The 57,671-nt window shown below is 56.4% G+C and carries 46 protein-coding genes, 1 other RNA gene, 1 pseudogene and 1 other annotated feature (2 of these 49 running past the window's edge); of the genes and pseudogenes, 15 read left to right on the top strand and 33 right to left on the bottom strand.

Going from position 1 to position 57,671, the window contains the following annotated elements:
• Both CCALI_RS09805 and CCALI_RS15270 read left to right on the top strand, forming a co-directional pair.
• A protein-coding gene (locus CCALI_RS09805) for a cryptochrome/photolyase family protein (RefSeq protein WP_016483327.1) crosses the window boundary here: on the top strand, positions 1-786 show its 3' portion. The gene continues 609 nt to the left of window position 1, outside the view; only the last 786 of its 1,395 coding nucleotides appear in the window; its start codon lies beyond the left edge, outside the window; the stop codon is at positions 784-786.
• 221 nt (positions 787-1,007) lie between these two features.
• Positions 1,008-1,916: a prepilin-type N-terminal cleavage/methylation domain-containing protein gene (locus tag CCALI_RS15270; protein ID WP_016483326.1), complete on the top strand. Its 909-nt coding sequence runs from the start codon at positions 1,008-1,010 to the stop codon at positions 1,914-1,916.
• A 263-nt stretch (positions 1,917-2,179) separates the two neighbouring features.
• On the opposite strand, the gene CCALI_RS09795 is transcribed toward CCALI_RS15270, so the two are convergent.
• From CCALI_RS09795 to CCALI_RS09755, 9 genes are all read right to left on the bottom strand, one after another.
• Complete coding sequence (locus CCALI_RS09795) at positions 2,180-5,497, bottom strand: efflux RND transporter permease subunit (protein WP_016483324.1); 3,318 nt, start codon at positions 5,495-5,497, stop codon at positions 2,180-2,182.
• Positions 5,494-5,742: a hypothetical protein gene (locus CCALI_RS16385; RefSeq protein ID WP_044949096.1), complete on the bottom strand. Its 249-nt coding sequence runs from the start codon at positions 5,740-5,742 to the stop codon at positions 5,494-5,496. The genes CCALI_RS09795 and CCALI_RS16385 overlap by 4 nt, the downstream gene beginning before the upstream one ends.
• A 63-nt stretch (positions 5,743-5,805) precedes the next feature.
• Positions 5,806-7,461 (bottom strand): efflux RND transporter periplasmic adaptor subunit, encoded by a 1,656-nt coding sequence (locus CCALI_RS09785; RefSeq protein ID WP_016483323.1) that lies wholly within the window; start codon positions 7,459-7,461, stop codon positions 5,806-5,808.
• Positions 7,462-7,570: 109 nt separating this feature from the next.
• Complete coding sequence (locus CCALI_RS09780; protein WP_016483322.1) at positions 7,571-8,035, bottom strand: hypothetical protein; 465 nt, start codon at positions 8,033-8,035, stop codon at positions 7,571-7,573.
• 196 nt (positions 8,036-8,231) lie between these two features.
• Positions 8,232-8,711, bottom strand: coding sequence for a YkgJ family cysteine cluster protein (locus CCALI_RS09775; RefSeq protein WP_016483321.1), 480 nt, complete (start codon positions 8,709-8,711; stop codon positions 8,232-8,234).
• Positions 8,702-11,407 carry a tetratricopeptide repeat protein gene (locus CCALI_RS09770; RefSeq protein ID WP_016483320.1) on the bottom strand — a complete coding sequence of 902 codons (2,706 nt, stop codon included), beginning with the start codon at positions 11,405-11,407 and terminating at the stop codon, positions 8,702-8,704. Before CCALI_RS09770 ends, CCALI_RS09775 begins: the two co-directional genes overlap by 10 nt.
• Positions 11,408-11,410: 3 nt before the next feature.
• Positions 11,411-12,862, bottom strand: coding sequence for a SpoVR family protein (locus tag CCALI_RS09765; RefSeq protein ID WP_016483319.1), 1,452 nt, complete (start codon positions 12,860-12,862; stop codon positions 11,411-11,413).
• Positions 12,863-12,999: 137 nt separating this feature from the next.
• Positions 13,000-14,775 carry a GAF domain-containing protein gene (locus tag CCALI_RS15265; protein WP_016483318.1) on the bottom strand — a complete coding sequence of 592 codons (1,776 nt, stop codon included), beginning with the start codon at positions 14,773-14,775 and terminating at the stop codon, positions 13,000-13,002.
• 57 nt (positions 14,776-14,832) lie between these two features.
• The gene (locus CCALI_RS09755) at positions 14,833-15,414 is read right to left on the bottom strand and encodes an ANTAR domain-containing response regulator (RefSeq protein WP_016483317.1); all 582 of its coding nucleotides are present in this window, start codon (positions 15,412-15,414) and stop codon (positions 14,833-14,835) included.
• 521 nt (positions 15,415-15,935) lie between these two features.
• On the opposite strand from CCALI_RS09755, the gene CCALI_RS09750 reads away from it, so the two are divergent.
• The 5 genes from CCALI_RS09750 (at position 15,936) to CCALI_RS09730 (ending at position 25,254) form a co-directional block, all read left to right on the top strand.
• On the top strand, positions 15,936-16,889 hold the full coding sequence (locus tag CCALI_RS09750) for a hypothetical protein (RefSeq protein WP_016483316.1): 954 nt from the start codon (positions 15,936-15,938) through the stop codon (positions 16,887-16,889).
• A gap of 206 nt (positions 16,890-17,095) precedes the next feature.
• Complete coding sequence (locus tag CCALI_RS09745) at positions 17,096-17,884, top strand: sugar phosphate isomerase/epimerase family protein (protein ID WP_016483315.1); 789 nt, start codon at positions 17,096-17,098, stop codon at positions 17,882-17,884.
• A gap of 484 nt (positions 17,885-18,368) precedes the next feature.
• Positions 18,369-19,532, top strand: coding sequence for a glycosyltransferase family 4 protein (locus tag CCALI_RS09740; protein WP_155850533.1), 1,164 nt, complete (start codon positions 18,369-18,371; stop codon positions 19,530-19,532).
• A 5-nt stretch (positions 19,533-19,537) separates the two neighbouring features.
• Positions 19,538-21,763, top strand: coding sequence for a glycosyltransferase family protein (locus tag CCALI_RS09735; protein WP_016483313.1), 2,226 nt, complete (start codon positions 19,538-19,540; stop codon positions 21,761-21,763).
• Positions 21,754-25,254 (top strand): tetratricopeptide repeat protein, encoded by a 3,501-nt coding sequence (locus tag CCALI_RS09730; protein WP_016483312.1) that lies wholly within the window; start codon positions 21,754-21,756, stop codon positions 25,252-25,254. The genes CCALI_RS09735 and CCALI_RS09730 overlap by 10 nt, the downstream gene beginning before the upstream one ends.
• Here the strand turns inward: CCALI_RS09730 and CCALI_RS09725 are convergent.
• From CCALI_RS09725 to CCALI_RS15260, 6 genes are all read right to left on the bottom strand, one after another.
• Complete coding sequence (locus CCALI_RS09725; RefSeq protein WP_016483311.1) at positions 25,251-26,099, bottom strand: metallophosphoesterase; 849 nt, start codon at positions 26,097-26,099, stop codon at positions 25,251-25,253. The genes CCALI_RS09730 and CCALI_RS09725 overlap by 4 nt on opposite strands.
• Before the next feature lie 95 nt (positions 26,100-26,194).
• On the bottom strand, positions 26,195-26,458 hold the full coding sequence (locus tag CCALI_RS09720; protein ID WP_016483310.1) for a hypothetical protein: 264 nt from the start codon (positions 26,456-26,458) through the stop codon (positions 26,195-26,197).
• Between the two features lie 214 nt (positions 26,459-26,672).
• The gene (locus CCALI_RS09715; protein WP_016483309.1) at positions 26,673-28,586 is read right to left on the bottom strand and encodes an S-layer homology domain-containing protein; all 1,914 of its coding nucleotides are present in this window, start codon (positions 28,584-28,586) and stop codon (positions 26,673-26,675) included.
• Positions 28,587-29,351: 765 nt separating this feature from the next.
• Positions 29,352-29,597 carry a hypothetical protein gene (locus CCALI_RS09710; RefSeq protein WP_155850532.1) on the bottom strand — a complete coding sequence of 82 codons (246 nt, stop codon included), beginning with the start codon at positions 29,595-29,597 and terminating at the stop codon, positions 29,352-29,354.
• Positions 29,598-29,661: 64 nt separating this feature from the next.
• Positions 29,662-29,931, bottom strand: a complete 270-nt coding sequence (locus CCALI_RS09705) for a hypothetical protein (protein ID WP_016483308.1) — start codon at positions 29,929-29,931, stop codon at positions 29,662-29,664.
• An 18-nt stretch (positions 29,932-29,949) separates the two neighbouring features.
• Positions 29,950-30,696, bottom strand: a complete 747-nt coding sequence (locus CCALI_RS15260) for a prepilin-type N-terminal cleavage/methylation domain-containing protein (RefSeq protein ID WP_016483307.1) — start codon at positions 30,694-30,696, stop codon at positions 29,950-29,952.
• 285 nt (positions 30,697-30,981) lie between these two features.
• On the opposite strand from CCALI_RS15260, the gene CCALI_RS09695 reads away from it, so the two are divergent.
• The 5 genes from CCALI_RS09695 (at position 30,982) to CCALI_RS09675 (ending at position 35,963) form a co-directional block, all read left to right on the top strand.
• Positions 30,982-32,358, top strand: a complete 1,377-nt coding sequence (locus tag CCALI_RS09695; protein ID WP_016483306.1) for a D-alanyl-D-alanine carboxypeptidase family protein — start codon at positions 30,982-30,984, stop codon at positions 32,356-32,358.
• Positions 32,312-33,079 carry a pseudouridine synthase gene (locus CCALI_RS09690; protein WP_231730020.1) on the top strand — a complete coding sequence of 256 codons (768 nt, stop codon included), beginning with the start codon at positions 32,312-32,314 and terminating at the stop codon, positions 33,077-33,079. The genes CCALI_RS09695 and CCALI_RS09690 overlap by 47 nt, the downstream gene beginning before the upstream one ends.
• A 187-nt stretch (positions 33,080-33,266) precedes the next feature.
• A complete protein-coding gene (locus CCALI_RS09685; RefSeq protein WP_016483304.1) occupies positions 33,267-34,259 on the top strand; it encodes an ABC transporter substrate-binding protein in 993 nt (330 codons plus the stop codon).
• Complete coding sequence (locus CCALI_RS09680; protein ID WP_016483303.1) at positions 34,260-35,375, top strand: FecCD family ABC transporter permease; 1,116 nt, start codon at positions 34,260-34,262, stop codon at positions 35,373-35,375.
• 9 nt (positions 35,376-35,384) lie between these two features.
• Entirely contained in the window at positions 35,385-35,963 is a 579-nt protein-coding gene (locus CCALI_RS09675; RefSeq protein WP_016483302.1) for a hypothetical protein, read from the top strand.
• On the opposite strand, the gene CCALI_RS09670 is transcribed toward CCALI_RS09675, so the two are convergent.
• Positions 35,943-36,158, bottom strand: a complete 216-nt coding sequence (locus tag CCALI_RS09670) for a hypothetical protein (RefSeq protein ID WP_016483301.1) — start codon at positions 36,156-36,158, stop codon at positions 35,943-35,945. The genes CCALI_RS09675 and CCALI_RS09670 overlap by 21 nt on opposite strands.
• Before the next feature lie 126 nt (positions 36,159-36,284).
• Positions 36,285-37,151 carry a sugar phosphate isomerase/epimerase family protein gene (locus tag CCALI_RS09665; RefSeq protein WP_016483300.1) on the bottom strand — a complete coding sequence of 289 codons (867 nt, stop codon included), beginning with the start codon at positions 37,149-37,151 and terminating at the stop codon, positions 36,285-36,287.
• A 279-nt stretch (positions 37,152-37,430) separates the two neighbouring features.
• Here CCALI_RS09665 and CCALI_RS09660 point away from each other — a divergent pair, with 279 nt between their 5' ends.
• Positions 37,431-38,714 carry a mandelate racemase/muconate lactonizing enzyme family protein gene (locus CCALI_RS09660; RefSeq protein ID WP_016483299.1) on the top strand — a complete coding sequence of 428 codons (1,284 nt, stop codon included), beginning with the start codon at positions 37,431-37,433 and terminating at the stop codon, positions 38,712-38,714.
• 90 nt (positions 38,715-38,804) lie between these two features.
• Here CCALI_RS09660 and CCALI_RS09655 read toward each other — a convergent pair whose 3' ends face one another.
• The 3 genes from CCALI_RS09655 to CCALI_RS09645 all read right to left on the bottom strand — a co-directional run bounded on the left by CCALI_RS09655 (position 38,805) and on the right by CCALI_RS09645 (position 42,422).
• Positions 38,805-41,570, bottom strand: coding sequence for a valine--tRNA ligase (locus CCALI_RS09655; protein WP_016483298.1), 2,766 nt, complete (start codon positions 41,568-41,570; stop codon positions 38,805-38,807).
• 63 nt (positions 41,571-41,633) lie between these two features.
• Positions 41,634-41,878, bottom strand: a binding site (T-box leader).
• Between the two features lie 104 nt (positions 41,879-41,982).
• Positions 41,983-42,228, bottom strand: a complete 246-nt coding sequence (locus CCALI_RS09650) for a DUF5679 domain-containing protein (RefSeq protein WP_016483297.1) — start codon at positions 42,226-42,228, stop codon at positions 41,983-41,985.
• On the bottom strand, positions 42,225-42,422 hold the full coding sequence (locus tag CCALI_RS09645; RefSeq protein WP_016483296.1) for a hypothetical protein: 198 nt from the start codon (positions 42,420-42,422) through the stop codon (positions 42,225-42,227). The genes CCALI_RS09650 and CCALI_RS09645 overlap by 4 nt, the downstream gene beginning before the upstream one ends.
• 468 nt (positions 42,423-42,890) lie before the next feature.
• On the opposite strand from CCALI_RS09645, the gene CCALI_RS09640 reads away from it, so the two are divergent.
• Positions 42,891-45,434 carry a mannose-1-phosphate guanyltransferase gene (locus CCALI_RS09640; protein WP_016483295.1) on the top strand — a complete coding sequence of 848 codons (2,544 nt, stop codon included), beginning with the start codon at positions 42,891-42,893 and terminating at the stop codon, positions 45,432-45,434.
• Here CCALI_RS09640 and CCALI_RS09635 read toward each other — a convergent pair.
• The 9 genes and pseudogenes from CCALI_RS09635 to CCALI_RS16155 form a co-directional block, all read right to left on the bottom strand.
• Complete coding sequence (locus tag CCALI_RS09635) at positions 45,431-45,829, bottom strand: RuvC family protein (protein WP_016483294.1); 399 nt, start codon at positions 45,827-45,829, stop codon at positions 45,431-45,433. The genes CCALI_RS09640 and CCALI_RS09635 overlap by 4 nt on opposite strands.
• A 74-nt stretch (positions 45,830-45,903) precedes the next feature.
• Positions 45,904-47,466: a DUF3084 domain-containing protein gene (locus tag CCALI_RS09630; RefSeq protein ID WP_016483293.1), complete on the bottom strand. Its 1,563-nt coding sequence runs from the start codon at positions 47,464-47,466 to the stop codon at positions 45,904-45,906.
• 32 nt (positions 47,467-47,498) lie between these two features.
• A complete protein-coding gene (locus CCALI_RS16960) occupies positions 47,499-47,654 on the bottom strand; it encodes a hypothetical protein (protein WP_425481264.1) in 156 nt (51 codons plus the stop codon).
• A gap of 44 nt (positions 47,655-47,698) precedes the next feature.
• A pseudogene (locus tag CCALI_RS09625) lies at positions 47,699-48,667 on the bottom strand (LptF/LptG family permease); the annotation flags it as partial.
• Entirely contained in the window at positions 48,654-49,514 is an 861-nt protein-coding gene (gene lptB / locus CCALI_RS09620) for an LPS export ABC transporter ATP-binding protein (RefSeq protein ID WP_016483291.1), read from the bottom strand. The gene lptB and the pseudogene CCALI_RS09625, both read right to left, overlap by 14 nt.
• Positions 49,511-51,139 (bottom strand): hypothetical protein, encoded by a 1,629-nt coding sequence (locus tag CCALI_RS09615; protein WP_155850530.1) that lies wholly within the window; start codon positions 51,137-51,139, stop codon positions 49,511-49,513. Before CCALI_RS09615 ends, lptB begins: the two co-directional genes overlap by 4 nt.
• Positions 51,140-51,168: 29 nt before the next feature.
• Complete coding sequence (locus CCALI_RS09610) at positions 51,169-51,822, bottom strand: hypothetical protein (RefSeq protein ID WP_016483289.1); 654 nt, start codon at positions 51,820-51,822, stop codon at positions 51,169-51,171.
• On the bottom strand, positions 51,819-52,928 hold the full coding sequence (rlmN, locus tag CCALI_RS09605) for a dual-specificity RNA methyltransferase RlmN (protein WP_016483288.1): 1,110 nt from the start codon (positions 52,926-52,928) through the stop codon (positions 51,819-51,821). The genes CCALI_RS09610 and rlmN overlap by 4 nt, the downstream gene beginning before the upstream one ends.
• A 329-nt stretch (positions 52,929-53,257) precedes the next feature.
• Positions 53,258-53,533 carry a hypothetical protein gene (locus CCALI_RS16155; protein ID WP_155850529.1) on the bottom strand — a complete coding sequence of 92 codons (276 nt, stop codon included), beginning with the start codon at positions 53,531-53,533 and terminating at the stop codon, positions 53,258-53,260.
• Between the two features lie 306 nt (positions 53,534-53,839).
• On the opposite strand from CCALI_RS16155, the gene CCALI_RS09600 reads away from it, so the two are divergent.
• Complete coding sequence (locus tag CCALI_RS09600; RefSeq protein WP_016483287.1) at positions 53,840-55,012, top strand: hypothetical protein; 1,173 nt, start codon at positions 53,840-53,842, stop codon at positions 55,010-55,012.
• A gap of 3 nt (positions 55,013-55,015) precedes the next feature.
• Here CCALI_RS09600 and obgE read toward each other — a convergent pair whose 3' ends face one another.
• From obgE to CCALI_RS09585, 4 genes are all read right to left on the bottom strand, one after another.
• A complete protein-coding gene (gene obgE / locus CCALI_RS09595) occupies positions 55,016-56,368 on the bottom strand; it encodes a GTPase ObgE (RefSeq protein WP_016483286.1) in 1,353 nt (450 codons plus the stop codon).
• Positions 56,369-56,442: 74 nt separating this feature from the next.
• Positions 56,443-56,794, bottom strand: a transfer-messenger RNA (tmRNA) gene (ssrA, locus tag CCALI_RS15785).
• A 270-nt stretch (positions 56,795-57,064) separates the two neighbouring features.
• Entirely contained in the window at positions 57,065-57,583 is a 519-nt protein-coding gene (locus CCALI_RS09590; RefSeq protein WP_016483285.1) for a phosphate-starvation-inducible PsiE family protein, read from the bottom strand.
• On the bottom strand, positions 57,580-57,671 hold the end of the coding sequence (locus CCALI_RS09585; RefSeq protein ID WP_016483284.1) for a long-chain-fatty-acid--CoA ligase. The gene runs 1,492 nt beyond the window's last position; 92 of the gene's 1,584 nt are visible here — the last part of the coding sequence; its start codon lies beyond the right edge, outside the window; it ends in the stop codon at positions 57,580-57,582. Before CCALI_RS09585 ends, CCALI_RS09590 begins: the two co-directional genes overlap by 4 nt.

Raw genomic sequence — 57,671 nt, 5'->3', positions numbered from 1 at the left:
CAACAGATCGAACCCGCGGGAGAGCGACGTGCCCTGCAGCGTCTTGAAGCGTTTGCTCGCAACGGACTTCCCGTCTATCATCAAAGACGCGATTTTGCCGCCGACCCCGATTCCACCTCCCGCCTCTCCATGCACATCAAATGGGGAACCATCTCCATTCGCGAATGCTACCGAACGGCTCGAAAAGTGGGCGGACCAGGGGCACAGAAATGGATAGATGAACTGGCCTGGCGCGAGTTTTATCATGCGGTGCTCTACTACTTCCCCCACGCTCTAACAGGGCCGATGCACCCCGAATACGATCGTCTGCCCTGGAGCGAGAACGAAGAGCACTTTCAAGCATGGAAAGCCGGCATGACCGGATATCCTTTTGTAGATGCCGGCATGCGCCAACTGAACCAAACCGGCTGGATGCACAATCGGTTACGGCAGGTGGTGGCCTCCTACCTCTGCAAAGATCTTCTGATTCACTGGCAAAAAGGCGAACGTTATTTCATGCAGATGCTCGTGGATGGCGATTGGCCTGCCAATAATGGGGGATGGCAGTGGGTTGCTGGCACGGGCACCGATCCGCGACGCGCCACGCGTATCTTCAATCCCGTCCTTCAGCAAGAGCGTTATGACTCACAAATGGAGTACATACGGCAGTGGGTTCCAGAGTTTGGCAGCGCTCAATATCCCCAAAAACCTATTGTCCCTCACGAAGAGGGCCGACAAAGATTTCTCAACGCTTTTAAAGCGATGATCGGACCAACACAATCCTCCACGATAGGTGAGCTTTTCTAAAAAAGAATCACTTTCAGTATGGTGGTACTGAATGGAACACAAAAAGGTAGATTCTATGTTATAATACAAATAGGATACGGTTAACTCACGTCTTCCTAAGACGCCGGTTTTTTTACCGAAGTGCGTTCGGAACGAACGATGCTGAGGTTACCGCGCTACGCCGCCAGCTCCCCAAAAGGAGCCATGTATATCCATCTCAAACAGGAGGCTAAGAGCCTAAAATGCAACAAACACAAAAAACTCATCGCCGAGCGTTTACGCTCATTGAACTTCTTGTAGTCATCGCAATAATTGCGATTTTAGCTGCAATTCTCTTTCCTGTCTTCGCACAGGCGCGAGCGCAGGCCAGGAAGGTTACGTGCCTGTCCAACGCCAAAGAGCTTGGCCTTGCGCTATCTATGTATGTGCAAGACTACGATGAGACGTTTCCACTCATCTTCACGCCGGTTTATACCTCCGACCCTTCTACCTTCGCCTGGAGTGGATCGGCAACTACGGTTAGCACAGCGGCATGGCAAAATCTGGTTCAGCCTTATATCAAAAACTGGGGGATTTTTATATGTCCCGAAGACTTTCTAAATCATGCCGACCCAGTGAATTACGTTGACCCCTTCCTGAACTACGGTATTCCACCTCTCTCCCAAATAGATGGCAATCCCAATTGGGGCGATACGTATTATGGTAACACAACTGATTTCAGTGTCCACGTAGCTTGGCAAGGTCTAGCAGGGGCTTTTCCAGACAATGGATGGTCGCCTTCAAGTATTACCCCCACACCTAGCTCAAAACTCGCCGCCATCTCTTCCGCAGCGGATATGACCCTCGTTAGTGACGCCTCAGCAGCGGATTGGTGGGGAGCAACTTTCGGTCCCGGCCCGTGGGATTCGGACTTCTTCCATTACTGTGTTACTTGGTTTCCCGCCTACCAAACTCAACGTTTCGGCCCGATAGGGCGACACCTCCAGCAGAACAAAACCTCCTGCAGCTATTTGCGGTTGAGCGGAGGGCAAATTGTCGTCACTTTTGTGGATGGACATTCGAAGAGCATGCCCATTATGAACTATTTCACGAAAGTGAAAACGAGTTCAGGTCAGCTTGTGTACAAATACCTTTGGCCAACGGGAATGTAATCTATGTTTTTCATGAACAACAAACGAAAAGGCGTAGTCGCAGTTAGCCTACTGCTTGTTATCCTAACGGGATGCAGTGGGCAGTCTAAGCCCTCGGCAGACAACCCAAACGCCAAGATGAACGCACTGCGGACACGTCCAAGCTTGACCGGAGGGGCTTCAACCACCTCTTCATCGAGCTCTCCCATTAAGCCCTCTAAGTAGCGTAAAAGCGGTGTCCTATCGAGAATCGGAGACCTACTTGAAGGTCTCCGATTCTCTTTTCATCTCTTTTCTACCCCTGTAGACCATGTCCAATCCCGCCCAAAATAGATGCGATAGCCCCATCGCATCAGATCGTCCACGAAGGTGTGCATCAGGGGAATGACAAACAGGCTTAGGAGCGTTCCTGCAAGCAGGCCGCCAACAATGGTGGTTCCCAAGGGCTGATAGGCATCCAAACCGGTTTTGGGGGCTAGCGCCACCGGCAACATCACTGCCAGCTCAATGAGCGCTGTCATGAGGATAGGCCGAAGACGTTCCATCCCGCCTTCAACAACAGCTTGCTCGCGTGGAACCTTCCGATCTCGGTAACGCATAATGCTGTCTATCATCAAAACAGCCGTGGTAATGTCCATTCCACTCAGCACAATAATTCCCAAAATGGAAACCGTGGAGAACGCCTGATGCGCCAGCCATAGCGCCGTAAACACCCCGCTAAGCTCCAGCGGTATTGAGGCGATCATCTGCAAGGGCTGTAGAAAGCCACGGAACTGCGCCACCAGCACGAAATACATGAGGACAAGCGCGACAACCAATCCGTACAGGAGGCGACGAAAGCTGTCCATCATCTGGGTCATATCGCCTCTCACCTCGATGCCGTAACCGGGTGGAAAGTTCAACTGCTCCATTGCGCGCATCATCACTTGCATGGTGAGGTCCATGGAGGGCGGCCCGTCTTTACGATAGAAACCTGTAATGCCGATGACCCTTCGCAAATTGTCGTGCTCTATGGCGGTAGGAGCCGCGCGATAGAGAATCTGGGCGACGCTTTCGAGGGGCACCTGCTTTCCATCGGGTGTTGAGAGGTAGAGTTCGGCGAGATCGCGCGGTGTCGCTCGATCCTGCGAATCGTAACGCACCAAAATGGTGTCTTGACGTAGGTTGTCGGGTAGGTAGTAGAAACTGTTGGTAAGCCCACCGTGGAGCGCATAGTAGGCCTGTTCGGCCACATTCAGGGGGGAGAGACCTAGCGCTGCCGCTTTGGCAGGGTCCACCTTTACCTCGTAGTCGGGCACCCCCATCGTCCAGGTGAGAGCGGGCTGTGCAAGCCCGGGTGTTTTTTGGGCGATGGCGAGGGCCTGCTTCCCAAGTTGATATAGCACCTGCAGGTTCGGACCGTAGAGATTGATATGAATGGGGGCGTCTGCCGTGGCCATAACGTCCGATCCCATCTCCTTTATTTGGAGCCGTCGAATGCCAGGGATCGTGCTCATTGCCTCCTTCTGAACGGCATCCATGATCTGCCAAATAGTGCGCTTCCGCATATCCTTATCGCTAAAGGTGAGCATCATCGAAGCTCCATTGGCCTGCGGCATCTGATAACCGGTGAAATAGGGGTTCCAGCTCTCAAACATACTTTCGGTTCCGATCTCTATAGAGGCCTTCTGCAGCTCTGGATACTTCAACAGTATCTGCTCCAAGCGGTGAACCGCCTGTTCTGTCGCTTGAAAGGAGGTTCCGGGCTGCATCTCTAAAAAACCTACAGCCTGACCCGTATCGGCTAAAGGCATCATCTCTGAACCGATGAAGTTGTAGAAGGTAAACCCAACAATGACCACAAGCCCGATTCGTACAAACGCCCAAAACCGATTCGTAAGTTGACGTCTCAAAGCTCGCCTATAGGCCCCTTCCAGGCGTTCGAGACCTCCTTGAAAAGAGGTAATGAGAAACGAAAGGGGACGCAGAAGCGGTGGGGTTCCATCGGTTGTCTGCCCAACAGGCGAACGAAGCCATTTTGCACAAAGCACGGCGGTAAGTGTGAAAGAGACCATCATGGAGGCAAGCAGGGCAAAGATAAGCGGCCACACCAGCTCTACAAACATCAGTTGGGTAATGCCTCCACAAAACAGCAGGGGCAGCAACGCGATGAGGATCATCAGGGTAGAGGCTAAAACAGCCAGCCGAACCTCCGCAATGCCCTCGATGGTGGCCTCACGTGGCGAAAGCCCCCTTCGTAGATAGCGCTCCACCGAGTGGATGTCAATAATGGTGTCATCTACAAGGCGACCGATGGCGATAAGCAGCCCAATGAGCGTACCGCTATTGAAGGTCATATGCATGGGAATGAGCATCAGCACCGCAATGGCTAAAGAGGTAGGAATGGTGATGAGAGCAATGAGGGTGCCACGCCATTCACCCAAAAAGAACACGATAACGATCGCCGTCAGCACCACAGCTACGGCCAACTCCTCCCAAACGTTATGGAACAGAACACCAACAAAATGAGCGTTATCGTAGGCCGTATGAAAGTGAACTCCAGGGTATTCCTGTTCTAGCTGCGCGAGCACTTTCCGCACCTGCGGCACAACGGTGTAGGAACTGGCTGCTGGGTTCTGGATAACCGAAACCTCGATAGCAGGTATCACTCGCCCTGAATTTCCCGGTGGGTGGTCGAGATACTCGTAGGCCGACCGTCGCTCCCAGTAAGTGTCTACAACATGGGCCACATCGCGAATGAAGATGGTGCGTGGTGGGCCCTGGCTATTCGATTTATCGGTAGCCATGCCTGTAATTGGGTAGTTTAATACGTCTTGTGCGCTGCGAGCCAACGAATTGACCCGAACAATGCTCTCTTGATCCCCCTGCGTAAGCACACCACCGGGCTGGCTCTGGTTATAGCGGTCAATCGCATCGCGTACGTCCAGGATGGAGAGGCCATGCGCGGCAAGCTTGTTGCGGTCTACGATGACCTGCAGCTGGCGCCGATAGCCGCCAAAGACCACCACGGAGTCGACGTCGGGCACCTGTTTTATCCGCGCGATCACCACGTTGTCGGCAAACTGGCGCAGCTTTTGTGGTGTCCAGCCCCTATTTGGATCGCCCGTTAGAGCCAGAGAGAGGATAGGCAGGTTCAAGGGGTCTACAGGTATCACGAAGGAGGGTTTAAGATTAGCGGTAGTAGGCGGTAAAAAGGCGTTGGTCACATTTAGTAGCTCCTGCACTTTTGTGCGCGCCTTTTGGATGTCCACCCCATAGTTGAACTCCAAAATAACGATGGAGAAGCCCTCTTGAGAGATACTTCGGATGTAGTGCAGATCGCCTATCTGCACCATCTGTTCTTCGATAGGCTTGCTAACGTAGGTCTCCATCTCTTGGGCAGAAAGCCCCGGCATCATGGTGACGATGCCGAGCATAGGGCTGGGCACATAGGGTGCAAAACGCCGTGGGATAACGAAGGCTATGGCGAAAACAGCACATAACACCACCGCCGTATAGAAGGCGAACACAACCGCAGCATGGTCTATCGCCCAAGCGTGGATAAGATGCAACGGGTTACGCCGTGGTATGTGCGGCGCGTTTACAGATGGATCGGTGCTCAAGGCCGCCCCCCTCCCTGCGATGGCATAGACATCCCCGGCATCGTACGAGCAGATGTCCCCATTGGTGTATTTAGCGCGCGATTCACTTGAGCTGCCGTTGGCAAAGCAACTGGGCCTGCAGGTCCCCACGGCACCGGCACCACCGGATCGCCCTCATGAAGCGACCGATATCCCTCGTAGATAACCTGCTCGCCGCTCTGAATTCCGCTAAGGATCTGGGTGTAGCGCTCGTTGGCATCGCCCAACGTTACTGAAACGAGGTGTGCTCTCCATTGTCCTCCTATGGCCTCACGGACCAGTGGCCAGCCTCATATGGGGCATTTTCCTGGATGATCCAGCTGTACTTGCGGATGCATGGTGCAGGTGTAGACGATGCGCTGAGGACGTCCACGCCGCATAACCCATACAGCTGGCGTAGCCTTCGTCGCAAGAATGGGACTGGTAGGTTGCGGCTGATAGACAATGGCCGAAGAGGGCACAATAAGCGCACGAGCGCTTTTGGCATAGATCACCTGAAGTGTAAGGTAGTCGCCAGGGTGTAGGAGGCCATTCGGATTGGCAACAAGGGCTTCCACGATAGTGGTATGGGCGGTCGGATCGGCGCTTGGAAAGATGGCCGATAGGTGGGACCGGTAGACAAGCGGATGTGGTCCGCTAGTACGAATGAGCACAGGATCGCCCACATGCAGCCGCTCGGCATCCTCTTGAGCCACTTGGGCCTGCACGCGAATAGGGTCTATCTGATCTACCATCAGGATGGTCTGCCCAGGCTGCACAAGCGTGCCAGGGCTAATAAGGCGTTGCGTAACTACGCCATCGCAATCTGCCCGCAGGGTGGTGTAGCCCAAGATCACCTGCGCTGTTCGAAGTTGCGCTTTTGCCTGGGCTACAGCAGCCTCTTGGCGAACAACCGCCTGTTGGGCGGCATCACGCGCCGATTTCGCAGCGGATACGCCCTGTTGTGCCTGCTGCACTTGTACCTGAGCGGCCTGCAATGCCGCCTGTTTTTGGGCGATCATCGCTTCGTCCTGCTGCAGCCCGATCTGCACCTGAGCCTGCTGCGCCTTGGCCGAGCGAATGGCAGCTTCGGCGCTTTGTAAGCGGCTTGTGGCGGCGGCGACCTCCGAAGTCGCGTTCTGAAACTGCACCTCATCCTGCTGCGCCTGCTGTTGAGAGAGAAATCCCTTCGCAAGTAGGTCGTTATCGCGTTGCTTTTGTCGAGCCCAGTAAGCTAGGTTCGCCTTGGCGGCCGCAAGGCGTCCTTGGGCTTCATCGCGCTGGGCCAGAGCGCTATCGAGGTTGGCCTCTGCGATCTTGGCCTCTTCGTGATGCGCCATCAGGTCTTGTTGAGCTATCGTCAGGTCGGCCTGAGCCTCTCTTTCTTGTGCTTGAGCTTGTTTCACCTGAGCTTGTGCCTGTTGGTAAGCCGACTCGGCCTGACGATACTGCGCTTGGGCCTCCAACACAGCATGCTCAGCCTCTGCCAAAGCGGCCTCCTCGGCGGCCAGCTTGGTGCGTAACTCGGCTGTATCGAGTCGCGCTAACACCTGTCCTTTATGAACCGGCATATTGGGGTAGAAGGGCATCCATTCCAATAGGCCAGTTACACGCGGGTTGATCGCATCTTCTTGATAGGCGACAGCGTTGGCCGCATAGCGCACAGAGGCGTCAAAGGGTGCATAGCGCGCAGTGAAGACAGCCACCGGCACCGCGCCTTCTGGGGCATGCATGGCCGACATATCCATGGCTTGTGCCTCGATAACGCTCATATGTCCTGGCACAGTATGCTTTGCAACGACCCAATGGGCGAGAAAGAGCGCACCGAGTAGCAAAAGTGTGCCCAGCAATCCCGTAACAAGCTGGCGCAGCGTTAGGTGCAGGCGTAAACCAGCCTGGCGCATTCGGTAGGCCGTGTAGGCCACAAAGAGGCTAGCCCCGATAAGCAGCCACCAAAACAGCTTCATTTTCCCTTCCTCTTTCTAGCATCAAGATAGTGTTTACTGTCCTTTCAACCCTCTTGAGCAACGAGAAGACACTCAGCGGGTTGTCCTAGGCAGAAACTTCAGCGATAGGCTAGAGAGAGGAGGGAGGAGCACGATTAGGAGGGGGACGCAGAAAACGCCATAGGGAGAAAACGGAGGTTGAAGGAAACGCGAGGTAGCGAATAGTCGCAGGCGCATGTGGGATACGATAGGAAGGAACGTAGTTTGCCACCTGTAGCGGCACAGTGCGAAGGAGGATTACCGCCAACGAACGCTTTTGCACAACCTGCACACAGCGCTGCGCGCCTAAAGCCGGCGCCGGCTTTGCGGAAGCAGCCGGCTCGATCAGACGGCGGCTACAATGCGGACAACGTGCTATGATGTGCCCACAACAGCATGGTGCTCCTAATGAGGACGAGGTCTTCGCAAAGCAGTGGGGAGCGCAAGGGGTTCCATCGGTACATTGCCAGGAGGCGAGCGCTGGTAAACCTGGTGTTAAAGCGAACACCAAGCTGAAAAACAGGCACAGTTTGTTGAAAAAGGCGTTGGCCCGCATGGGGTTCCTCTCAACGCGAAAGCCGCTTACCCAACTCAGTATTATACACTTGAACCTGTAAAAAACGTTTCTCCTCCATGTTGGAGACGCCTGTCGAGGAGGAGAGCGTTGGCCTCAGTCAACTCTCTTGGCACTATGTGTTCTCTCAACGATATCTCGTTGAAGGATGGGTAAGATACTTTGAGGCAACCGCCGCCTAGGTTCTACTGTCTGCCACGCCATCCAACAACGGCGCGATCTGCTCCCACTCCTCAAAAGAATGGCGCTCGGTCTGGGCGTAGACCTCCAAAATCTCAAGAGCGGCTGCACGTGGCATCGGGTGCTCTATCTTGTGGATAGGACACGGCAGCCACTCTACATGCCCCATAAGCCGACATACCAGTGGACGCACCGGATAAATGGTACAGAGGTTGGTCTTCCTATCCAAAAAACGACACAGGGTTACCTCTATGCCATCGCCGAGTGACTGTTGTTTTGACTGCTTGAGCGTCTGTTCAAACGCTTCGCGTTCTGAAGCACTCAGTTGCGCCACATAGCGACGTATAGCCTCCCACTCCGCGCGTGAAGCCTGCGTGCCTGCAGCACAGCGGAGGCTACACTGGGTACAGCCGTTGCACACCTCGAGCCAAATAAGGCCATTCAAACGTGTGGCTAACGAGCGGTGGTCTAGGGACATGGAGTCTCATTCTCCTCCAGGGCATAGGCAATGGCCTCCCCAAGCGGCATCGCCTCTCCCTCTCGATAATAGCGAGCAAAGAGATCGGCTCCTAAAGCCTCCTTGGTCTGCTTAAGGTGCGCCTCATAATCACGCTTTTCGGAGGGGGTTAGAGGCGAGCCATGCACCAATGCCCTTTCAGCCGCAGCAAAAAGACGCGCCGCCCTGTCGTAGCGGCAGCAGGCTGCCTCTAATTCAGCAAAAGCAAGTAGAGACCATCCAAATCCGTGTTTATCTCCTATCTGCCGACGCAGCGAAAGACCCTCCTGAGCAAAGGCGCGCGCCCTGGCTAAGTCGCCCTGTGCCCGGGCACAGATTCCTAAATTGTTGATAGTCGAGGCAAGCGCAAGCGGATTTGCCAAACGCTCCCATTCCTTCCTTACTTCCAAAGAGAGCAACTCGGCCTTCGCGTAGTTGCCTTCCTCTTTGGCTACGACGGCTAGATAGCCTAAGTATGCCGCCTTTAGCTCCTGATCGTCCCCCTGGGAACTTATTTCATAGGCCTCTTCGAGGAGCGCTCGCGCCTTTTCCATCTGATCGCAATAGATCAGTGCGGCGGCATAGTTGGCCAGAGCGGTCGCTGTATAGGTGGCATGTTGAAGCACACGCGCTTCCGCGATAGCGTGCTCAAAGTAGAACGACATCTCTGAAAAGTTGCCAGAAGCCCAGCACTGTATTCCGGCATTTACATAGGCTTTATAGCGTCTTTCGGAAGGTTGCGTATCCTTCGCACGATCTAGGGCCTCCCTAAGGCGCATGAAACCCTCACTGAGGTGCCCACGCACGAGCCAGAACCGTTGCAACGCGTTAACCAAGCGCAGTTCATCTATAACATTCTTCTGATGAACGCACCACGCAAGCGCAGCGCGAAAGTTGGCATGTTCGGCATCAAACAGCAACAGAGTTTCCGCCGTGCGCTCATCGTAAAGCCCATCTAATTTTGACTGTGCAAAATTTAGATACCACTCCTTATGTCGCTCGCGCACACGTTCCATTTCGGGCAAGGCGATAAACTTCTCCCAAGCGTATTCGCGGATGATCTCCAGCATATGGAAGCGCGTGGCATGTTCTGAGACGCTGCATATCAGTAACGATTTGGCTACCAAAGCACTCAAAAGCTCGGTAATTTGAGGCTCATCGTCCAAGATTTGTGTGATGGCCTCAAACGTCGCCCCTCCCTCAAAAACGGCTAACCGACAAAAAAGCAACTTCTCTCGTTCGTCGAGAAGTTCGTAGCTCCAATCAATGAGGGCACGAAGCGTCTGTTGCCGTGGTAAAGCTACACGGTTGCCATGCCTGAGGAGATGCAAACGCTGCTGAAGACGTTCGGCGAGGTGCACCACAGAGAGGATATTGAGGCGTGCCGCGGCCAGCTCAAGCGCAAGAGGAATGCCATCCACCTGTTGACAAATAGAGACGACATGAGGAGCGTTTGAGCGCTGAAGCCGAAAACTGGGCTGAACATGGGCGGCCAGCTCCACAAAGAGACGTACCGCATCGTACTGCAGAAGCTGCTCTAACGACACTTCCGCGTCCTCCGGAAAAGAGAGCGGAGAGAGAGGATAAATATGCTCTTCAGCAAGCCCAAGAGGCTGACGGCTGGTGGCTAAAAAAACGACTTGAGGACAACGAGCGAGAATCCACTCGACCCATTCAAGCCCCATAGTGCTCCGCGCGGCACCTTCTCCATCAGCTCCAGGGACGAGAAGATGCTCGCAGTTATCTAAAATAACAAGCAAGCGTAAGGGGCGGAGGTAGTCGCACAACGCATCCTGGAGTCGCTGGCCTGCCTCTTCCCGAATGCCGAATACGCTTGCAATGGTATTGAGCACAAGTTGTGGCGTTTTAAGCGTTGCCAGCTCCACAACCCACACACCATCCGAAAAATCGTCGAGCAAATCTGCCCCAACCTGTAGGGAGAGGCGCGTTTTGCCCACACCGCCCGGCCCTGTCAACGTAAGCAAGCGATGTGAGGGCTGAGGAAGGGGCCGCAGCTGTTGTTTAAGCTCCTCTAATTCGCGCTCACGTCCTACGAAGTGGGTGATTTGGGCGGGTAGATTCGTCTTCTGCGCCTCCAATGAGACAAGAGGGGGAAACTTCACGGGCAAACTCGGATGGCAGAGTTGAAAGAGCGGCTCCGGCTGGCTTAGGTCTTTCAGACGATGCAGCCCTAAATCCAGCAAGCTTACTTCGTCTGGCAGGAGAGCCCCTTGCAAATGCTCTTGTATCGCGCGCGTAAGGAGAATCTGCTCGCCGAAAGCCAGCGACACAAGCAGCGCTCCCCGCTGAAGGCATGCGCCAATAAATAGCTCATCTTGACAATACACCTCGCCGCAATGCAAAGCCATGCGCACGCGCAGCGGTAAAAATGGGGATGTACTATTCGATTCGGTAGAGCGCTTCGCATTTTCTACAAAGGCGATCTGGGCTTCTAACGCGGCGCTTATGGCCTGAAGTGGATGTTCAAAGGCAGCCCGAAAGGAATCACCCTCACGAGACAACACGCAGCCTTGGTGTCGCTCGATGATCTCACTTAAAAGAGCATCGTGCCAGGCAAGGCTACGCTCCATCGCATCGGGATGCTGCTCCCACAGTGCACTGCTTTTCTCAATATCGGTAAAGAGGAAAGCCAAATAGCGGTAACCGTCGTTCTCCATGCCCTAAGCTGGCTCTTCGATAAGCTCCTTCCCATCCCAACTGATCATCTCCTCGCCCCCCGGTCCGGTCTGAATATGCACGGGACGCTTCCAAATCTGGTAGATGTAGCGGAGCGTTCGGCGGGCATAGTCTTTATCTAGGGGTTTGCCATCGTAGTGGTGTCTGAGAAGGAGTTCACCACGTCGCTGATAGTCCCCATCCTCCACGGTGATAACAGGGATACCAAAATTGGTCATACTGTCCAGAAGAGTATCACGCACTTTGCGCCAATCCGTCTCCTGAACAACCCACACAAGTTCGCCGTTGACTTCCTCTTGTTTATAGGTATACAGGTCTAGACGCTTGACCAACCCCTCGGTGAGGTATTTCCGAAGGAACGAGGTATCGCACTCAAGTTGTCGCACCTCGAATATCTTCTGAAGCCCTTCGCCTTGAGGACGTGTTAGGGGAGCCTCTCTCCAATCCGTTTCCGGATAGTCGGGGTCTGGTTCACCGTTCCAACGGCGCTCGATATCTTTAAAAATAGTATAGCCTACATAGTATGGATTCAGCGACATGCGGGAACTTGGTGATAGCACCGCCGAGTGCATTCGACGGAACTCAAAATGCTCCTCTGGGGTAAGGTCAATCTCGGAAAGGATGCGCTCATGCCAATAGGAAGCCCATCCCTCGTTCATGATCTTGGTGCGCATTTGGGGAACAAAGTAGAGCATCTCCTCACGGATCATGCTTAAAATGTCGCGCTGCCATCGTTCGAGTTCTGGCGCATAGTCGCGCAGGAAGCCAAGCAGATCGTAATCGGGTTCGGGGGGAATACGTCGGGTAGGGGCGGGCTCGGGCTGAAGTGCTCGCTCCTCACTAATATTCCAGAGATCGTCGAACTCGGTAGCATGCCGCGTAGGGTGCCGTCGCTCCTGCTCGTACTCTTCTGGGGTCTTTCGGTGGAAAGGCGCCGTTGCATGGATGTCGAAGTGATACTCAATGGAGAGCACCGCATCGAGAAACTCCTCTACCACCAACGGGCCGTACTCCTCTTCATAGCGACGAATACGGTTGGAGTGCAAGCGCACCTTCTCGATCATCTTCCGATCGGTCTGTTCAAAATAGACGTTGTTCTTAAAAAAGTCGTTATGGCCTAGTACATGAGCCACAACAAACTTGTGTGCGAGCATGGAGTTGCTCTCTAATAAAAAGGCCTGGCAGGGATCGGTATTGAAGACGATCTCGTAGATTTTGGCCATGCCGTACTCATACATGGTTTTTTGAATATGGTAGTCGCGGCCAAATGTCCAGTGCGAGAAACGAGCAGGAAGTCCATAGCTTCCTAACTCATAGATAACATGGTCGGGCACTACCTCAAAGTGCACCGGATAGAAATCTAGTCCAAGCTCCGCAGCTTTCTGAGTAATGATATCTATCCATCTTTCCAGTTCGGCACGCTCTGCACGATCCATAGACGTCTCCCTCTCTCCTCAAAAGAGCAAAGCCAATAAGCGGCGTATATCTTTACGTATCATACGTAAACACGACTCATGTTATTCATTGTCGGAAACTTGGCTGCCTCCCTTGTATCTTTTCTCGTCAAACCCAACTAGCGGGGCACACGTACGGTAGCAACAATTCCCTGACCATCAGGAGCGTTCTCAAGACTAAAGGTGCCGTTGAGGTCACCTCGCACCAATGTCTCCACAATAGAGAGCCCAAGGCTGTCTTCCGCTCGAATACTGAACCCCGGTGGAAGCGGCTCGCCGTCGTTCGTGACACGTAGCCACAGACAGTCGGGCTGCTCCTGCAGCAAAATCTCGATGCGCCCCTCATGAATGTTTTTAAAGCCGTGCTCCACCGCATTTTGAACCAGCTCATTGAGCACGAGCGCCATGGAGGTGGCCTTATTTAACGGCAGCAAGAAATCGTCGCCTTCTACTTGAGAGTGGATGATCTTGCCAGGCGGCACCACGCTCTGTTTGGTAGCATTAAGGATGGACTCGGCTACCTTTTTGATGCTTACCGTATCGAGATCACGAGAGAGCAGTTCGTGCACACTGGAGATGGCAAGGATGCGGGAGAGCGTATCGTTAAGAGCGTCCTCCACGGTGGTATATTTGGAGTAGCGCATTTCGAGGCGAACAAGGCTAGCGATCTGCTGCAGATTGTTTTTCACACGATGGTGCATCTCCTGGATAACAGCGGAACGCACAAGAAGCTTGGCATGTTCCACCGCGAGGGCTGCCTGCGTGGCCAGCGCCTGAAGAATGGCCAACTCCTCTTTGGTAAAAACGTGCTCTTTAGCCGTATAGCAGTTGAGCACGCCGATGACGTTGCCCTGCAACATCATCGGCACGCTGGCCAATGAGACAACGCCTGCCTTTTGTGCGATCTCCGGCGAGGCATAGTCGGGGCTTTGCTGTACATTGAGCACGGTTAGAATGCGTTTTTCGGCAACGGCCTTCCCAGCAATGCTCTCGCCCACCTTCAGGTTCGGTTTGCCAATATACTCCTGGTTCTCCGCCTGCGTCGCCTTGATCACCAGCTCGTTACGAGCGGTATCTAAGATCATGACGGTACAGATTTTGTAGCCCATGGTGCGGGCCACCATATTCACAAAGAGATGAAGCAGCTCTTCTAGATAGACGTTAGAGGTGATCGCCTGGCTGACTTCGGAAAGCGAATGCAGCTGAACGGCATGGCGTTCGAGCTGCCGAAAGCGGCGTGACCTCTCGATAGCCCCGGCCACCTGGTTTGCGATGCCAGAAAGAAGTCGTACCTGGTTGCGGGTATACTCTCGTGGGCGGCGGGTGCGCACGTTGATGACGCCCAATATCTCGCCTCGAGTGACAAGGGGCACGGAAAGCATGGACTGAAACTCGCCCTCGTGCATTTCCGGAAACAACTTGAAGCGATGGTCTTTGTAGGCGTCCTTGCTAACGAGCACGGGCTTGCGCTCACGGGCAACCCAACCGGTAATGCCCTCTCCCATTTTGAGGCGTATCTTCCCCACCAGATCGCGCAGGCTTTCGTCGGCTGCCCGCAACACCAGCTCCTGCCGGTCGGGATCGAACAGGTAGACCTGGCACGAATCGGTTCCTGTGATGCGGGTAGCGATATCCGCCGTGACCTTCAGCATCTCCTCAAGGTCGAAAGCGGAACCCGTGGCCTCACCCACGCGTCGTAGGGCGTCGGCCTCCTCTTTTTTCTCTTCTAGCTCCGCACGTAGCTGTTCGATAAGCAGATGCGCTTCGCGCAATTGACGGTCCCTACGGTCTAGCTCCTCCTGTAAGAGGGTTACATCCGGGTCGTCACTGCGCCGTAGCGCGGCAAAGAGCCGGCGCGAGCGGGGCGTGCGCAACCGATAGGCTCTCTCGCGCATAAAGGCCTCCTTTCCTACATTTCCGATACGCAGCGATGGGGGCAGAGGTTCATTGCGCTAGATGTTATGGGCAATGATAATGGCCTCCGCGATCTCGCGCATGGATTTGCGTGTGTTCATGCTCTGCACCTGTATACGTCGAAAGGCCTCTTGCTCCTTCAGACCGTACTGATCCATGAGAATGCCTTTGGCGCGGTCTACCACCTTGCGCGTCTCTAGCTTCTCCTCTAGGCTTGCAGCCTGTTCCTCGATCTTTTGGTAGGCCTCCCAGCGGGCTACGGCCACCTCGATCTGTGGCATGAGATCGGCCTGTTTAAATGGCTTGACGAGGTAGGAGTAGACTCCGGCATCTTTTGCGCGATTTACGAGATCAATTTGGCTATAGGCCGTCAGTAGCAGCACCGGCGCTATTTTCTCCTCCGTGATCACCCGCGCAGCATCTATGCCGTCCATTTCCGGCATCTTGATGTCGAGGATTACCACATCCGGCTTGAGGTTGCGAACGAGTTCCAGGGCGCGTATACCGTCGCCCGCCTCGCCTACCACCTCATAACCGCTATCTTCTAGCATTTTTTTAAGGTCGAGCCGGATGATCGGCTCATCGTCGGCTATTACGATTCGCAGTCTGCTTTCGCTCATAGTAGGCTCCTTCTACAAGATTGATGAGGCCTTAGGCCCAAACGGGATTGAGAGTGAATGAAGAGAACGGTAGATGCCCATAGCCCTCCTCTCATAAAGGCACTCCTTTGTTTATCATAGAGATCTATAAGGGCGGGGCACACAAAGGAAAAGGAGGGGTGTAGGCGGGTAAAAAGATCTTCGTTTCTAGATGCCTCTGCACTGAGGAATCTAAACTGTCGGCAACGGCACGAACCATCCAAATCAAAGGAGTCGGTCTATGCGAACAGAGCGCTCCTCAAAATATCGGCCTCTGGATCTATTATACCTCAAATAGACTTCTATTCTAGGGATACGTGGGAAAAGAGGTCGAGTTCACCGCCAAAAGAGACTTGACGTATCTGACGGAGCATTCTATAATAAAAAAGCTATCGAGCTCTACGCTTCTAAAAGTTGCCACATCCAATAGACCAGAGACGATGGTGTGAATCGCTTATGCGCTCCCAAAGCAATGAGCAAGAAATCCCTTGTTGGAGCTTTCCTTGTCTAAGGCAGGTGATACATCCAAATTTCCTTCTGACGACGGTGCCCTTCAACCCGAAGCGGTAGCACCGCCGTCCCAAGAGGTAGAACAGCCACAGCCACTCCCTCCCCAACAGGGGACGCGGCTTGCTCTTTTAGGCGCCCTAGGGCTTGTAGGCCTCTATCTGCTTGCCGCCTACCTGCCAGACACGGAGTTCTACATTCTGCTCTCTACCCTTCTAGCCCTGCCGTTGACCCTCCTATTCGCCATCGGCCTTGTCAGCGCTTTGTCCTCGCCCAAAGCCCTCCTCCTTAACACGGTGCTCTCTTTTGCGCTCTTTCTTCCAAGACCTCTGCTCGGTGTCCTTCAGACCGTTCTTCCGCTTCCCAAATGGGTGTTTATGGTGACCTTGCCGTACTTCCTACTTTCCCATTTCATTCCAGGAGCGGATACGCTGCTGCTTATTTGGTGCGCCTGCTGCATCGGTCACTGGCTATCGCGCCTCGTGCGCGAACGCAAAATGCTGTTACCTATCTCCGTTGCACTCGCACTCGTGGATATTTTCACCGTATTTGGGGGTGGTGTGGTAACTCAAGCCACCCATGCGCCGAAAGGGCAAGCGGTTCTCCAAAAGGCGGCCATGGCCACGCTCACAGCCAAACTTCCAACCTCGGCGCGGGGTGCCGCCCCCATGCAACTTGCCGTCGGGTTTGCCGACTTCCTTTTTGTGGCGTTCTTTTTCGCCTGTTTTCAGCGTCTTGGCATGAGCCTTCGCGCCTATCGTGCCACCATCATCGCCTTACTCGTCGTGCTTACAGGCTATTTGGCCTTCGTTTTTTGTTTTCGACCGATCTTCCGGCGCTGGTTCCCATCGCGGTGGTCGTCATCGCCGTCAACTGGCGCGCCTTTCGCTATAGCCGAAGTGAGCGTTTCGCCCTGCTCTACGCCGGTTTGGCCCTCGTGGTGTTTTTAGGGCTCGCCATCTACTTTCTCCACAAATAGGGCGCACAAAGACAATTTCAACAGGAGAAGCTTTCTGAATCGGCCTATTCAAGGGAATCGAGTCGCCGCGCGCCTTTTAGAGAAGTCGCTTTCAGCTCGCTAAGCGCAAACGATGGCTAGATAGAGAAGCAAGGGCGACAATGTGATCGAGGATCGTTAGGAAGGAGAACGATAGCTATGCGGTTTGGTGTGTGTGCTGGTGTGGATGCGGCCCCGCTTCTGGCGGAGGCAGGCTACGACTATATTGAGCTCTCCGTTGCTGGAGACCTTGCGCCGGAAACGGACGACAGCGCATGGTCACCCCATCGGCATCGCATAGAGCAGATGCCTCTACCGGTTGAAGCGTTCAACTCGTTCGTGCGTTCGGGCAAAATTGTGGGGCCGGAGGCGGACTTTGCGCGGTTGCGCCGCTATGTGAACACCGCTCTGGAACGAGCCGCCCTCCTAGGGGCAGAGATCATCGTGTTTGGAAGCGGAGGTGCCCGCCATATCCCCAATGGGTTCGACCGCGAGGTCGCGCGACAGCAGCTATTGGACTTCCTTCATCTCTGTGCAGACGCTTCGGAGCGTACCGGCGTGAAGGTGGCCATTGAGCCGCTGAACCGGCGAGAGTGTAACGTTCTTAACCTCGTTTCCGAAGGCGCGGCGTATGCTCGGGAGGTAGCACGGCCTGGAGTGGGCGTTCTTGCCGACACGTTCCATATGGAGTGCGAGGCGGAGCCACTTGATGCCATTCTCGCGGCCGCCGACATTCTGCTGCACGTGCATACCGCAGATACGCACCGGTACGCGCCGGGAACAGGTTCCTATGACTATGAGGCCCTATTCCGCACTCTCCACCAATGCGGCTACGACAAGCGCCTCTCCATAGAGTGCGACTTTCAAGGCAAGTTGGCGACGTTGGCCGCCCCAGCCCTATCTCGCCTAAAAACCGCTTATGCAGCGGCCTATAAAGGCAGCCCGTAGACGTAGGACGCTCTCCCGTTCCGGGTACCCTTGTGGAATTGCCCTACACCCCTGTAAGCGCCCTCTGCGCTCGGATAGACATCCGTCCCTAGCTGTTGTGCACAGGCGTCAGGGAGTGTGCGACTGAAATGCCCTCGCAGGAAGCCACAAGAGCAAGTTAGCAATACGCCTTTCGCTATAGATTTTCGAGAGCGGCCGTGCGGTCCGAGAGGTTCTGTTCATGGTCACCCTACTCCAATTGCCGCATATTTTTACCTCGCAAGAGCCTTGAAGATCGTATAAGTTCCCTTTGGAATACATCCGTCCAAATATACGTGTAACTGGTAGGGGCTGAAAGCAAACTTTTTGATTTGCAAGAACTCCAGCCAAAAGCTGAGGTTCTGGTGCGCATGTGCCGATAGAAGAAAGAGAGCGATGCATTTTAGGGAGGAACCACGATGGAAAAGAGCTTTCCACTATTTCGATCACATTCGAGCCTGCTGCCATGAGCTTACAAGCCCCATCGGTCACAGCTCTCCGTTTTCCTCCTATTCTCTGGCATGCACCTCTGCGCGACCCCACCGGCTATGCCGAGGAGGCACGCCACTTTCTCTTCGCTCTGCATGCTTATGGTGCCCCTATCGCTGCAAGGGAGATTCGTTGGAACGACCGTGTAGCGGGAGTGCCACCCCACCAAGAACAGCTGCTTCAACAACTTCTCCTCAAGCCACCGCATCCGCGTAGCGTGTATGTGCTGCATATTCTCGGTAGCCACCTGAGGCCGGCTCCGGACGCCCGCGCCAGCATCGGGCGCACCATGTTTGAGACCGACCGCCTGCCTCCAGGCTGGGCGGAGGCCTGCAATCGTATGGATGCCGTTTGGGTGCCCAGCGCGTTTAACCGGGAGACCTTCGCCTTTGCCGGTGTAAAGCCGGAGAAGCTGCGCGTGGTGCCCGGCCTTATTGACCTCGACCAGTATAACCCGCAAGGCTCTCCCTTGGCTTTGCCAAGCGACCACGGGTTTCATTTCCTTGCCGTCTTCGACTGGAGCTTGCGCAAGGGATGGGACGTCTTGATCGCGGCCTTCGTGGAGGAGTTCCGCCCGGACGAAGACGTAGCGCTGCTGCTGCGGGTCCACTCCTCTTTGGGCTACACGGTGCCTCAAATCTACGCGCAGATCGAGAACTTTCTCGTGAAGGAGTTAGGACGCGACCCAGCACGCATTCCCGATATCCTGCTATTGGATAAATCCCTTTCCGCCTCGGAACTGCTGGCCCTCTATCGCGCTGCCGACTGCTATGTGCTACCGACACGGGGTGAGGGTTGGGGACGCCCTTTCATGGAGGCGATGGCGATGGAGCGTCCCACGATCGCCACCGGCTGGAGCGGCATGACGGCTTTTATGAACGCTGAAAACAGCCTCCTCATTGACTACACGCTTCAGGAGGTCTCGGAAAAAGCAGCGGCAGAGATCCCCACCTTTCGAGGGCATCGTTGGGCCGAACCATCGTGTGCGCATCTGCGCCAGCTTATGCGACGCGTTTTTGAGGACAGACAGTTCGGCAAGGAGCTTGGAGCGAAGGCACGCGCCTATTTGGAAACTTATTTCTCACCGGCCGCCGTTGTGGAGATTCTCCACCGCGAGCTGCTTCCCTTTGTCGAAGGCTAAACAAGATGCGCGTTCTTATAGGATTTAGCAATGCGATTCCCGAACTCGCTCAGAAACGCCCCTTGCCTGGACGTGAGAGGGCTGGGGATGAGATTCTATGCCTCCAAAAGGAGGGTGGAGATATTTGCTACACGCCAGGGATGACCTGGCAGCAGGTGCTCGACGCCTGCCCAAAAGGGTGGCACCCCGACATCTACGTTCATCGCTCGCCGGAATACCACCCTCTTCCCGCCGGTCTGGAGCATGCAAACTGCTTTACTGTGGGTGTTTTCGGCGATTGGAATTTGGGGGGATACGCCATTCGCTCTGTTGCTGAGGTGTTCGACTGGCTGGTTGCTGACCTTGGCGGCTGCCAAATTCTGCGCGATATGGGCTTTTCGAACGTAGAACATGCGTTGCTCTGGGGCTACAACCCACAACAACATCGCCTCCTGCCCGGTTATGAAAACGATGCGCACCGCGACATCGAGGTGTTGTTCATCGGCAGCTTTCATCCGTACATTCACTCGCGTCGCACGCAGATGTTAGCACGTGTGGCGCGTCTTTCTACGAAGTATCGCGTCCTGCTGGCTTCAGGAATCTATGGGCAGGCCTATACCCAACTGATGAACCGCGCCAAAATTGTGTTCAACCACAGCGTGCGTGGGGAGTGCAATATGCGCGCGTATGAAGCGGCGGCCTGTGGCGCCCTCCTTTTCAATGAGGCCGATAACCTCGAAATCGGTCTTGTGTTTCGTGATGGAGAGGAGTGCGTGCTCTACACGGAAGACAACTTGGAGGAGCGCATCGCCTTTTACTTGGCACCGGAGAACACGGAAGAGAGGCTCCGCATCGCAGCTGCAGCCCATGCCCGCGTGCAACAACACACCGACGCCCACCATCTTGCCAAGCTGCTGGACAAACTAGAGTTCCTCTACCAGCAATGGCGCCTTACCGATCGGAAATCACGTCTCTTTCGCCATCGGCCCACCTCTCAGCGGCAGCATCGTCTGCTTATTCACTGGTTGCGCATGCCCACCCTAGATGGGCTCTCTTGTGTGCAGCAGAGCCTCGCAAAAGAGGGGTCTCACCCCTCCAGCCTCTTCTTGAGAGGATTCGCTGCAGCCGAGTTAGCTCTCCAAACCCCAGACTCCCCCGCAAGCACCGTGCATCTTTTGGAGGCGAAGCAGCTGTTAGAGCGACAGCTTGTGCAGAACCCACAGGACCTAGCAGCGCTCTACAGTTTAAGTAGAGTCGAGCGGGCTCTAGGGCAAGAGGAGAGCGCATGGCATCGCCTTCACGTGTTGCATGCACGGCTGCAGGCCGGCGAACGCCCGTTGGCCTGGCCCCTTTTTCCGCACCACTATGAGGTGCTCGACATACGGTTAGAGTCGTTATGGCTTCAGTATTCGCCTGAATCACCAGAGGGTTTAGAGGGAGCTCGCAAAACGCTACTAGGTCACACGGCTGCACAGCTCTCGACGTACCATTTTGAGCGCGGGGAGTTTTCGCTTGCCGCCAACTATGCCCAGGAGGCCATAGCCTATCTCCCCGAAGACGGATGGATGCACACCCTTTTCGCTCGCGCCCAGCGTGCGCTCGGCAACTGGCAGAGATCTCTACCTGCCTACCGCAAAGCGCTTGAGTACCATCCTTTCCTTTTCGAGGCGGTGGAGGAGGCCGCCAAGTTGCTGATGGATATAGGGCGTAAGGAGGAGGCGATCACCCTGCTTAATGAGCGGCTTCCTCTCTTCGAAGCTGCCTCTGGAACGGAAACGCTCTGCGATACGCTGCGGAGCCTTCTGCAAAAAGCTCAGCAGATGCCCCCTCCCTCCGCACCTTCCGAACTCTTTTACTTTCTTGCCATCCCCTCATGGTCTCAGGAGTCGGATTGGAAATGCCTTGTGAATGCCTTCTGGCAGCATGCAAGCCGCCAGGCACAGGCACGCCTTCTCCTCTGGTTCAACCCACAGGGAGATGGGGATAAGACCGTGGTTACGGCTTTGCGCCAGTATCTGCAACAGCTTGCTCCAGAGGCCAGCTCGAAGGTCTTCCTGATCGCTCAACCCCTTGCGCTAGAGGAGCGCTGGAAGCTAGTGCGCAGCGTGAAGGCACTGCTCAGGGGCGGGGACGCGGCGCCCTTTTGGGAAGAGTTGGCTAACGCTGTGAATCTGCCGATATATAGTCTAGAGGACTTACGAGAGGCCCGATTCGCCACAAACATCTCTATGGAGAAACGTACATGCCTTTAAAGATCGCCTCGCAAGGCCAAAAGTCGTTGGTTTGGAATGGCTCGTTTTTCGTGCATCACAGCCTTGCGCACGTCAATCGCGAGCTACTGCTGGCGCTTTTAGACGACCCCGATTTCAATGCATCGTTTTTACCCTTCATTGACCACTACGAACCTGCCACCTTTACACCGGAAGGGGACCACGGCACCAAGCTTCTTGAGATACAGAATCGGCTGCTACCGGAGGAGCCGACCCTTACACTACGGCATAGGTGGCCACCTGACTGGTGCCGCCCCCGTCATGGAAAACTTATCGTCATTCAGCCGTGGGAGTACGGGGCGATTCCAGCCGATTGGGTCACCGCCGCACAACAGCCTGATGAAATTTGGGCTTACTCCACCTATGTACGGGACTGCTATCTACGGGCCGGCATACCCTCTGAAAAGGTTTTTGTGGTGCCTTGCGGCATTAATCCAAACCGCTTTTACCCGAACCGTCCTCCGCTCGATCTCGTCGCCGATCCGCGTTTCTCGGCCATTCAGCCCGACACGTTTGTTTTCCTCTTCGTCGGCGGCACGATTCCGCGCAAGGGGATAGACATTCTTTTAGAGGCATGGCAACGCGCTTTCACCCCAAAGGACGATGTAGCGCTTATCATCAAAGATTTCGGTGTAAAAAGCTTTTATCGAGGCCAAACGCTGCAAGAGCAGATAGCACGACTTCAGGCCAGCGGCGCTTGTGCGCCCATTTTCTATCTCGATGAGGACTTGAGCGATGAACAGATAGCCGCGCTCTATGCTAGCTGTCACTGTTTGGTGCATCCCTATCGTGGAGAGGGCTATGCGTTGCCTGTGGCCGAAGCCATGGCTTGCGGCAAACCCGTGATCGTGACCGGTGAGGGCGCCGCGCTCGACTTCGCCTCTAACGACAACGCCTACCTTATTCCGGCCACCATAGAGTATTTTCCGGAAGCGCGCATTGGCGACATACCAACCTTTGGGCTGCCGTTTTGGGCAAAGCCGGATGGGGAGGCACTTGTGGAGCTTTTGCGACGGGTAGCCTCAAATCGTGAAGAGGCCAGAGAGCGCGGGCTCTGTGCAGCCCAGCATATGGCGCAAAACCACACTTGGGCGCACGCGGCCCGCATCGCTCTGTCGCGCTTAAAGGCGGTCTGCGAGCAACCGAGCCAAGCGGAGATTCTGCCCTTTGGGCTTGAGGCGCTGCCCCTAGATGCAGAACCTGATGTTCTACAGTCCACCTTGGATTGGGAATCGCGCCGAAAAAGTGTGCTTCAAAGGGCGCGCGAAGGGCAGTGGGAATCGCTGCTCCCTGAGATCGAGGCCTGTTTACAAGAGCAACCGGAAGATGCCGACCTTTGTAACGCGCTTGCCCTATGTTACTTCTACACTGGAAACCACCAAAAGGCTGTTGAGGTGCTTGAGCTGGCGGTGACAAAGCATCCCAACTCACGTGACTTGCACCACAACCTGGCCTACTTCCTATTGATGCAGGGTCGAGGCAAGGAGGCCCTACCACATGCATTGGCAGCCTTTCGCTTGACTCCAGGGGAACTGCAGGTGCGGAAAACCTTGGAACGCTGCGCACGATGGGTGCTGCAGGAGGCGCGCAAACGCCTCCGGGCGGTTCCCTCTTCCCGACGTCATACGGTGAAGAGTTCGGAGGAGTATCGCCAACTGATGCGCGCCTACCAAGAGGCTCAAAAAGCGCTTGATGGCAAAGGGGACGTGGGAAGACCGCGCCTTTCGCTCTGCATGATCGTGAAAAACGAGGCACGATTTTTGGCAAACTGTCTGCAAAGCGCAAAGGATGTGGTAGACGAGATCATCGTGGTAGACACCGGATCCACCGACGAGACGCCTCAAATCGCCCGTTCTTTTGGCGCCAAAGTCATCGAACATGTCTGGAAAGACGATTTTTCGGAGGCACGCAATGTCTCCATTCAGCATGCCACGGGAAATTGGGCGCTCTGGCTTGATGCGGACGAGGAGATCGCGCCGAATGCAGGGATTCATTTTCGTAACGCCATTGAAAAGGCCCCTGCAGACGTGGGAGGCTACATGGTCAAAATACGCAACTGGCTCTCCTCCCCCCAACGTAACGAGCAGGGCGAGGTGGTGGTGCATCACGGGGTTCGTCTGTTTCGGCTTGTGCCCGGAGTTCGTTTCGAAGGCCGGGTGCACGAACAGAACATGCTATCGCTCACCCGACTAGGCTATAAAACGGCCTCCTATGAAGGACTTGTTTTCGATCACTACGGCTACGCGCACGAGATCATGCAAGAGCGCAACAAGCATGAGCGATTTATCCGTATGCTTGAGCACGAGGTTGCCGAGTGCCAAGATGCCACCTTAAGGCCATTTCAACTTTTCAACTTGGGCAACGCCTACTTCACCCAAAACGACATGGCTAACGCCGTGCGCTACTTCGAGCAGGCTGCCGCAGAGGCCAGCCCGCAACATGAATACAGCTACATCCTTTTTTACGAATGGGCGCTGGCGCTTCACGCCCTCGGCCATTTTCAACAAGCACTAGAGGTTTGCCGACACGCGGAGAGCCTCAAGATCGAACATTCGGGTCTCTCCTTCGCAAAAGGGCAGTGCTTCTTAGCCCTAGAGCGCTATCAGGAGGCCGAGGCCGCATTCAGTGAAGCGATTAAACTGGGCACGCAACGCAAAAATCTCTATGCAGAGGCGGGAGATCTGGGGCTTGGCAGTTACAAAGCCTACTACGCCCTAGCCCTCGCGCTTCGAGGGCAAGAGCGCTACGAGGAAGCCCTCGATTGCTGCAAGAAAGCTTTGGAGTTGCGGCCGGGCATGCACGAAGCGCGCCATCTTATGGCCCAGATGCTTCAGAAGCTCGGCAGAAAAGAAGAGGCGCGCAACGTACTGGAAATGTTGCTGGAGCATCTGCCGACCAACGAAATGTTGGTGCGAGAGCTGGCGGAGCTCCTAATGGAATTAGAGGACTACGAGGAGGCCTACATCTATTGGCAACGAGCCGCTCTACGTCAACCGGATGCGACAGACGTGCTTGCCAAATTCGCTTCCTGCTGCGAACATCTGCAGAGATGGGAGGAGGCATTAGAACTTTACTTACGTCTGAACGCACAAGGTTGTGAAACACCGGAGGTCTATGTTAACTTAGGACGTGTGCTTACCGCTCTCAATCGGATCGCGGAAGCAGTTGACTGCTATGCCGAGGCGATCCGGGTAGGCCCTGCCTACGGCAACGCCTACTTTAATGCTGGGGATTTGCTCTATAAGCTGGGTTGCTACGATCGAGCCGCCGACGTTTACGCAGCAGGCCTTCAGGTAGAGCCGCAACGGCGTTCCGGCTTTTTCGTGCTGGGGAACTGCTACTTCCAGTTACGCGCCTATGAGGCCGCCATACTCGCCTACCGTCAGGAGCTTGCCCTCCATCCCGATCATGCTGAGGCGCAGCACAATTTGGCGCTCGCAGAGGCCATGCTGACCGAGCAGACAGCTGCCTAAGCCGGAACAAGCTCAAAGAGAGCGATCTCGGCCGGGGCGTTAAAGCGGGCTGGGATAGCGATCGTGCCAAGGCCACAGGAGACATACATCCGTCCTGGCCATTGAGGTTTCTGGAACCAGCCGCGCAGGTAGCGGGCGCGTTCGTCCATAAAAAGTGGGGTTACGCCAGGAATGTAGATCTGTCCGCCGTGTGTATGGCCGGCCAAAGTGACGCAAGGGAAGCCGCAAAGCACATCGAAGAGCAAGGGGTTGTGGGTAAAGGCCAGGAGTGGCTCGCCTGGAGTGAGGCGACCAAAGGCGGCATCGGGATCGGGGGCACCTGTCTCACAGTCGTCCAGGCCCACAAGACGAAGGCCACAATCCAGCTTTTGGCTCCGGTTCGTCAGCATCTGGATTCCAACAGCCTGCAGCCCTTCTTGTACGGCCGGTGCTCCTTGCCATTGGTCGCAGCGATAATCGTGGTTACCGAGCACCGCATACATTCCCTGAGGTGGATGGAGGCGTGAAAGTTGACGAGCACACGAGGCGATATAGCTGGAGTGCGAGGTCACAAAATCGCCACTTAAGAGCACTACGTCTGGATTGAGGCGTTGGGTACAGCTTACCACACGTGCAATGAAGTTTTCCGGCACACACCAAGAGCGATGTAGATCGCTAAGCTGCACTACCCGGCAGGGCGCGTGCAGCCCTTGCACCTCCAACCGATGGCGTGTCACCACCAGGTGCTCGGTCTCCCATACCAACCCTCCAAAGCCAAGCAGAGCACCGGCAAGAAGGAGTTGGCGACGCGTTAGCCGTGCGGGCTTATGGGTTTTGTTGAGACGCAACAGACGACGGTCGGGCATACAGACAAAACCTCCTGCCATTCTCTATACGTAAAAGAACCGTTCTATTGTCGGTCGTACGCGAAAATGGCAGGAGGCGATTCGGCTTAGGGGAGTTAGTTCGAGTCGCTGTTGCCAGAATCAGAGTTATCCGAGCTACCCGAGTTGTTCATATTCCCCTGATCGCTACTTTGGCTGCTTTGTCGGTTAGCTATCTGATCGAGAAGCTGTTGTAGACGATTAAGGGTATCCAGCGCTTTCTGCAAGTCGGTTTGGAACGAATCGTTCATGTTTTGCGCGCAGGCGGGCCTCACGGAGAAGAGGGGAAGAGTAAGGGCAAGCCCAGCGGCAGCGATTGCGAACAGACGTGTGGGTTTCATGTTCTGTATTCCTCCTTTTAGGCGGCCTCTCGAATGGCTGAGAGGCTCTCGTTTATTATGACATTAAAGCTGACTCTTTCGTTTCGATGTTTTCTTTGGTACTCACATATGCAGCAAACTACTGCACGCCCGCCGTGCCGCCCAAAACCAAGGAGGCAAAAAAGAACCGTCGAGCTGCAGCTCGACGGTTCTTCAAGTCCGTTCTATAAACCGCTTAGAACTTGACGTTGCCCTGAATGGTGAGCACGTTGGCGTTAGAGGTTTTGCCACCAGGAAGGGCGCCACCCAGACCACCGCCGGTATCACGGTAGGTCAACAGCTGGTAAGCCAACTGCAGGGTGGTGTTGGTGGTGGGATGAACCCCCACGCCAAAGGTGACGTACTGCTCGGTCGGATAGCCCGGTTTATGAAGTGGTGTCACGGAGCCGGACAGGTTGTAGAAGTCGCCCTCATAGTCGGCGCTAAGATCGAGATACTTGTTGAGGGAGTACTTCACCCCCGCCTTACCCACGACGACGAAGCTACCCGTTGTGAACCCAGCGCCACCGGGAACCACACGGTTTCGCGCCCCGGCGAAGTAGCTACCGCCGATATAGGCGGAGAGTTTATCCGAGAAGGTATAGCCAACGCGAGCGCTTGGGCCTTGGAGGTTGGTTGGGTTGTAGAAATTCCCAATGCGCAGCCAGTAGCCCGGAGCCCCGAAGGCTGGGTCAACATACAGGTAGTTCACGTCGGCGTTCAACGGGCCCGTGTTGTAGCTCACATCGAGCTTGTAGGCGTTGTCGTCACCGTTGTAACCCACCGTATCGGTGATGTTCTTGCCGCGCACGCTCTTGGCGGCCTCGGCGTTCACGTTGAACTTACCTATCTCTTTTAGCTTCAGGTTAACGCCATAGACCAACACGTTGTTGAAGGCCAGCGGGCCGGTGGCAACGGGACCGCTGGTATCTATGAGCGACACGCCGATCTCACCGAGCTTGAAGAGCGGCACACCGATGTGCAAACCGGCCACCTGGGTCGCCACGGTATTGCCCAGCATATTCAAGCCGTAGAACGGGGTAATGGGGTTGAAGCCGCGGATGCCGTAGACGTTTCCGATGACCGGCGTATTGATGTTCGGCGTCGCACCGGTACCGGTGAGCGAGCTGAAGCTACCTGCGAACAGCTGGGTCTCGGCGCTGCCGAACTTAGACTGCAGGCGGAAACCATCCTGAATCCAGTCCCCGTTCTGATACCAAGGCAGGTCGAAGTAGTAGTCGGTGTTGGGCCGGTAGTAGGTAAGTGGGGTCACTTGGTTCCCAAATCGTCCAATGGTAAGGGTGGTATTCTTACCGAGGAAGGAGATCGGGATATCCAAGTTGGCCTTATACAGGGTGGTGTCCTGCGGATAGCCATTTACAGAGGCCCCTGGCGTTGTGCCCAATCCGCCGCTGGTATAGCTAGAAAGGTAGTTGGAGCTTACCAGGTCGAGGTTGAGCTTCACGTTGTCGGGCAAATTCGCGCCGACGGTGAGGTGGACGTCATGGGTGGAGTAGACCTTCTCAGCCAGCGACTTATTGGCGGGCTGGAAGGTGCCGTTCTCGTCTATAAACGGCAAGCGAGAGAGGTTGCTGCGAACACCAAAGAAGACGTCCCCACCCACCTTGGGCATCTTATCTAGGCGCTGATTGATGGCCTTTACCTGGTCGGCCAGCTCATCAAGGCGCTGATTGATCTGCTTAACGTCGGCGCCAAGATTGGCCAAGTCGGTTTGGAACTCATGGGTGAGGTTACGAAGCTCGGTAACCTCTTCCGGCGTCATGCCTGGAGGGCCAGGAGGGCCTTGCTCTCCTTGCGGGCCGGGAGGGCCTTGTGGGCCGGGAGGGCCAGGCATGGCCTGAATTTTCTGGAGTGCGCGCTCAAGAGCGACCGCGAACTCGTAGCGGGTGAGTGTACGTTGACCCCGGAAGTAGCCATCCGGGTAGCCCACGATGATCCCCTTCTGCTGCAGGTCGGTCACCGCCTGATAGGCCCAGTGGTCCGTCGGCACATCTTTAAACGGATTCTGGTCCTGAGCCTTTGCGGGCATCGCCCAGGCGGCGGCAAGCAGCGCGAGAGAGGTGCCTAGGTAGGGCAATACCTTTCGCATCTTTTGCCTCCTTAGTGGAAGTTTTGAGTTTGGTTTTTGGCACACGAAGAGCGCGCCTCCCATGCGAGAGAACGCGCTCCGTTGGTTCCCGAACTCCTCCACCGAACGAAGGCAGCAACGCCAGCCCGAAACGGTACACCCTTTTGCTAGGCGACCTGTTCTAGAAGAGTATCCTTTGTATCCTGCTTCTTTCCCAAGACCGCCTCAGCGCGGATGGCCTTTTCCTATGGCTTACGCTACCTTTCGACCGGAAGTGAGGACTTCGGTAAACGTACGGAAGCGTTCGATTTTCACTTATATCTAACGCTTCATCGCGTGTTGATGTTCCCGAATCAACACGCATTTGTTCGAGACAGCCACAGTGTAGCACACATTTTACCTGTCTGTCAACCACAGTAGCTATCTTCACAGAACAGCATACCCTTCGAGGGGAGATGCTGCCCTGCTGAGATGAAAAACGATAAAGCGTTTTCGTTGTGACAGAATAGGGTTATGAAGGCTTTGATCTTTCCTACTCACCCTAACCCTCTCCCACAGGGCGAGGGAATAGGTGGATGTTGGGTAGGGGCAGGCCCCTGTGCCTGCCCATTGAATTCCACAATGTGCCCAAAACCACGACGATCATGGGAAATCCCATTGGGCGACCACGGGGGGTCGCCCCTACAAACCAACCACACGTCCGCCACACCTGCCCATTGAATTCTGCAATTTACCACAATCGGACGGCCATGGGAAATCCCATTGGGCGACCATGGGGGGTCGCCCCTACAAACACATCAACACACCCATTGTAGGGGCAGGCCCCCGTGCCTGCCCGTTTGGAAATTCATGTTTGCCCGTTTCATCCCATAATTTCCCAAAACCACGACGATTGTGGTGAATACCATCGGGTGACCACGGGGGGTCGCCCCTACAAACCAACCATACATCCATTGTAGGGGCAGGCCCCTGTGCCTGCCCGTTTGCCCCTGTGCCTGCCCATCCTGCCCATCGAATTTCACAATTTACCAAAACAGGATAAAAACTCCTAGCCCAGTTTTGGGCTAGGAGTTTCTCCCCAAAAGTCGCGCCGAGCTTAGTGACCTGTAGGCGGCACCGCTCCTGGAGCCGCAGGAGAGCCTGCCGGAGCCGCTAGGGCGCCCATGGAACCGTTAGGTTGCCCTTGTTGCTTGATGCCCTGCCATGGCTGGTAGGGTTGCCCGTTCTTCCAAGGAGGCACACCTGGGGTATATTTCACTCCGGGTGGGGTATGAGGACTGGTGAAGTAGACCAGCGCACCCACAATGCCCACAACAAGCACTACTACTACGGCGATCACAACAACGGGATTAACCTCTTTTTGCATGGTAGTTCCTCTCTCAAACTATTGGCGCTTATCCCACATGCCGTTAGGCCAAACGCCCGACTGCACCAGCACGGGGTCAGGGTTCGTAACCTGAATGCCGATAGGTTGGCGGGTAGCATCTTCGCGCATCCATTTTACATGGCCATCACACATGGCGTAGTTGCTACCCTGGCTGTGAATGGTGGCCCCACCCCCCTGCATATTGAACTCGCCGTAGTTCCAGAACACTTCGGTAGCCCACCCTTCACTCCACTGGTGATACCAGTTGGGACGCTCTGCTACAAAGATGGTGGTAGCAGGGTTGGTGATGCTTGAATCGGGCGCACTGGCAGGAGACATCTCGTAGCTAGGAGAGTTGGGCCCCCAGCCCCAGTTGCCCAGAGGCCACATAAAGTTTTGACTGTAAGTTACCGGAATGGCAGGCTGTTTGGGGTTGGCCGCATCCTGTCCACGACTCCAAGCGTCGTCTGGGCAGTGCCATATCTGCTTATTTTTGATATAGGGGTCTATCTGCTGGTGCCAGGGTACCCAGGAGGGATACCAACCCCACGTCCAACTGTGCACGCCGTCGTAGTCCTGCGTGTACATCAGCTCCCCAAGCATGATCTGCTTCTCGTTAGAAAGACAAGAGACGGCTCGAGCCTTTTCTCGTGCTTGGGCGAAAACGGGGAAGAGAATGGCTGCAAGTATCGCTATTATAGCGATAACCACGAGCAACTCGATGAGCGTAAAGGCCCTTTGCTTTGAGAGAAAAGAGTTGTTCATAACTTTTAGCTCCTTAGTGGAATTCGACGTTGCTAAACATGTTTAGCAACCGATTTTTAAAAAGATGGGCTCGCGAAAATGCGCACCCTCTTCTATTATTATACCACACTTGGCAAAATCCTTCTCCTTATCTAAGTGGCTTCCATTCCACTCACACGAACCGGATGTCAGCTTGCACTCTCTCCAAAAACCTGCTAAAATAGCTCTACCTCTGACGCCCTATCTGCCGATTTTAGGCATCGTAGGAGGAGAAACATCAGAACGCTCTATCGTCCCGGTCATCCGTTGCCGTCACCGCCGCAGCTGCGTTATCCTTGGTGGCTTATCGGCTTTGTGGCGATTCTAGGTGGGTTTTTAGCTTGGAAGTTGTGGCATAAAACCTCGCCCCATCTGCCATCGAGGCCGAGGGTCTTCGCCACAGCTTCCAAGCTTATTCCGGTGGCTGCGCCTGTAACGCAAACTTTTGTGCCGTCTCAGCCAGTAGACCCCAAACCGTTACCCGATTTCCCCAAACCGCCGCCCATCCACGCGCGCGCCGCCATCCTTGTAGACGCTGCCGATGGACAGGTGCTCTATGCCCACAATCCCGATCTTGAGCTTCCCATGGCCAGCTGCACCAAAATTATGACAGCCCTTGTCTTTTGCGAACGTGTGCCCGATAACGCCATCATTGTGGCCAGCAAGCGAGCTGCCTCTACACCACAATCCTCTATGCACCTGAAGGTAGGGGAACGCCTTACTGCGCATGACCTGCTGCGGGCCCTTCTTCTGCGCTCGGCGAATGACGGCGCTGTAGCCGCAGCAGAAAAGGCGGCCGGCAGCGTAGAGGCTTTCGTTGCCCTGATGAACCAGAAGGCAGCAGAGCTCGGCTGCACACACACCCACTTTATGAACCCCCACGGCCTTACCCAAAAAGGGCACTATACCACCGCTCGTGACCTCGCCACCATTGCACGCGCTGCCATGAAGGTGCCACGCATTCGCGAGGTGGTCGGGCTGACCAAAGCCGTTATCCAACGCTCCATAGATAAGCACGATGTGGTGATGCAAAACCATACCCACTTCGTAGGCCACTTTCCAGGAGCAGACGGCATCAAAACCGGCTGGACAGTGCCCGCCGGACACTGTTTTGTCGGCTCCGACACGCGAAACGGTTGGGAGTTGATCTCCGTAGTATTAAACTGCCCTCATTTCGTTAAAGATACTGAGGCGCTCATGAACTACGGGTTTCACAACTTTGAACCTCATGTGCTCGAAGCGGCCGGCCAACCGGTGGGGGTCTGCTCGGTGGTGCATGGTGTGATGCCCCGCATCCCTGTGCGTACGGCAGATAGGTTGGAGGTGGTGCTACCTAAGAAGGCCCACGCCTCGTTGGGGCTGCAGATGCGGCTTAACCCGATTTCGGCTCCGGTGCAGCCTGGCGAAAAGGTAGGAGAGGCCATAGGACTGGTTAACGGCGTTCCCGTGGTGCAGGTGCCCCTTGTAGCCGCGTTCGGCGATGGCGTGGCCGTGAAGGAGCTCACCAAGGCGCCCTCCTCATTCTGGCCGCCTCTGCTTCGGGATGCCGCTATTTTGGCTCTTTGTCTGGTATCCTTTCGTTATGTCGCAGGAATCGGTGCGTTTGCAAAAGGCGCTCGCCGCCGCTGGAGTCGCCTCTCGTAGAGCCTGTGCTGAGCTGATAAAACAGGGGCGTGTGGCCGTCAACCACCAAGTGGTAACGGAACCAGGGCAGCTCATTGACCCTACCCACGATGTGGTTACCGTGGACGGAGAGCGCATCGCTCTGGAAAACGCACAACCTTTTCTCTATCTCATGCTAAATAAGCCCGTTGGGGTGGTGAGCACCGTGCAAGACCCCAGGGGTCGTCCAACGGTGCTCGATGTGGTGGGCCCGCTGCCTGCCCGCGTCTACCCGGTGGGTCGGCTCGACATCAACAGCTCCGGCCTGCTGTTGTTGACAAATGACGGCGATTTGGCCTACAAACTCACCCATCCGCGCTTCGAAATCCCTAAAACCTATCGTGTTGTGGCCAAAGGCTTTGTGGGACCGCAGGCCGCTCGTAGCCTCGCAGAGGGGGTAGTGCTAGAGGACGGGCTAACGGCACCGGCAGAGGTCCGCTTTGTGGATTACGATAAGGGCACACAGTCTACCATTTTGGATATCACTATTCGGGAGGGTCGCAACCGTCAGGTGCGGCGCATGATGGAGGCCGTAGGGCACCCAGTTCGTCAACTCACTCGAATCGGCTTTGGCAACCTTCGCCTTAAAGGTCTGGCCCCAGGCACTTGGCGCAAACTTCGCCCGGATGAGCTTGCTGCCCTCCGCACACTCATTGAGCAACAGCAAAAGCTTCTACTTACCCACAAGCAGCGGCCGCTGTAAACGACTGTAAACGATTTGCAGGTGGGACATCTACGTTCCTTTTGCAGGCGGGACGCCTGCGTTCCCTTCTGGCGTGCAGAGGCTCTCGTAGACCACCACACTCCATTCAACGTCCATCTCTCCCATCCGAAAAGGTACCATATTTAGGAACGACGGAACGAAGAAAGGAGGAGCGGCACAGCCCCACATGGTTAAAGCCGGCGGTTTTTGCGTGGATACGCCCATGAAAAGATTTGCACTGGTTATCCTGACAGCAGGGCTTATTTGGGGAATTGGAGCGGGGTGCAGCAACACGCCCTCCGCAAAACGAGCTACCGCCCTCCCGCAATCGCCTTCGGGCACGATAACGAGCTTGGTGGACACTGTTGGGCACCATCTGATACTGAAACGGTATCCGCAGCGTATTGTCTCTTGTGCGCCCAGCATCACCGAAATTCTTTACAAGCTCGGCTTGCAAAACCGCCTTGTACTCGATACTACGGCCTGTGACTACCCACCGGAAGCAAAACAAAAACCCCACTTCAACGCCCTCAGCAACGACATCGAGCCGATCTTAGCTCAAAACCCCGATCTGGTGATTGACATTAAAGACCTGAATCATAACCTCCTAGCTCCTCTACAAAAGGCGGGCGTCCCACAGCTCACCATAGATGTAAGCAGTGTCAAAGCCGTTCTAAGCTCTATTCTGCTCCTCGGCGAGGCCACAGGCACCTCACAACAGGCTCAAGCCCTTGTGCAATCACTTCAGGCCAAGCTCAATGCGGTTCGCACAGCGGTAGCAAAAGCGCCGCATAGGCCGCGCGTCCTCATCCTCTACGGAACCAATCCGCTCTACACCACGGGCCCCAACTCGTTTATTAACGACCTCATCACCATCGCAGGCGGGGTCAACGTGGTGGCTAAACCTCCTCCGGGCAACGTCATTTCTCCGGAGGAGGCCGTTGCGCTTCAGCCGGAGGTAATTTTGTGTGCCCCTGAGCTTGTGCCTGCAATACGCCAGATGCCCGGATGGGCGCAGGCGGTGCCAGCGGTACGCAACAATCGCTTTTTCACCGCGATAGACACCCTCGAACGTCCCGGCCCCCGCATGGCGGACGCCGTCGTGGCTCTGGCCCGTTACCTGCACCCTCATGAGATGGCTCACTTCAACCGTTCTGCTCTTGTAAGGACGGCACCCTAGATGGCAGAAGTGTCGGAAACTCGGGAGCATCTCAGAGAAGGAAAGCCGTTTATTGGAGATAGACATCTGAGGCGCACCCTGCTGTTTCTTCTGGTGATTACGCTGTTACTGTTTGGGGCGCTGTTGCTCGACATCTGGATGGGGCCCTCCGACGTGGCGCGTGTGGTGACCCCGTCGGTCGTGGCGCAGACGCTCTTGCGCCATATGCCCTTCCTCCACCCCTTGGCGCCTAAGGTCGCTACCGTGCCCTATGCCGATGTCATCGTCTGGCAGGAGCGCGTTCCGCGCGCGCTGGCTGGTGCCTTGGTGGGCATGCTGCTAGCCGCCGTCGGCGTGGCGTTTCAGAGCCTCCTCATGAACCCCTTGGCCGATCCCTACACGGTGGGGATCGCCTCTGGATCGGCCTTGGGGTCTTTGCTCATTGTCATTCTAGGGGGAACGGCTTGGCTTGGGGGCTATGCTCAAATGGTGGCAGCCTTTGCAAGCGGCGTGCTTGCTGTTGGGTTCGTGTTATTCATCGCGCGCGTAGGCGGGCGCATCTCCCCGCAAACGCTGTTGCTGGCGGGGGTGATCGTTGGTACCTTCTGCTGGTCGTTGATACCCCTTATTGTTACCTTAGGAATGCAGGCTGGTGCGGATAGAGAAGCGCGCATTATGGCAACCCTCTTCGGCAGTTTGGAGAGCGTGGATTGGCAAAAACTTGGCCTGCTGCTGCCTTTTGGCCTTCTCGGAACGCTGCTCTTATGGAGACTGGCACCGCAGCTGGACCTCCTCACATTTGGAGAGGAGACAGCAGCGCACTTGGGGGTACACACCGAACGATTAAAACGTACGATCATCGTGGCGGGCGCGCTCGTCACCGCGGCGGCCGTGGCGACAGCCGGCATTATCGCCTTCATTGGGTTCGTAACTCCTCATGCTGCGCGGCAGGTGGTGGGGCCGCGCCATCGGCACCTGTTGCCAGCGGCCATGTTACTAGGCGCGCTGCTGCTGGTGCTCTCCGATTGGATGGCGCGCGTCTATCTGTTCGACATTCAGGTGGGAGTGGTCACCTCTCTCTTCGGCGTGCCACTCTTCTTTGTTTTGCTACGTAAGCAGTTACGGGAACCCTTTTAGGAGGAGAGGATGGCAAGACTACGTTCCAAAGGGCGCAAGCAGAAACATACGACGTCACCCTCAGCGCAGGACAATCGGCCTGGTGTAAAAACGCCCACGGCAGAGACGTTAAAAGAGGCCGACAAGCTGTTTAAGGGCTATTGGAAGCGTTTAGGTGCTCTGTTGCTTGTGCTGCTGCTTCTTTCCATCGCTTTCTCGTTAGCGGTACCACATTATCGTAACTACAACCTTATCTATTTCTACTTTGCCATTGTGTTTGCGCTTTCGTTTATTTCGCGCTACTGGCTTGAGAAGCTGTTTGTGGAGCTTAGGGAACTTGGGTTCCGTCGTTTAGCGCAGAAGCGCTACGCCGACGCGGCCGCCGTGCTGGAGTACTTTCATCGTTTTGGCAACATGGGTTTTGATAGGGATGGAGAGATACACTATCGCTTATTGTTGGCCTATCGGCATTTGGGAGAGGAGGAGCGAGCGAAACAGATTGCGGAGTGGATTAGGCGCCATCGGGCTAAAAGTCGCTACGCCCAACGGCTGGCAACCGCGGAACCAGCGCCTGCCAAAGAAGAGGCATCAGGAGGAGCTGTAGGGTGAACACGGCTCCTTCTCCAACTTCTGCTGGCCGTCGCGGGTCGTGTTACGGCTCCATACCTCCCTACAAAAAGCCGTAAGCTTCATGAGGGCGCTGCGCTGCTCCGCATTCATCTCAGTTGCGCTAGTTAGCGCCAACTCCAGCAGTCCCAAGGCCTCTTCTTCGGTTAAATAGAGCGCTTTCTCGTCCTGTTCCATTCCTTACCTCAGCATACTTCCGTACTAACCACAACAGCCGATTCACCCTTGGTTGTTCCACATTTTGCTCGTTTCTTAACAGCATAGACGAAAGCGCTCGAAAATTGTTTCAGACTATGAAAAACTTCACATCACAAGGCCTCCTTCGGGAACATAGCCACGCAGAAACCGGGCTGTCTCCTCCAGCTCCTTCAGCAGTTGCGCCTCCGTTTTCGTCGAGCCGGGGATGATCTCGGCCACAAGCCACTGCTTGGTCGCTCGAGGAAGCACTTGAGCAAGGGGACTTTGTTCGTACTCCGCATGGCTCCGTTGTAAGGCCTCCAGCACCTTTTCCATGCGAATATGGCCACGCCGATTGTATTCTTCCGTAAAGGGCCAGTGGTGCGAGGCATCGGGGGTCGTTTGCTGCAGATGAATGACGGCACAGGTCGCGCCGAACCGACGTATCCATTCGGTATAATCGAGGTCGGGCCCAGCAAGGCCGTAGTGCATGCCGGCCTGATGGCCTACATCCAGGGTGAGCAGCACCGGCAAAGCGTCGCCCCTATCGCGATTGACTTCGAGAAGAAAACGTTCGCCTTCCTCAAGCGTCCAGGGCTTCTCGCTAGGAATGTACATCTGCTCCTGCATAAGCGCGCGCAGGCCGCTAGCGCGCAGCTTTTGGGCGAGCTCGCGAAACGTCTGATGCAGTCGGTTTGTGGCCTCTCGCGTACGCTGCGGGTCGGCCAGCACCTCACAGGAGAAAGCGTCCCAATGGCCTCCTAGCAGATCGGTTCCCAACGTTACGGCGATCTCGGCGGCGGCCTCTATCCACTCCTTCATGCGCTGGCGTGGACGAGGATCGCTGTGCGAGAGGCCGTGAAAACGGTGGGTCGCCACGCCGGTATAGAGGTCGCAGATGGTGATGCCGTAACGCGCGGCCGCCTCTCGTGTCGCCCTGGCCTGCTCCAGCTGAAACGGCCGGTCGCCAGAAAAAAAGGGGTCGTATGACATCGGCACAGAAGGAGTGAGCCGCGAAGCCGCATTCGCGGGTAAGCCGCATCCAGTTCTCTGGTTCCTCCCAGCGCCGGGTTAAAAACGCTCCGTTAATGCCGATGTCTACAACAACGTTCTGATGATCGCCCATAGCTCCTCCTAAAAAGTTCCTCGACATATTTGGACACCCCAAACACCGGTTCCTGCCTTTGCCCAAAGGTTTTCGGCCAGGTTCTGTCGTACTATGTGGGAAACCATAAACAGAGGGTTGATAGATTTTGCGGGGGGGGGACGCTCATGCGACTATCCGGTTTAAAGGTCAAGACGGTTGAGCGGATTGTGGTTCATGTGCCTTTCACTCCACGCTGCCAGGTTTGGAACCAGCGGGAGGTTTGGCAGTGGGGCATTAGCGAGATCATTCGAGTAACCACCAACGTGCGCGGGTTGGTGGGTTTCGGGGAGACCCTGCTGCACTACACGTGGGGACGTGTATCTGAGGAGGCCGTTCAGCGCGTTATCGGTGGCAACCCGGTGGAGTTTTTGGGCGACGATAGGCTTGGGGCTGGGCTGCAGATGGCTCTTTACGATGTGGTTGGAAAGGCGTTAGAGGTTCCCGTCTATAGGCTCCTCAACCTACCGAAGGTTCGGGATTGGTGCCCTATCAGCTGGTGGAATATTGACATGTCGCCGGAGGCCTTTGCCGAGGAGGCGAAAGAGGCCGTGGCATATGGCTATACCTCCTACAAAATCAAGGCAAGGCCTTGGTGGGATATCTACGCCCAAGTCGAGGCCATCAGTCGCGTCACTCCTCCCAATTTCAAGCTGGATTTGGATTGGAATCAGATGCTGTTAACCGCCGGCAACGCGGGGCCGGTGCTTTCGCAGCTCGACCGCTATGGGCGTGTGGCCATCTACGAATCGCCCATTTTCCAACGCGATGTGGAGGGCAACCGGCATTTGCGCTCGCTTACCACACGACCTATCGCCCTCCATTTCGGCGAGCCGCCTTTCCCCACCGTCGCACGCCGTGGCGTGTGCGATGGTTTTGTGGTCAGCGGAGGCATCGCCTCTATTCTCCGCCAGGCCGCCCTAGCCGATGCCTTCGAGATGCCGTTTTGGCTGCAGATGGTGGGCACAGGGCTAACAACGGCTCTTTCGCTGCATCTAGGTGCCGTGTTAAAGCGGGCGGTATGGCCGGCAGTGAACTGCCTTAACAACTATGCGGACGACCTGCTAAAGCGTGCCATTGAGATTGTAGGGGGTTATGCGCGTGTACCGGAGGGGTCGGGGCTAGGAGTTGAGCTGGATGAGGAGGCCTTGATGCGCTATCGGATGCGCCCACCCTACGCCATTCCACGTCCACGGCTGCTTTTGCAGGTGGTGTGGCCTCAGGGGTTCGCGGTGTGGTATCGGGATATGCAGCAGTGTTGGGACGATTTCTTGGCAGGAAACCAACCGGTTCAGGAGCGCGGCGTTCGCATGGAGACGTTCGCCGACGACGGCTCGAAGGAGTGGGCCGATCTCTTTCAGCGCCTACAGCAGGGGCCGATACGAACAAAGGAAGAGGCGCACAGCGCCTAGTCTTTTTACCTTTCATGCGCGATGTCGTCGCTACAAAAGGCCATTGGATGGAATGGAGACAAGGGGGAGCGTTAGAGACAACGCCCCCCTTTAAGAAAGCAGCATCTGCTTGCGGCGCTCTAGGATCTCGCGTTTGGCCTGCCATTCGGCCAGAGTTGCACGCTCTTTCTCAACGATCTCCGGTTTAGCGCGCTCCACAAACTGCGGGTTGTTGAGAAGCCCCTCCGAGCGGGCTATCTGCTTCGCCACGGCATCGAGCTCTTTTTCAATCCGCTCCAGCTCCTTGGCGCTATCCACCGCATCTCCCAGGCAGAGAAGCACCTCTAAACCGGCAAGCGCTTCGGCAACCCATTTTCCCTCACAGTGCTGCTGGCTTGGGTGTTCCGCACCGAGAGATAGCTCACTCAGCCGCGCCAACTCTTGGATGAACGGCACAGCCGGCTCTAGAAGCGCGTGAATCCTCTGGTCGGCGGTCACTATCGCCCCTGCCACGCGTGCGGTGGGCGGCACGGAAAATTGGGCGCGAAGGTTGCGCAAGGCGCGCGTCACCTCTTGAATTCGCTCCATACCGGCACACGCCTCCGCATCGAGCCGAGTCGGATCGGCTTGCGGGTAGGGCGCCAAGCAGATGGTATCGCCCGTATGGGGCAACCGCTGCCATATCTCCTCGGTAATGAAGGGAATAATGGGGTGCAGCAGGCGAAGAGTGGTTTCCAAAACCTGCGCTAGGAGGGTGCGCACGGTACGTCCCTCTTCCGGCGGCTCGCTGCGAAGCCGCAACTTGGCGATCTCGATGTACCAGTCACAAAAGTCGTCCCAAAAGAAGTGATAGAGGGCGTGGGAGGCGTCGTCCATATCGTAGTTGGCGAGGGCCGCATTCACCTTTCCAATGGTTTCATGCAGCCGCGAGAGTATCCAACGGTCTGGCAGCTGTGTCGGCTCTACAGGGCCCAGGTTGCCATCTGCGGGTAGCTCTTGTCCGTTGGGAGAGGCCAACACCGTTAGCACAAATCGAGAGGCGTTCCACAGCTTGTTACAGAAGGCGGCGGCGATCTCTGTGCGTGCGGCGCTGTAGCGAATATCCTGATTTTTCCCGGCCTGCTGCATAAGGGAGAACCGAGTGGCGTCGGCTCCGAAGCGGTCAATGAGCTCAATAGGGTCTACGCCGTTACCCTTGCTCTTGCTCATGCGCTCCCCTTTTTCATCCAGCACGGTGGCGTGAATGTAGACATCGCGGAAGGGGATAATGGCGCGCTGCTTGCCGTTCTCTTCCAGCAGACCGTCGGCCTCCAGCGTGCGGTCGGCCGGCCTTTTAATAAAGTCAAGCCCCGTCATGATCATGCGGGCGACCCAAAGATAGAGGATCTCTTGTGCCGTGGAAAGCAGATTGGTGGGATAGAAATAGGCAAGCTCTGGCGTTTCGCGCGGCCAACCCAGGGTAGCGTGAGGCCACAGAGCGGACGAGAACCAGGTGTCGAGCACATCTTCATCTTGCCAAACGTTCTGGGTGCCCAGCTTGGTCACCGCCTCTTCGCGACTGCGTGCGAAAGTATGCTGTCGCTCCCCTCCCTCGTCGGTCCACCATACGGGAATGCGATGCCCCCACCACAGCTGCCGACTGATACACCAGTCGCGGATGTTCTCCATCCATCGCAAATAGATTTCGGTGTAGCGCTCGGGAATGAAGCGGATTTTGCCCTGTTTCACCACCTCGATGGCAGGTTGGGCGAGCGGTTTCATCCGCACAAACCACTGTTCGGAAAGCAGCGGCTCGATGACCTCTCCACTGCGGTCGGAGATGGGGGTTTGAATGGTGTAGTCCTCTATTTTTTCAAGGAGACCCAGAGCTTTCATAGCCTCCACCACTTTCTCACGAGCCTCATAGCGGTCCAGGCCGGCGAAGTCGGGGCCGGCGGCCTCCGTCATGCGCCCCTCTTTGTCAATCACCACGATTTGAGGAAGGTTGTGGCGCAGCCCGCATTCGAAGTCGTTTAGGTCGTGGGCTGGGGTCACCTTTACCGCCCCCGAGCCGAACTCCGGTTTGGCATAGTCATCGGGAATAAGTGGGATAAGCCGATTGGTAAGGGGCAGCCGCAACAGGCGTCCGAAGTGAGGCTTATAGCGCGGGTCATCGGGATGGGCGGCCACGGCGGTATCGCCGAGCATCGTCTCCGGACGCGTGGTGGCGATGGTAATGAAGCCGTTACCATCGGCAAACGGGTAGCGAAAATGATAGAGCTTTCCAGGGCGTTCCTCCACGTTAACCTCAATGTCGGACACGGCGGTTTGCAACTTCACATCCCAGTTCACCACGCGCGTGCCGCGGTAGATCAGGCCACGCTCATACCACGAGCCAAACACCTCCATGATGGCCTCTACGTAGGAGGGATCCATGGTAAAGCGCACACGCTGCCAGTCGTAGGAGCAGCCCAGTTTCTCAAACTGATAGTAGATTCGGTTGCCGTACTGCTCGCGCCATTGCCAGCATCGTTCAATGAACCGCTCTCGGCCCAGCTGTTGGCGCGTGAGGCCCTCTTTTTCCAGCTCCCGCTCCACCACGGTCTGCGTGGCGATGCCCGCATGGTCGGTTCCCGGCAGGCAGAGGGTACAAAAGCCGCGCATTCGGTGCCAGCGGGTAAACACATCGAGGATGGTGTTATTGAGTGCATGGCCGATGTGCAAACTACCTGTGATATTGGGAGGGGGGATGGTGATGCAGTAGGGTGGACGCGACGGATCGGGCTCTTCATGGAAGAAGCCCATCTCTTTCCATCGAGCGTACCATCTCTCCTCCACCTGAGAAGGGTCGTAGCTTTTCGGCAGCTCCGCAGGCAAAGCGGAATTTTGGGTTGTCATCGTCCTCAACTCCTCCACACTTTCAAGAGCATTGAAATAGGCCCGCGTCGTTTCCTCTCGAAGAGGAAGGACGCGGGCCTGGTGTACCCACGCGGTACCACCTTCCTTCCCAAGCTGCTGTTGGACAGCTCGGGCGCTTTGGGCGCGATAACGGGCGCACCCGTCGCGCCTACTTAAACCCTTAAGCGAGTTCTTTGGGCGACGCGACTCCGAGGCGACGTTCGACGCGGCCCATCAGGGAGCTCTCAGCATCCACTCCCCTCTCTGTAGATGCGCCCACGTCTACTCCTCCTCTTCTTCGTCTTTCACAATGAGATATGATACTAGTTCTGTATACGGCGGCTGCGTAACGTTTGTTGGCGAGGGCCTCAGAGCCGCAAAGCTCTGCCACGCAAGCCCTTTCTACTAGCCCCTACCGTTCTGTGTTTCTTCGAGCAGCAGCGGCTACGGCCTCCCAACCGCCCAGGCGATACATGGCCTTGCCACAAACGGCACAGTACCCTTTAAGGTCATATCGCCCACGGCGATTGCACACCTGAATGGCGTTTTGCATTTGGCGCTTGGTTCGACAGTGCACACAGTAGCCGATCACCACCGGCTCCGTCTCCACCGTGGCGGTTTGGTTGGAAAGAGGTCCATCGCCTTGCGTGTCGCTCATTTTGCTTTCTTCAGTAGCGGCAGCCCCGTCGGAGCCTCGGTGACCACATAGCCGGTCGGCACGGCATCAAGAGCGCCCGGCTTGATCTCCTTTGCGAAGAAGTAGAGCGTTCGCTTCCCCCCGCGAGACTGGGTTTCTTTACAATGCAGGTAGTACGTCTCGCCTGTCTTTTTGCTTTTCACGGAGTAGGGCATGGCAAGCCTCCTTTTAAAGTGAGAGTGTTAAAGTCGAACCCTCTTCACAAGGCCTAAGCATAGGGAAGCCCGAAAGCTTCCTCGCTGTACCTCGTAGAGTTGCGGGTATAATAGCACAGTCTTCACAGAAACGCAAGTGGTTTTTGGGCGGTTTCGGAAAAAATCTTTTCCGTTCGACCCCTAAGAAGGATTCTAGGCACGTATTGTAGAACTAAAGCGTGTGGTCAAAAGCTGCCGTGCCCACCTTACTGCAGAGGACGCTACGAGTTTTTCGGTAAGGGCAACCCGATTCGCACATTCGTTGGAGTTGTTAGAGAGATAGGTGGCAGACGAAACGTTTCTTGGCGAGGGCAAGGTTTTAACCTACAATGAGCGTTGTTTAAAGCGCCCCGCTCTAGGTGGCAGCTCGACCTATAGAAGACCAATCAAAGTTAAATCGTTCTATTTTTTTACAGAGGTGGCCTACCTATGAAAGCGGTGATCATGGCCGGGGGCGAGGGAACTCGTTTACGTCCTCTTACCTCTCAACGTCCGAAGCCGTTAGTTCCGGTACTGAATATGCCCATTATGGAGCATATTGTGCTGCTGCTGAAAGAGCACGGTATCACAGACATTGTGGTGACCCTCCACTATTTGGCGGATGAAATAGAGGGCTATTTTGGGGATGGCTCGGAGTGGGGCGTGAACCTCATCTACTCCGTGGAAGAGACGCCCTTAGGCACAGCCGGAAGCGTAAAACAGGCGGAATCCTACCTTAAAGACGATACTTTCCTCATCATTAGTGGAGACGCCCTCACCGATATTAATCTTGACCGTGTGATCGAGTACCATCGTAAAAGGAAAAGTCTCGCCACCCTTGTCCTTTCCCACGTTCCCAACCCCCTTGAGTTCGGCGTGGTGATTACGGATGACGAAGGCCGTATTCGCCGCTTTCTTGAAAAGCCTTCCTGGGGTGAGGTGTTCTCGGACACGGTGAACACCGGCATGTACATTTTGGAGCCGAGCATCTTCTCCTACATGGAACCAGGCCAAAACTACGATTGGAGCCATGACATCTTTCCCAAACTGCTGAAGGAGAAAAAGCCGCTCTATGGCTACATCATGGAGAACGACTACTGGTGTGATGTGGGCAACCTTCAGCAATATCGGGAGGCCCAGTATACGGTGCTAGACGGCAATACGCGTGTGCGTATCGGCACCCGCAGCGTCTTGAGCCACACCAACGGGGTTTGGGTGGGCGACGGATGCGAGATCGATCCCTCCGCGCAGATCTTACCTCCGGTGGTTATAGGGCGCAACTGCAAAATCAAAGGGGAGGCCATCGTAGGCCCCTACTCGGTCATCGGAGACAACTGCATTATTGAAGAGCAGGCGAAAGTCCACCGGAGCATTCTGTGGGATAACGTCTATGTGGGGGTGGGCTCTCAGATCAACGCCAGCACCGTCTGCTCTCACACCACCATCGAGTCGGACTGTAATATTCAAGAGGGTGCGGTGATCGGTGCACGCTGCCGCATTGAAAACGGCACCACCATCCGTACCCAGATCAAGCTGTGGCCGGACAAGATCATCGAGGCTGGCAGCATCGTTACAATGAGCCTTATTTGGGGCCAGAAATGGGCTGGCTCCCTCTTTCGAAAGCAGGGCGTTATGGGCATCGCGAACATCGAGCTAACCCCAGATTTCGCCTGCAAATTGGGCGCCTCGTTTGGGGGCTACCTTAAACGTGGCGCCACCGTGGTAACAAGCCGCGATTCGGGGCCGGTTGCCCGCATGATGAAACGCGCCCTCATCTCCGGCCTGCTCTCGGTGGGGGTTAACGTGCTCGATATGCGCTCCATGCCGCTGCCCATCGCACGGCACAGCATCCTCGGCTCGCAGGCCGGTGGCGGCGTCCATGTGCGCATCGCCCCCGACGACCCCAAAATGATCCTCTTCGAGTTCTTCGACGAACAGGGCATCTACGTCGCCCAAAGCGCCGAGCGCAAAATAGAGACCATCTTCTATCGTGAGGACTTTCGGCGCGTGGATGCGGAACAGGTGGGCATTCTGGAGTTTGCCGGGCGCGGCATCGAACAGTACGCCGAGGCCTTCTATCATCGCCTTAACACAGAGGCCATACGAGACCTTCACCTAAAAGTGGTGGCCGACTTCGCCTTCAGTCGCCTCGCCAGCATCTACCCCTCCATGCTTGGGCGCATGGGCGTAGACCTCATCGCACTTAACGCCTATCCCGATGTCCAAAAAACACCCAAGACACCCGAAGCGCGTGCGGCCCTGCTGCCTGGGCTGGCCAGAATTGTGCAGACGCTGCAGGCCGATATGGGAGTGCTGTTTGAAGCCGATGGGGAACGCATGACGTTGGTAAGCGAAGAGGGGCAGGTTATCGGCGGCAATGAGCTTTTAGCGCTGATGATCGCCCTCGTGGCGCGCACCCACCCCCATGCGCGCATTGCCGTGCCCATCACCGCCCCTAGCATCCTTGAACCCATTGTGGCCCTGCACGATGGTACTATCGTGCGATCGCGTACAAACTCCAGAGACCTCATGGAGTTCTGTGTGGCCCGCCCCAACAAAGAGGGCCGTGTGGACTTTGCCGGCGACGATCGAGGCGGATTCATCTTCAGCGAGTTTCAACCCACCTTCGATGCCATGTACGCCTTTGGAAAACTTATGGAGATGCTGGCCACCACTGGCCTGCGCCTCTCCGAACTGGTGCGCGAGCTACCGCCAGCCCACCTCACTCGAACCATGATACGCTGCCCCTGGGATGCCAAAGGGCGCATTATGCGCGTGCTCACCCGTGAGGCCGATTCGCTGATGACCGCGAATAAACAGCATGTGGAGATGGTAGACGGCATCAAGTTCTTTGAAAGGGATGGCTGGGTGTTGGTCTTGCCGGACGCCTCGGAGCCCTACTTCCACATCTATGCCGAATCGAGCTCCCACGAACACGCCCACGAGCTGCTCTGCAAGTACGCCAAAAAGATTGAGCTGCTTCTGCAAGATTAACGTCGCTGTAGCTGCCACCAGCGATCGGCCAAAATGCGGGCAGCGTAGTCGTCATAGGGCCTATCTGGAGTACGGAGGGCGCGTGGCAACAGCTTTTGCCAACCTCGTGCGGGGTTCTCTTGGACAAAAAGGCGGCGTGCCGCCTCCGACGTATAGGCCTCTTCCATTATCACAAGGGGGGTCTCTTCCACCGCTTTCTCCAACGCTTCTATAAGAGGGGCACTGCCCGTCCCCTTGCCCACAAGGATCACCTGCGGTGAAAACTGCGTCTTTAGCCGACGAACCTCCTCCACAAGCCCATCCGGCGCGACAATCGCCTGGTAGAGCGCCTTCCCCTCGTCGGTCACCACCGCGATCCCACAGCGAACCCGACCTGGGTCTACCGCCAGTACCACACCTTTGCCTATGGTTCCGATCTCCTTAGGCTGCAGGGCACCATGGACGCTTTATAAAAAGCCATCGAAGCGCCCTAGCCCCCCGCAGCGCGCAGAAATTCGATGCGTAAGTGCTCTGGGTCGAGAAGGTCCGCCGATGTAATTGAGCTGGCCGCCACCGCTTTTATTAGCAGCGGGCCGCGCATTCGTTGGGCCTGTTGCACGAGATGAGCCAACGTGAGCGGGTCGAAAAGCCCCACTTGGCTCGCACCGGTAACCGGGTCAACAGCGGGAATAATGCCAGCCTTGATCGCGGCCGAACGCACGTCCGTCTGTAAAAACTGAGCGAGCTTCTGTTGCAGGTCTCTCACCGAAAGCACCCCCTCAATTTTCTCTTCGGCCAGCTCGTCGCCCGAGTGAAACACCGTTTGCACGGTGCGGCTAACCACCTCCACGGGCACCTGTTCTCCGTTAAGGGTGTTGCTTAGACTGCGCACAATAAGCAGCGTTGGCGTATCGCTGCCCTCGAGCCTGGCGGCCAAATCGTTCAGCGCGGCCTCTGTATTCGAACCGGTAGCCCCGCCGGTTAGGGTTAATGTCATGGGCGACAGCAGGTGCACAGCGCTGCCGTTATCTCCTATAGCAGCGCCATAGCCCAGCGCGGTGGCGCTCGCTTGCTGCAGCAGCTGCTTCAGCTGGGTAAGAATGGTCTGACGATCTAAATGTGCTGCGATCACGGTACGCGCCAACTCGGCGCCGTAGCGTACGGCGATGGGGCTTTGCCGCAACACCAGATAATCGTTGGTGGAACCGGCGAGGAAGCGATAGACCTCGTCTAAACGCTGGCTCACCATGGTATAACGGCTTTGCGCCGCCGCCAGCTGGTCTTGCACCTCCTGCAGCTGCTTACGTATCTCCGCAGCCTTCTGCTCCTCGCTTTGATTGGCCTCCAACTGCAGTTGGTTGGTTCGCTCCAACACCTCGTTGGCACGGCCCAAATCGGCGTTCTGTCGCTGCAGGTCACTGTTGGAGGCTATGAGGGTTTTATTCTCTTGGGTAAGTTTGGTGTTTTCGTGTACCAAAGCTAGGTTCTGCTTGGCCAGCTCACGATTTTGAGCGACAAAATGCCGATTCAGCGCCTCCAGGCGAGCTCGCTGCTGCTCCAACCGCGCTACCTCCCGCGTTTTTTGGGCCAGCTCATCGCGCTTACGCGCCACCTGTGCTCGCAGATGTTCGCTTTGTGCGCGCAGCACAACCACATGCTGTTTGGCCCGTTGCAGCGCTTTTTGCGAGAGGAGCAGCTGCTGATGGGCCTCTTGGGCCAGCTCCTGATCGCGCTTCGCTTGGGCCATGGCTTCGGCGGCCTGTTGGCGGGCAATGCGCACCTGGCGGTCGAGACGCGCCTTTTCGGCTATGGCCTGCTCGCCTTCGAGGACCACCTGCCGAATAGGAGGAGAAATGAGCAGGAGAGCCGCTATGCTAATCATGGAGATGAAGGCCCCGGTTAAGCTGGTAATGAGAATCGCTGTATGCTTTGGTCGCAACCCAAACCAGGAGACGCGGCGCTTTCCCCATCGTCTCCCCTGCAGATCGCCGTAATAGGCAATGAAACCGCCCAATACGACCAGTAAGAGCAGTGCTAATGTTGTCCAGATCATCGTGCTCCCATTCCCCTTTCCTAAAGGGACGCCTAGGTCGAAGCCCTTAGGGTTAGCCAGATTCCCACTACGGCACCGACCATGTCGGCGGAGAAGCTTGCCAGCATCGGAGGCAACCCGCCACTTTTGCCAATAACAAACATGGCGTGATAGAATACCCAATAGAGAAATACGATGAATATCGCCATACCAAATCCCACCGTGCGGCTTCCCCTCGTTGCGTATTAAGCCCCAGCGCCGCGCCCACCACCCCAAAAATAACGCTTGCCAAGGGCAGAGCAATCTTACCGTAGAGGTCCACCTCTTCCCCACGTGCCTCCTCAATGCGTCCCTCCGCCCTATCGCGCTCGATCTCTAGACGGAGTTGGTTGAAGCTAAGCCGGTTGGCATCGTTCACCTGGGCGTTCATCACCTCGTTGAACGATTTGCCTATACTTGCATTATCGGGAAGCACTTTTAGCGTTTTGAAGTTGGTCACCAGCGTGTCCTTTACCAACCCTGTGGCCTTGTCGGGCACCAGCAGCACCCAAGAGCCATCGTAATACGTCCAGTTCAGACCGCTTTGGTCAAGGCCACGCCGATCGGTGCTTTGAGCGCGAGCGCAGTTGACGATGAGCTCCACGGCCCCGTGCATTGCCGGATCGTCGCTGTAACGCACAATGCGGACGTTGCGCAGTGTTTGCGTGCGGGCATCGTAGCCTCCTTGCACGTAGACGCTTTCCTGAAGGCCTCGACCATCCTGACGTTTAATATCGTAGGAGATCGGCTCGTCCGACTTTGCGATATGTTGCAGCGCCTCCTGTTTGAGGTCGTACATCGCACGTGTGGCCGGCGGCACAACGGTCTCGTTCCATGTAAAGGCCACAATACTTACCAGCAATCCTACCACAAACACGGGCATCACAACGCGAGGAAAGCCGATGCCCGCCGTAAAGATCGCCACGATCTCCCTATCGGCCGAGAGGCGTCCTAGCGCCATCAGTGAGGCGAGCAGCATCGCCATAGGAAACGTCTGTGTGAGAATGCCAGGGAGGGCGTAGAGCACGAATCGCAGCACGAGATGCAACGGCACGCCCTGCACCACCATGTCGGTGGCTTGAAAGAGAAAGCCGGCGGTGAACACCAGCACCAGAAACATGAACATGCCGGTGAAAAACGGCCCCACGAGGTCGTACAGAACGAGCTTATCAATGAGCTTCATGATCGGGTTCTTTCTCTTTGGGGGTCGTCTCGGTTTCGGGGGCCTCCCAAGGGGCGATGCCGGCCTCGCGCAGCTCGGCCTCCGCCCTGGCGCGCAAGCCCTGGTGGGCTCCATGCCCACGGCTATACGTGTAGCGTTCGCCGAAATAAGAGCGTATGGCCACGGGGTCTTGTAGCAGCGTATGGGCAGGGCCTTCCACACGTTTCACGCCGTCGGCGATGATATAGGCGCGCTCTGTGATATCCAACATGGCCTCCACATTATGGTCGGTAATGAGGATGCCGATTCGGTTTTCGGATTTTGCCAAGTCATGCACGATATTGCCGATGTCCTCGATAGCCAAAGGGTCCACGCCGGTGAACGGTTCATCCAGCAGAATAAATTTGGGCTTTGCCGCCAGGGCACGCGCGATCTCCACCCTCCTTCGCTCGCCACCCGACAGCAGCCTTCCCAAGCTGCGGCGCAGATGCCCAATATTCAGCTGTCCCAGCAGCTCTTCCATACGTTGGCGGCGTTGGGCTTTGGTCAGCGGCTGCGCCTCTAAAACCAGGAGTAAATTCTCCTCCACCGTGAGGTTTCGAAACACCGAGGGCTCTTGGGGAAGGTAGGCGATTCCTTCACGCGCACGCCGATACATGGGCAACCGTGTGATCTCTCGATTATCGAGGTAGACATGGCCGCTTTGGGGACGCACCAACCCCACGATCATGTAGAAGGTGGTGGTTTTTCCCGCTCCGTTGGGCCCTAACAACCCCACAACCTCGCCCTGCTCCACCTCCAAACTAATGCCATTGACCACCCGACGCCCCCGATAGACTTTCACCAGATTCTCCGCACGTAGCTTCATGGCCGCTTTCCCTGTGCTTTCTTTTGTTTTGGGCTTGTTGGCGAAGGCACCACCGCCTCCAGGCGCGCCGTGCTGTTGGGGCTATTCATCACCAAGTCGTCGTTGCGCAGGTTCCAGCTAATGGTATCGCCCCGCACCCCAAGGTAGCGCACTGGGCCTGCCAACGCGGGGCTTTGCGCCGTTATCTGCGCAGGCCCTTGCAACACCACCTCCGAGGTCTGAGCTGTGTTCGTATAGACCAAAGAGGCCGCCTTAGCCTCCACGATCTCTTTCCCATCGCCAGGCTGCGGAGGGTTCGATGCCGTGTTGGGAGGGTGATAGGGACGGGAAAAACGACATTGCACCTCTCCCTGCGTGGCCATCTGTACAACTTCGTTGGTGGGGGAAAGTGTACCCTCTATCTTTTCGCTCTCGATGCGCGACTCGAAGCCGGTGTCAGGCTCCGATGTCTGAAGAACCAGAGCCTTCCCCTCCACCTGAAATCGCTTGCCCGGCACAAACTCCCCCTGTTGAAACCCGTTGACTTCAACCGTTCCTAAAGAGATTGGACGCGCCTGTTGCCCTTGTGTTACCGGCAGAGCAGAGGGTTTCGGAGAGAAAGTAAGCGAATCTCTGCCGGCTTCGCCATAGAAAAGATAGCTCGTTGTGCGGCCGAGGTGAGCTACTAAACGCGCCGCTTGGATAGAGGCGGGGCCTTGGAGCTTCTGAGGGATCTGCAGGGTTCCCACCACGTTTTCCAGGGAGACCTCAGAGGAGGCAGCTTCATAGTGGGCTCGATCGGCACGGCCATCCAGAACCATAAGCCGATTTTGGGTGTCCGGCTCCGTTCCATGAAAATGAACCTCTCCTTGCCCCCTGATCTCTGCCAGACGGTTCTGAGCGAAGTAGGCCTCCAAAAGATCGGCGGAGAGGAGGCCTTTGGCCTTGGTAACCACATCCTCGAAGGCAACTTGCACGGGAGCGCCGCTCAGTTGCACGGCGCGAGGGAGGTCTACATCGGCCCGAGTAAACGCCGATACCTGCACCGGGCCCAACCGATGACGCGGCGCGGCGCCTCCCTTGGGGGCAGCCATTTTCGGCACAAACGTAAGGGAATCGGCGTTGGCGCGCCCGCTGAGTTGGATGCGACCGCTTTTATCGGTCGCCACCACGGCGCTATCTACTTGAATCGTTGCCGGGCCCTCCAGGCGGCTTGGGTCCAGCAGCTTCGCGGTCACTCCAGCGGACAAGAGAAGCTGCTGGGTCTGCTCGTTGTAGCGGGCATGCCCTGCCGTTCCCTCCAAGGTGCGCTGCTCCTGCCCCTCCTTACGAACCACGCGAAACTGAATAGGGCCTTCTAACTCCACCTCCACCTCGCTCCCTTTCGGCCCAATCGCATGTCCAACCACCCCATTCACGATTAGATAGAAGCGTAGGGGGCGATTCGGATCGGTGGTGGCCACCACGATGTTTTTTCCGCTCACTACAAAGTTACGCAGCTGGCGCAAATTCGTGCGAAAAGCGGAAAAATGAGAGATGCGAATATCGCCAATGGACACCGGCAGCTGCGCGCTTGTGGAGGGTTGCTGCGCCCGCACCATAGTAGCACCCCCAATCAGCAAAGAGGCGAAAAGCGTGGCGCCCAAGGGCCTCCCTTGATAGAGACATCCAAATTTCACTGTGTTGCTACAATCTCCCCGGTTGCGATATGGTAAACCATGCGCGGGGCCGAAGTGGTATAGGGTGTTGACGCACGTCCGCCTGCAGAGTTTCCTCGAAATTGTACAAGATGGACGTTCCCTTCCGCAACAATGCGGTCGGCATCGCTCTCCCAGGTCATCCTATCGGCCGTAATCAGCGTGTTCGGTGGCCGTTCCCTCGAAAGCACGCGCACGTGCCCTTCTCCTCGAAGCGTGTGCTGCTGTTGGTTGGCGATCACCGTGTCGGCCTGCACGTCGGCCACGTAGCGCCCCTCTTCATAGAGACGTGCATAAACCCCCTTTAACAGGAGGGTCATATCCGTCTCTCCTCCTTTATAGAGGATGCTGCCCTTTTGGGCGTTGGCCACCAACAGCGGCACCATGGGCCCGTAAAGGTTGGCGGTTTTATGGGTTTCCCAACGCAGATGCCAACCAGTGCCCTCCACTCGTCCTCGCAGGTTCTGTTGAGCCTCGTTGGCCGAGGCGGCCTGGGCGGAAGTCCCTTGTCTCGTGGCGCTTTGCCGGGGGTGGTTTGCGGCAGCAATCCGGCCACCATGGCAGCCGGCAAGCAACACTGGAAGGAGGCCGATGAAAAGAGACAAGGCGAAAGAGAGGGAATGACGGTTCATGTTGGTTCAGGCAGAGACGATAGCGTCGCGCGAGGCACAGAGGAAACCACACGGAGCGTCTTGTTGTCGCTGAGCGCCATACGCCGGCGCAGCTGCCCGCAGGCCGCATTGATAGCGTCGCCCCGCGTCATGCGTTGTGTGGTCACTCTCCCTGCCGCAACTAAAGCCTCGCGGAAGCGAGCGATGGCCTCTCGGGTTGGGCGTCGAAACCCTTCTGGCGTCTCGACATAGTTAAAAGGAATGAGGTTCACGTTGCCTGGCAGCTTCCATCGTTCTAGAAGAGCGGCCAGCGCCCGTGCCTGTTCGGGGCTATCGTTCACGCCGCCTATCAGCAGATATTCGAAAGTGAGGTTACGCTTTGTGATGCGGGCATATTCGGCGCAGGCCGCGAGGATTTCATCGAGCTTCCACTTGCGCGCGGTGGGGATGAGGCGGGCACGCAGGGCATCGTCTGGGGCGTGCAACGAGAGGGCCAGGGTAATTGGCAAATCCTCTTTCGCCAGCGCCAATATTCCCGGCACCACCCCTACCGTTGAGACCGTGAGATTGCGCATGGAGAGGCCTACCTCACCTCCTAAAAGGCGCAGGCTTTTCACCGTGGCCTCGTAGTTCCATAGAGGCTCTCCCATGCCCATATAGACGACATGGGAGATGCGTCGGGGGCTCTCCCTCTGCATCACCAAGTATTGGCCGACGATCTCGCCGGCGGTCAGGTTGCGGGCCAGCCCTCCCTGTGCGGTGGCACAGAACCGACATCCGGCCGGGCACCCCACCTGTGTCGAGAGGCAAGCCGAGACGCGATCGGGGTAGGGCAGGTAGACGCTCTCCACGGACTGGCCATCCTCCAGGCGAAGGAGGTATTTGATGGTGCCATCCGCGGCCACCTCACGATGAACCACCTGGGGCCATCCGAGCACATAGTGGGCCGCCAGCCTAGCTCGAAAAGCGGCGGGCAGGTCGCTCATGGCATCGAGGGAATCCACCTGTTTGCGGTAGATCCACCGAGCGATCTGCCGTCCCCGATAGGCAGGTTCCCCCAACTCAATGGCGATCTGTTCTAACTCTTTAGTGTTGCAACCCAATAAACAAGGCAGCTTGTGTTCCACAACAGCCCTACCTTCTGCAAATTTTTTACGATTCCCTCCCCTATATAAGCAGATTCTACCTACCTTCGTTCCTAGACTGCAAATAGGGGGACATCACCTGCCGTACAGACGACCAGACGAGGGGGTTATCCGGCCATTGTGAGCGTCATCGGGGCGATTCATCGGGCGACCGCGGGGGGTCGCCCCTACAAAAACACCAACATACCAATTTGTAGGGGCAGGCCCCTGTGCCTGCCCGTTTGCCCCCGTGCCTGCCCGTTTCATCCCATAATTTCCCAAAACCACGACGATCGTGGGAAATCCCATTGGGCGACCACAGGGGGTCGCCCCTACAAACACATCAACATACCAATTGTAGGGGCAGGCCCCCGTGCCTGCCCGTTTGGAAATCCATGTTTGCCTATTGAATTCCGCAATTTGCCACAATCGGGACGATCGTGGAAAATCCCATCGGGCGACCACAGGGGGGTCGCCCCTACAAAAACACCAACATACCAATTGTAGGGGCAGGCCCCCGTGCCTGCCCGTTTGCCCCCGTGCCTGCCCGTTTTGAAATCCGTGCCTGCCCATTGAATTCCGCAATTTACCGCAATCGGGACGATCATGGGGATTCCATTGGGCGACCACAGGGGGTCGCCCCTACAGAACCAACCACACGCCTGCCCCTATATTCCGCAATTTGCCGCAACCGGTGCGATCATGGGGGATATCATTGGGCGACCACAGGGGGTCGCCCCTACACACAACCGCACGCCTGCCCCTATATCCCACAATTTGCCTAAAACGGGACGATCGTGGGGAATTCCATTGGGCGACCGCGGGGGGTCGCCCCTACCGGCGTTTTAACGATACGACTTTGCGGCCCTCTCGTGTAGAATCTCAACGGAATGTATCACTTCGAGGAGAACGGTATGCAAAAGGCAAAGAATGGGCTCTTTTTTGGACTTGTGGCCCTCTCCTTATCGCTCTTTAGTCTCTCACTACTTCCCTATACTCTGCCAACCCCAGCACATGCCACGGTGGAATATGCCCGTAAGGAGAACAAACCGTGCGTCTACTGCCATGTGAGCGCCGCTCCCGGCGTTTTAGACCCCACTACCGGCAAAGTGAACACCGTGGCCTGCAATGAACGCGGCTTCTACTACGAAACGCACAACCACTCCTTCGCCGGCTATGTGGAGACGCCCCAAATTAACCCCAGAGCACTCACCGGCCCCTTCCGCTTTGGATGGGCGGTGAAACTGCCCACCGCCGCCCAACGCGTGGTGGTTGCCGATGTGAAAGGAGATCAACACCCTCTGCTGATTACCCTCTCGCCCAGCGGCGCCCATCAGAGCGAGCTTGCCCTGTGGAGCTGGAACGGTAAGACGTTTGTTAAAGAGAGCGCCCTCCCCATCGCGGCGAACGCCGATATGCTGCAGGTTGGGCACTTTGCCGGCAACGACCAGCCCGTGCTGATCGTTACCGGCGATGGAGTGCGATGGTGGAATGGAAAACAGTTTGCTTTTCTACCGGCTCCTAACGGCTTTCAGCTCATCGGAGCGGTGCGGCTTCTGGATGGTACCGAACGCCTGCTGGGGACGATGAACGGCGGCGACCTTCAAGCTTATCGGGTTGACCTTTCAAAGGCCGGCAGCGCATGGCTTGCCGACCCCCAATCGCCCCCCCAAAGCCATGAAGTGCAGTGGGCCGAGATGCATGGCGACCCGAAACTACTGGAAAAAATAGGGATGCCTACAGCGCTTAGCCTGGGCGGGTTGATAGGGGTATGGAATCTGCCCACGCAACACCAGCTCTTTCTTTACCTCCCCAAGCTAAACCAGGACCTTGATACGGTTCCCGACCCCGACCATCCGGGCCAAAACAAGTTTGTGCTGAAGAGCCAAACGTGGTGCGTGGGCTTGCTGAACGCGACGAACGCCAACGACGCCTACTACACTCCTCCTCTGGCCGGTAAGGTCTACGATGTCGCTCGCGAAAGCCCCTTCGAACCAACAACGCCAGGGCTTCTGGTGCTTACGGAGCTCTCCACCCCTAACACGTCGGGGCTCTACTTCTTCCCGCTGACCCCGCCAAAGCCCTAGAGTTTAGGAGCGCTTTAAGCGGCGTCTCTCCTTGCGAGCCGCCTCGATGGCCTCTATCTCCGAATCGAGCACGGCTTCATCTTGAAACTCGAACTCGATGTCGCGAATGCGCACGGTGTCGCCATGGCGAATGCCCTGCTCGCGTAACGCCTGAAGCACCCCCATTCTCTCTAAAAGGCGATGGAGACGTTCCATCGCCTCCTCGTTTTCCACATCGGTCATGGCGACACGGCGCTCCACAGCGCGCCCCACAACCTCGAAAAGACCGGATTCTGGGTGGCGAACCTCCCAGAAGTTGTCATCGGTCGGCTTCACCTGAATGACCACTTTTCCTTGCGGTGCCTCGTCGAATGTCTTTGGCAGCGTCTCAAGCCTGCGCATGGTCTCAAAAATGAGTTCACGTAGACCGGTGCCGGTGGCCGCCGATATGCGAAAGACGGGGTAACCCTTCGCTGTTAGGGCCTGCTCGATCGGCTCTAGCTCGCTTGGATCCGCCAGAACATCTATCTTGTTCAACACCACGATCTGGGGCAGGGCGGCGAGCTTGGTGTCGTAGAGAGCTAGCTCCCTGTTGATGACCTCAAAATCGTTTAAGGGGTCCCGACCCGACAGACCGCTAACGTCCAGCAGGTGAAGCAGCAGACGGGAGCGACTGACATGGCGCAAAAACTGGTGCCCTAGGCCTGCGCCCTGGCTTGCCCCCTCGATAAGGCCGGGGAGATCGGCAATGACAAAGCTTTTATCCATATCTACCCGAACCACTCCAAGGTTGGGAACGAGCGTGGTGAACGGATAGTCGGCGATTTTGGGACGAGCGGCGGAGACGGCGGCAATAAGGGTGGATTTGCCCACATTGGGGTAGCCCAGCAGCCCCACGTCGGCAAGCAGCTTTAGCTCCAGTTTCAGACGGCGACGCTCCCCCGGCTCGCCCTTCTCGGCGAATTTGGGCGCCTGATGCACCGAGGTGGCAAAATGGGCGTTTCCGCGTCCTCCTCGGCCCCCACGCGCCAAGACCGCTGTCTGATGCGGATAGACCAGATCGGCCACCACCTCTCCGGTCTCAAGGTCGGTCACCACGGTTCCCACCGGTGCGCGCAGCACAAGGTCGGCGCCGTCTTTTCCAAACATCTGTTTGCTGCCGCCGTGCCCGCCGCGCTCGGCGCGATAGTGGCGCTGAAAGCGAAAGTCGAGTAGGGTAGAGAGATTGGGATCGGCTTTCAAAATGACGCTGCCGCCTCGCCCCCCATCTCCTCCGTTAGGGCCGCCGTGCGGCACATACTTCTCTCGGCGAAACGACACCATGCCGTTACCGCCATCTCCGGCGATAACCTCGATCTCCACTTCATCTACAAACATCTTCGCGGCTCCGATAAGGCTCTAAGGAAGCGAAAGGCGCGCAGAGCTTCTCTCTGCGCGCCCTCGCCTGATCTAAGTGGAGGTGGAGAGACTCGAACTCTCGTCCCTAGGGATTCGCCTCTGGCGTCTACGAGCGTAGCCTCCGTTTTAAGTTCGCGTCTGCCCGCCCCGGAGGCCGGGCTAGCAGAACGCTAGAACGCCTAAGAGGTTACGTGGAGGGGGCGTTCCGCCCTCACACGCCAAGCCGGCATGGTGACGCCCATTCTCGCCCGGCCGGCAGGGGCAAGATGGACGGGCGGCTAATTAAGCCGCGAGCGCGTAGTTTTGAGTGTTCGCGTTTATTTTTTTGCCGCTTTTTTACGAGGCCTGCGGCGCCTCGGCTCGCAACCAAAGACGGCATCGACTAGGTCGACACCAATCACCCCCGTTGTTCCATCCATACATATACCTTCTGCAAAGCGGAAAGGTTCCCACGCAAAGAGCGCGCAAATGAGGTTTGCAGCAGCGTTGAACCCCACACGAGCTGGGCATCTTCCCTAAAAACCGTAAACTTTTTTCACTTTTCGTTGTCTAAGATGCTAGCAGCTCGTTAGGGGATAACCCCTTATGCTCTCCTTTCTCAAACATCGGAGAGGTTTGGCCGAAAGTCTTTATAGCTCGGGACTTTCGGCCACTTTTTTTGACGGATGCCCCCCACTAGGCGCGCTCGTAGAACCGTTTTAGCAGAATAAGCCCTCCGATGAGCAGCAGCACAGCCAGCACGCTTACCAAGGTGCCCAAGGCCTCCTGCAGGAAGGCATGTTGCCCCTCGGAGGAAAGGGAGGCCTGCGCGCCTACTAACAGGATCTTCCGAACAAGCGAGATGATGCCTACGAGGAGAAACTCCTTCAGCGTGGCCTCGATCGAACGGGCGATAAGGTAGGTTAGGATGGTGCGCAGCAGCTCCAATAGAATGACCGCGAAGAGCAGCCCGCTTAGCAGCTCTAGGCTGATCTGGAGGAAGCTGTTCTCATGGGGCGCCTCTGTTCCCGCCGCGTGAATGCCGTTTGCAATGTGCACAACTTGCAACAGGAAGAGGCCAAAGCTGTAGAGCAGCACCGACGCTGCCGCCAAAATGAACAACACGGCCACACCGATATGGGCGAGATTATCGAGCCCTTCAAGAGAGGCCACGGCCTTTAACGTGTTTTGAGGGGGTGGCTCGTCCTGGGTCAAGTCTGTTCTCCTACCTGCATCTCCATCTCTTTTTTCAGAAGGCGTTTCAGCACCTTGCCGGTGCTGCTGCGTGGCAAGCTGTCACGGA

Origin of the sequence: Chthonomonas calidirosea T49 (assembly GCF_000427095.1) — a bacterium.
Taxonomy (GTDB): Bacteria; Armatimonadota; Chthonomonadetes; order Chthonomonadales; family Chthonomonadaceae; genus Chthonomonas; species Chthonomonas calidirosea.
The sequence above is the reverse complement of the archived record's forward strand: the minus strand, read 5'-3'. Positions and strand labels throughout refer to the sequence as shown.

Excerpts from the sequence above, each read along its gene's own strand:
- CCALI_RS15270 (WP_016483326.1), top strand. The coding sequence starts at position 1,008 with ATGCAACAAACACAAAAAACTCATCGCCGAGCGTTTACGCTCATTGAA.
- CCALI_RS09785 (WP_016483323.1), bottom strand. The coding sequence starts at position 7,461 with ATGAAGCTGTTTTGGTGGCTGCTTATCGGGGCTAGCCTCTTTGTGGCC.
- CCALI_RS09780 (WP_016483322.1), bottom strand. The coding sequence starts at position 8,035 with ATGCGGGCCAACGCCTTTTTCAACAAACTGTGCCTGTTTTTCAGCTTG.
- CCALI_RS09775 (WP_016483321.1), bottom strand. The coding sequence starts at position 8,711 with ATGTCCCTAGACCACCGCTCGTTAGCCACACGTTTGAATGGCCTTATT.
- CCALI_RS09770 (WP_016483320.1), bottom strand. The coding sequence starts at position 11,407 with ATGGAGAACGACGGTTACCGCTATTTGGCTTTCCTCTTTACCGATATT.
- CCALI_RS09765 (WP_016483319.1), bottom strand. The coding sequence starts at position 12,862 with ATGGATCGTGCAGAGCGTGCCGAACTGGAAAGATGGATAGATATCATT.
- CCALI_RS15265 (WP_016483318.1), bottom strand. The coding sequence starts at position 14,775 with ATGCGCGAGAGAGCCTATCGGTTGCGCACGCCCCGCTCGCGCCGGCTC.
- CCALI_RS09755 (WP_016483317.1), bottom strand. The coding sequence starts at position 15,414 with ATGAGCGAAAGCAGACTGCGAATCGTAATAGCCGACGATGAGCCGATC.
- CCALI_RS09745 (WP_016483315.1), top strand. The coding sequence starts at position 17,096 with ATGCGGTTTGGTGTGTGTGCTGGTGTGGATGCGGCCCCGCTTCTGGCG.
- CCALI_RS09740 (WP_155850533.1), top strand. The coding sequence starts at position 18,369 with ATGAGCTTACAAGCCCCATCGGTCACAGCTCTCCGTTTTCCTCCTATT.
- CCALI_RS09735 (WP_016483313.1), top strand. The coding sequence starts at position 19,538 with ATGCGCGTTCTTATAGGATTTAGCAATGCGATTCCCGAACTCGCTCAG.
- CCALI_RS09730 (WP_016483312.1), top strand. The coding sequence starts at position 21,754 with ATGCCTTTAAAGATCGCCTCGCAAGGCCAAAAGTCGTTGGTTTGGAAT.
- CCALI_RS09725 (WP_016483311.1), bottom strand. The coding sequence starts at position 26,099 with ATGCCCGACCGTCGTCTGTTGCGTCTCAACAAAACCCATAAGCCCGCA.
- CCALI_RS09720 (WP_016483310.1), bottom strand. The coding sequence starts at position 26,458 with ATGAAACCCACACGTCTGTTCGCAATCGCTGCCGCTGGGCTTGCCCTT.
- CCALI_RS09715 (WP_016483309.1), bottom strand. The coding sequence starts at position 28,586 with ATGCGAAAGGTATTGCCCTACCTAGGCACCTCTCTCGCGCTGCTTGCC.
- CCALI_RS09705 (WP_016483308.1), bottom strand. The coding sequence starts at position 29,931 with ATGCAAAAAGAGGTTAATCCCGTTGTTGTGATCGCCGTAGTAGTAGTG.
- CCALI_RS15260 (WP_016483307.1), bottom strand. The coding sequence starts at position 30,696 with ATGAACAACTCTTTTCTCTCAAAGCAAAGGGCCTTTACGCTCATCGAG.
- CCALI_RS09685 (WP_016483304.1), top strand. The coding sequence starts at position 33,267 with ATGGTTAAAGCCGGCGGTTTTTGCGTGGATACGCCCATGAAAAGATTT.
- CCALI_RS09680 (WP_016483303.1), top strand. The coding sequence starts at position 34,260 with ATGGCAGAAGTGTCGGAAACTCGGGAGCATCTCAGAGAAGGAAAGCCG.
- CCALI_RS09675 (WP_016483302.1), top strand. The coding sequence starts at position 35,385 with ATGGCAAGACTACGTTCCAAAGGGCGCAAGCAGAAACATACGACGTCA.
- CCALI_RS09670 (WP_016483301.1), bottom strand. The coding sequence starts at position 36,158 with ATGGAACAGGACGAGAAAGCGCTCTATTTAACCGAAGAAGAGGCCTTG.
- CCALI_RS09665 (WP_016483300.1), bottom strand. The coding sequence starts at position 37,151 with ATGTCATACGACCCCTTTTTTTCTGGCGACCGGCCGTTTCAGCTGGAG.
- CCALI_RS09660 (WP_016483299.1), top strand. The coding sequence starts at position 37,431 with ATGCGACTATCCGGTTTAAAGGTCAAGACGGTTGAGCGGATTGTGGTT.
- CCALI_RS09655 (WP_016483298.1), bottom strand. The coding sequence starts at position 41,570 with ATGACAACCCAAAATTCCGCTTTGCCTGCGGAGCTGCCGAAAAGCTAC.
- CCALI_RS09650 (WP_016483297.1), bottom strand. The coding sequence starts at position 42,228 with ATGAGCGACACGCAAGGCGATGGACCTCTTTCCAACCAAACCGCCACG.
- CCALI_RS09645 (WP_016483296.1), bottom strand. The coding sequence starts at position 42,422 with ATGCCCTACTCCGTGAAAAGCAAAAAGACAGGCGAGACGTACTACCTG.
- CCALI_RS09640 (WP_016483295.1), top strand. The coding sequence starts at position 42,891 with ATGAAAGCGGTGATCATGGCCGGGGGCGAGGGAACTCGTTTACGTCCT.
- CCALI_RS09630 (WP_016483293.1), bottom strand. The coding sequence starts at position 47,466 with ATGATCTGGACAACATTAGCACTGCTCTTACTGGTCGTATTGGGCGGT.
- CCALI_RS16960 (WP_425481264.1), bottom strand. The coding sequence starts at position 47,654 with ATGGCGATATTCATCGTATTTCTCTATTGGGTATTCTATCACGCCATG.
- lptB (WP_016483291.1), bottom strand. The coding sequence starts at position 49,514 with ATGAAGCTACGTGCGGAGAATCTGGTGAAAGTCTATCGGGGGCGTCGG.
- CCALI_RS09610 (WP_016483289.1), bottom strand. The coding sequence starts at position 51,822 with ATGAACCGTCATTCCCTCTCTTTCGCCTTGTCTCTTTTCATCGGCCTC.
- CCALI_RS16155 (WP_155850529.1), bottom strand. The coding sequence starts at position 53,533 with ATGATCGTCCCGATTGCGGTAAATTGCGGAATTCAATGGGCAGGCACG.
- CCALI_RS09600 (WP_016483287.1), top strand. The coding sequence starts at position 53,840 with ATGCAAAAGGCAAAGAATGGGCTCTTTTTTGGACTTGTGGCCCTCTCC.
- obgE (WP_016483286.1), bottom strand. The coding sequence starts at position 56,368 with ATGTTTGTAGATGAAGTGGAGATCGAGGTTATCGCCGGAGATGGCGGT.